We start from the raw sequence: 57,671 nt of genomic DNA on the forward strand, positions 1-57,671 counted from the left end.
AATAAAGTATGATGATGGTGGTGTTGAAAATCTACATTTTACCCCTTCTCTATGGGAGAAAAATCAGAAACAAACTGCTTTAACGATTCCAATCAAAAAGAAAGTGAAGGAAGTAAGCCTGGACGGAGGTCTATTTATGGATTATACTCCGGAAAATAATTCTAAAAATTTATAAAAAATAAGCCTTCAAATTTTTGAAGGCTTATTTTTTACTAAAAGTAGGCTGTCAATCTTAATCCTACTGTAAAATATTTAATTTTTTCTTTGGCATAAACCCTGTTAAATACTTCATTCATCTCGTCGTCATCCTTTACAATATCACTGAAGTTATAGGACATCGTAGATTTCAATTGATTATAATCTGCATATACGGTAATTCCTAATTCAGGATTAAGCTTATAGGTAAGTGCACTTCCAAAATTCCATCGGAAAGCATTTGAAGGCTTATAAGAGGCGACTTCAAGTTCGTTATTTGGATTATCAATGTGTTCACTTTTTACAAATATTTTTCCGCTAGCCGGTGTTGAGTATCCTGCGGTAGCTTTTAATGTTATTTGCCAGTTTTCTGAAAATTCATGTGAGAAATAGGGGCCGATTCCGAAATTCAGGAACCCTAAAGACTGAGTTGTTACATCAAAATTTTCATAATGCTCTTCGTCATCTAATGTTAATCGGATAGGTTTTATGGGAAAACTGCTAAAACTCATATCTCCACCGATGCCCCACTTTTTTGAAAAAAAATAGGCACCTTCCAATCCCGCCTCGAAACCAATTTGTTTTCGATCATCCAATTCAGATTCTTTAAGGAAATTGGTAGTAGCCAAAGCGGATCCTAATTTTATGGAAAGAAAGGAAGGATTTCCGTTGCTTTCTATTCGGGAAAGTAAACTTAAGTTATCACCTTTATTTTTATAAATCTTATCAATAAAAAAATATCCTAATTCTGTTGAGATAATCCCTATTCCGGCACCAGCCAGAATATCCGGCATCCAATGTCTGTTATTGAGGTTTCTGCCCAGACCAGTAAGTGTTGCAGCGCTATATCCACCAATACTATAGGCAGGATTTACAATTCCATATTCCTTATGTAAAAAGCTCGCATTAGTGAAAGCCATTGCTGCGTGTCCTGATGGAAAGGAATTTTTTGCCGAGCCATCCGGGCGTTCGACTTTTGAGGTGTATTTTATAGAATTCACGATAATGCCCATAATTGCAATACTGGTTGCATATGATAGGGTGGCTCTTCCAATGTTATTCCGTCCTTTAACCCCTGCTATTTTTAGTCCATATACTGTTGCTGCGGGCGCATACTGAAGGTAATCATCAAAGGTTGCTTTAAAAGCCGGAATATAACGATTTCGGATTTCCCGGATGTTTTCCCGTTCTCCCCAAGTTGCTGCTGTTGCTGCAAAAAGTAAAGTAGGGGCAATTGATTTTTTTACCCATTCTTTTTGTAGGAAAGTCTTTTTCTCTGAAATAGCAATATCTGAAATGATATATTGCTGATCCTTCTTAAGTTGGAGAGTATCCTGAGCTTTATAAAAGCATAATGTTAGCAACATGCAGGATGCTAATGCTAATTTATTCATCATTGTGTGTTTTTGTGTAGTTTAATTTTGAATTTAAACCGATATCAAAAGTATAAAAAAAAGTCCCTTCTCAAAGCTGAGAAGAGACTTTTAACATATAAAAAGTTTTTTTAGTTAACTCTTAAACCTGCTCTTGAGCCAGACGAGGCAACTACAGCCTGCATTCTAGTTTTTTGACCTGCTGAAAACATAAACATAGCAGCATCATCTACATAATCCATATAGTTCATGAACATGATAGATCTTGAAACACCACTACATGTATTGTATACAGGATAAGTTGGTTTACCTGCATTATCAGAAGTTTGTGTAGGTGTATCAGCTACAAGGTCATTTCCGCAATTTGCATCTCCCCAAATATGTCTAAGATTTAAGTAATGACCTACTTCGTGAGTCGCTGTTCTACCTAGGTTGAATGGAGATGAGGCTCCAGTTTTTCCAAAATAAGGAGCTGCAATAACTACACCGTCATTCCATAATCCAGCAGATTCTGGGAAAGTGGCATATCCAAGAATTTCTCCTTGGCTGGTTGGCATACTACTTACCACCCAAATGTTAAAATAATTGGTAGGGTTAGTTGCATCTATACCGCCAGTAGACGCTTTCTTCATAGCATCATTATCGCTCCAGCTTGTTTTTGTAGTCGCTTTTCTTACCGTATTTGCTAATTTGAATCTTACTTTTACATCACCTGATTTTACTGATTGGAACTCTGTAGGAATTTTAGTAACATCACTATTTGTTCCTCCATAATCTGCATTTAATACAGCAATTTGTTCTGCGATTCTTGCATCTGAAACATTTTGAGCGGTCGTTTTATATAATACATTCACTACTACGGGAATTTCAACAGTACCATCCGGTAGAACTTTTCCCAGTTTGATATCGTTCATGAATTTTTCTGTATTAGCTTCCAGTGCAGCATATCTTTGTCTAAGCTCAGGATTGTTTTGTAGAGCTTGTTTTCTGATTTCCTCTGAAGGACAGAATCTTTTGCCAGCTAAGCCGGAAGGCTCAGATTTGTTTGAAGGGTTTTCACTTTGATTTGTTACATTGTCGCTGTTACAAGCGGACATGAATCCTAGCGCAAGGATTCCGAATAGTAGTTTTTTCATTAATTCAATATTTATATATTTTGTGGAAAAACGAAATTATATTATTTTGAATTAGTTTGCAAGGTTCTATTTTATCAATTTATAATATTTACTCTGTTTTATAAGTGAATAATATAGTTTTTTACTGCAATTTTTATTGATTTACTCTTTGGTGAAGCTGATTTAGTTTATTTTTGCTATTTTCATAATTTCCATGTATTTTTCTTCAATTTAATTGTAATTATATAACAAAATCTATTATTCATTGCATAATTCGCAAAATATAATTTGGATTGAATTTATTAATGTTCAATTTAGTTTTAGTTTAAAAAAATAACTTTAGATTATTTTAATATTGTAAAACATAGATTTATTTGAAATTTAAATGAATATTTTTAACGAGATGATTTTCGTGATTAGATGAGGTTGAGATTGTAGAATTTTTCAATGATTAAAATTCTAAATGCATTTTTCTGCAATTTTTTAGATCCAAACAGCATCGTTTAATAAAAAAACTTCCTCAGAACGAGAAAGTTTTTAAAGTATTTTTTATTGGGATTAAACAAGATCTTAGCTAAATAGTAAATCATATGTATTCCTATTTTACAATTGGTTTATTGATTAGAAATTAATCGAAACCATTTTTAATAGCAAAGACAGCCAGTCCTACTCGGGTTTTTAGATCTAATTTTTCACAGAGTTGATCTCTGTAGCTTTCTACAGTTCTGGGGCTGCAGCACATCTTGTCAGCGATTTCTTTATAGCTAAGTTCGGTTACAGTATATTTCAGGAACTCTTTTTCACGATCTGAAATCCTCACCGTATCCTTAGATTCTTTCTCATTGTTTAAATTGGAAAAAATAATTCTTGACGCCCACTCGGGATAAAAAAATCCCTCTGTATTAAGTTTAATAAGAGCCGTTTCAAGCTCTTTTGGATGAGTGTTTTTTAGGAGGTAGCCTTTTGCGCCGTTCTTTATCATTTTAATGACACTTTTGTCATCGCCCTGCATGCTTAAGGCCATTACCTTAACGTCAGGATGATTTTCCTTAAGCCAGAGAACAGTTTCAAAACCATCCATAATTGGCATGCTGATATCAAGTAGAATTATATCAGGAATCTTACTGTTGTTTTCAAATTTCTGGATCAGATCCTTTCCATTTTCACAGACATAAATAACTTCAAAGTCTTTAAAATTATCAATAATACCTTCTAGTGCCTTTGCAATAAGGACGTGGTCATCTACGATAACAATTGTTTTTTTCATGGCTGTTTTTTTAAAATAATATTGATACTGGTTCCTTTGTTTTTCAAACTTTCCAAACTAAAATGAGCTCCAATGATCTCAGCTCTGTTTTTCATGTTTGTTAGCCCTATACCATTTGAGGTTATTCTGGATCTGTCAAATCCAATTCCATCATCCTGAATATTAAGTTCCCAAAGTATTTCTTCGGAAGTATTGAGGTTAATGAAAATATTTTTGCAATTGGCATGCTTAATACTGTTTTGAATAAATTCCTGCGTGATTCTCAAAAGAACATTTTTATGCACGAATCCTAAGTCGAGCTGTTTGAAGTTATGATTGAAACTTACATTGCATCTTTTAAAAGCATTGGTATTATCAACCTCTTCCTGAATTAAAGTTACAATTTCCTTTTGGTTGATGTTGTCATCAGTCAATGTTTTTGAGAGGCTTCTTAGATCCTGTAACGATTGATTGATAATTTGTGAAACCTGTTCAATTCGTTCACTTACTTCCGGAACCTTATTTTCATACAAAAGCTGTTGAGTATAAAGACTTACAAGCGTTAACTTCTGCCCTATATTGTCATGAAGCTCACGTCCTATTTGTTGCATTGTAGCTTGTTGAATTTCTAGTTGGGTAGCCAGAAGTTCCTTTTGGTGAATCTCGTTTTTTATTTCAATTTCATTTAAATATTCTTTTTTTCTTTGCTTGTATTTTCTGATGTATACCATAACAGCGGCTACAAACAATACAAAGAATATATTGAATAAGATAATGGTTATTAAGAGTTCTGTTTTCCCCATATGAATGAAATTGAGAATAATAAATACATAATAATTCCAGATATCAAAAAATAGTCAAAATATATATTGAAAATTCCTCTATACTCTCTGATTAAAGTCAAAAATGTCCAGAAAGGTAAAGTTCCAATATAAAATAAAGTTACACCGAGGTTGATATAAAACATTCTGTTTTTTCCAAAACTAAGAATGTTTGAAGAGTTAATCTGTTTATAATATTCCATTACCACCAAGATCATTAGAATAAGACAACCTAAAGTGTAATTTAGAGAAAACATTATTTTATCGGTAGAAAACAGGATCTCACTTGGGATAAATGATACTAAATATAATAAAGATAAGACAATATATAGTTTTCTGTTTTCAAATGATTTTGCGGCATATAACCAATAAAAAAATATAAATTGAATAGGAATTACAAAATAATTATAAAACGCAGCTTTATTATATTCCATAACTAAATCACCCCATTTTCCCACTGCTTCACACAAGAAAATAAAGATTAAATAGAACATAAAGTATTTCCAATATTGATTTTTGATCTTATTGTAAGACAAAATGGATGTAAAAGCTGCTAGACCTTCTACCCAGAACATAGATTCTTGTATTACTTTTTGGAAATCAGTCATTATGTGTACTACTATTTAAATAATTGTTTATTGAGGGCTTTAAAATAATTCTGACTTGGTTCCGTCAGGTGGAATTAGATTTCCGTGATTTTGTGCAAGTCCTTCTTCTTCAATAGGAGTTTCTGCATTACGGGATTTCAATGCCATCGCCATTGCGTGGCCATTAGATGCTAAAGGATTAAAATCATAATCCAAAAGATCCCCATTTTCATCTTCTTTTTTCAAAGTGGGAACCATTACTAAAGTATGTCTTTCTGCATATTCTTTTGGAACAGTATGGTTTTCCATAATTGCCCAATTTTCAGATTTAGGATAAGCGGCATAATAAAATCTGATACCAAGATCATTATCAGTAGTTGTCGGGTCAATTTTTTTAGCTTCAGTTTCCAGGTCAGCAATGAATTTTTTCAGTTTTGGTAGATCAAACCAAATAGAGTGGGCGTCGTTCATTTCAAGATTTGAATTAATAGCTTGTAACTGATTGTTACGATAATTATTGATCAGTTCTTGAATAAAAGATGTGGTCATGGTGTTTGGAGCGCTAAGCGTTTCAATATCACCTTCGAAGATAGGTTTTGTTTCCATAATGTTAGTTTTTAACACATTGTTAGTTAGTTCTGCAAATCTCGGAAAAATTTTATGTTAAATAACAGGTGTTTTTCCTATTTATTATCCGTGATTTTACGGATTTCTTTTTTTTTATTTGCATACTGCTATCCTTATCAAAAATGAAGTGTCCTAAAAATTGCTATATTGCTTTTTAATATTGAGTTAGTCTTATTTTTTTGCGAAAATAACCAATTTATTATATATTATTTCTACGAAATTGGATATATTTACTATCGAAAAAAAAATCATTTTGAAAACAAAAATTTTTAGCATAGGTTTTATAAGCCTTTTATCGGTTTGGATGCTATTTCAGTCATGTAATGGTGATTCTGAAAATGACTTGTCCAAAGGTACAGTGGTTTCGCAAGATTACAAGAATCAGTTGATTAATAGTAAAACTGCGCAAACACTTGGAGATAATTATTTAGCTAATAACTATACTTTATTATTAGGAAGAAGGACGGCTAAAGGACTATCTGGTGAGGATGCCAGACAGGTGGTTTATCCAATAGAAGTTTTAGAAGCATATGTCGATCATGTGAAGTTAAAAGTAGGAGATGATGCCTTAATTGGAGTTAATATTGGACAATATCCTGCAAATAATGTGATAGATAACCATCAGAGACAAGGTTACAAAGGATATCAGACCATGTATCTAATGTCTTATAAGACAGCTAATGATACTATTTCTCCAAGTAATTGTGTTGAAGCAATGAATCATGGTAATCTTATTCCACCAGATGCAACAACAAATAAAAATGATATTGTAGATAAGAATTTTGAAAATTATTTAATTGCTGACGACGCAGCTGCGCTTTTGTATGATACGTATACTTTTAATAATGAAAAAACATTAGATGCACAGGGTGTAGAGGTAAAAAGACAATACTTTTATAGTGTTAATGTGCTAAAAGGATATCTTCAATATGTGAAAGAAGAAGCGGTGGCAAAAGGAATTACTGAGGTAAACATTTCTATCAATATAGGTCAGAATAGCTTCAGTTCAGATATGACAAGTAAAGGAAAACAAAAAGGAGGTAGTCAGTGTATCTATTTTACAGCATTCCCAAAAGGAAGTGATATGAAAGATATGGTAAGTAATCCTCTTAACAGTCTTTCTGCACTTAAATAATTTGTATAAAATTAAAAGTGGCGAAAATTTTATTTTCGCCGCTTTTTTTATAAGATAATTTTTTAAACACATGGATATTTTCTGAAGTCTTTGCATGTATTGTCAGAAGTACAACAAAGATTGGGTGGACAGCCGCCGCCAATGTCACAATAGATAGGAGCCGGTCCAGCTCCAGTGATTTTCTTTAAATGATGTCTTTTTAATTTTTTCATAATAGTTCTTGTTTTAATTACATTAATTTTTTGGTCATTGTAAATGTATGAATAAGTATCTATCATGTGAGTTATTTATTAATAAAAAATAAGTGCTGTAAATTTTGTTTACAGCACTTACTACAAAAATAATATATATATGAAAAAAACTACTTTATTTTTCTGCTGGTCTGAAAACCAGTCCTGTTTCCTCGAAATAATCTAAAGTGATTCTATCACCGTCATTTACCGTTCCTGCAAGAATCTCTCTTGATAATTTATTTAAAACTTCCTGTTGGATTACTCTTTTTAAAGGTCTAGCTCCAAATGCAGGGTCATATCCTTTATTCATCAGGTAATCCACAGCATCCTGAGTTGCGGTCATAATAATGTTTCGTTTTGCTAACATATCATTGAAGCCCCTTAATTGATACTGAACGATTTTTCCAATTTCTTTTTTTCTTAAAGGCTGGAATAGTACCACTTCATCAATTCTGTTTAAGAATTCAGGACGTAATGTTTGTTTTAATAAATCAAAAACTTCGTCTTTCGTTTTATCTACAATTTCATCCTGGTTTTCTTCAGTGATATTTTCAAAATTCTCCTGAATTAAGTGTGAACCTAAATTCGAGGTCATAATAATAATAGAATTTTTGAAATTCACGACACGGCCCTTATTATCTGTCAGACGTCCATCATCTAAAACCTGCAACAGAGTGTTGAAGACATCAGGGTGCGCTTTCTCAATTTCATCTAAAAGTACCACAGAATAAGGTCTTCTTCTTACTGCTTCCGTTAACTGTCCGCCTTCATCATATCCAACATATCCAGGAGGCGCTCCTACCAATCTTGAAACAGAATGACGCTCCTGATATTCACTCATATCGATTCTGGTCATATTGTTTTCATTATCAAATAAGAATTCTGCTAAAGCTTTAGCTAATTCAGTTTTACCAACTCCTGTTGTTCCTAAGAAAAGGAATGAACCAATTGGTTTTTTTTCATCACTTAAGCCCGCTCTGTTTCTTCTGATCGCATCAGCTACTGCCTGAATAGCTTCATCTTGTCCTACTACTCTGTGGTGAAGTTCAGTTTCAAGATGTAATAATTTTTCTCTCTCGGACTGTAAAAGTTTTGTTACAGGGATTCCTGTCCACTTTCCAATTACTTCCGAAATATTTTCAGAGGTTACCTCTTCTTTGATCAGTTCATTCTGATGGTTTTGCATTTCTAATTCCAGTTTCTGCAAAGCATCTTCTTTCTCCTTGATTTTTCCGTATTGAATTTCTGCTACTTTAGCATAATCTCCTGCTCTGGAAGCTCTTTCAGCTTCTAACTTAAGAGATTCTATATCTTTCTTGATTTGAGTAAGATCCTCACTTTTTTGTTTTTCTTTTAACCATTTAGCATTGATCTCATTCCTCTGCTCAGAAATTTTTGAGATATCTTCTTTTAAATGCTCTATCTTGGTTTGGTTACCTTCTCTCGAAATGGCTGCCAATTCAATCTCCATCTGCATCAGTTTTCTATCTAAAACATCCAGTTCTTCGGGTTTTGAATTGATTTCCATTCTTAATTTTGCAGAAGCTTCATCAATAAGGTCAATGGCCTTATCTGGTAAGAATCGATCTGTGATATATCTTTGAGACATCTCAACGGCAGCAATAATTGCTTCGTCTTTGATTCTTACTTTATGGTGAGCTTCATATTTATCTTTAATACCCCTAAGAATAGAAATTGCAGACTCTGTATCCGGTTCATCAACCATTACTTTTTGGAAACGTCTTTCAAGAGCCTTATCTTTTTCAAAATATTTTTGATACTCATTTAAAGTTGTTGCTCCAATGGCTCTCAACTCTCCTCTTGCCAAAGCCGGTTTCAAAATATTAGCCGCATCCATAGCACCTTCTCCACCGCCAGCACCTACCAGTGTATGAATCTCATCGATGAAAAGAATGATCTGTCCGTCTGATTTTATAACTTCATTAACAACAGATTTTAAACGCTCTTCAAACTCTCCTTTATATTTAGCACCCGCAATTAAGGCACCCATATCCAATGAATATAATGTTTTATCCATTAGGTTTTCGGGAATATCCCCAGATATGATGCGGTGAGCAATTCCTTCAGCAATAGCTGTTTTACCAACACCAGGTTCACCGATTAAGATCGGATTATTTTTAGTTCTTCGGGAAAGAATCTGTAATACGCGACGAATTTCTTCATCACGCCCGATTACTGGATCCAGTTTTCCTTCGGCTGCTAGTTCATTGAAGTTTTTAGCATATTTATTTAAGGATTGGTAAGTCTCTTCTGAACTTGCTGAGCTCGCCTTACTTCCTTTTCTTAATTCTTTAATAGCACCTTCTAATAGATTTTTGGTCACGCCCATATCCTTGAGCATTTTAGAAACTTCAGAGTTTGTTTCCAAAAGTGATAACCATAAATGTTCAATCGTTACATATTCATCACCCATTTTTTTTGCAATGTTCGGTGCGTCCAGTAAAACTTTATTGGCAGATTGTGAAAGGTAAATGTTTCCGCCCTGAACTTTAGGAAGTTTTTCTAAATTTTCTCGGTTACGCTCCCTTACCAGATTTGCATCTGCTTCAGATTTTTTTAATAAGAAAGGTGAAATATTTTCATCTACCTGAAAAATTCCTTCCAGTAGATGTTGAGGTTCTATGCTTTGATTGCCAAATTCCATAGCAACTTGCTGGGCTGCCTGGATGGCTTCTTGTGATTTTACAGTATATTGATTTAAGTTCATATTTTATATTTTTGAGTTGATTTAAGCAATTTAGATTTCAGACATCAGATTTCAGACCATAAGACCTTGAATTAAAATAAATTTTAAAATCTTTTATCTAAAGTCTGATGTCCTAGATCTAATTTTAATCATTTAATTCGAGTACCATATCGCAAAAACTGTTCAATTATTGAATTTTCAAATATTTAGGACAAAATTTCCGAATATTGCATTTTGAGCTGCGCTTTCACTAGACAAAATTTCCATTTTTTAAAAATCAGTTGTAAATTTTGACATCTCTTATAGTCTTATTATGATTAAAAAGAGTATCTAAAAACTTTATAGACCAAAAATCTACAGTTTAAATCAAAAAAGTTACTTTTGTATTTTACTGATGGAGCTTAAAGAAAAACAAAGAAAAATATTAGACGAAGCCGTTCAGCTTTTCAAAGAGAAAGGTTATATGGGTAGCTCTGTAAGAGACTTGGCTACCAAGCTGAATATAAAGGCTGCTTCCTTGTATGCACATATCCGATCTAAAGAAGAGATTCTTGAATGGATCTGTTTTGGAATTGCACAAGATTTCTTCGTAGAGCTGGAGGAAGTACAAAACACGGATCTCAATCCAAAAGATAAATTGAATTTATTTATTGATAAACATTTATCTATTGTGCTTAAAAACCCTGATGTTACCCATATTTATTCCAATGAATGGAAACATCTTGAAGAAAGGCTTCCTGAATTTGTAGAATTAAGGAAGAAATATCAGCAAGAAGTTGAACAATTAATTTCTATGATCTATAAAGCTGAGAATTGGGAATTAAAATCACCTGTTTTTACGACTAGATTTATTCTTCATACTTTAAACAATTCCTATTTCTGGTTTAAAAGAAATACAGAATCGACTACTGAAATTACCGATGAGATCAGGAATAAGATACTTTTTGGGCTTCTTGGAAATGAAAAACAATAGGCTTAAGGATTGAAATCTTCAATTTAATCTTTTTCATTCTGACTGAGAAAATCTAAATACTAAATTGTATAACTAAAGATCCTCCACTGTATTCCATTCTGAATGACAAGTTAAATGAGAGATTTTATAGGAGATTCAAATATCATTTATTGTTGAAATTCCGCACTGTTTTCGGATAAATTATTTAGAACTATTCAAAATATGACGAAAATCATAAAAATTTTGTCAGCTCCCAAAATCTTTTTAAATTTACACCTAACAAATGTTAGTTAGTTTTTATGGATTTTTCAGTTGAATATTTAAAACTCGACCAATTGAGACAGCTCCAATCTGAAAGATTGGTGAATTTGGTCAGTTATCTTGAGGACAGATCGGATTTTTATAGAAAGAAATTTAATGAATTGGGAATATCACCTCAGGAAATAAGGTCAATTGAAGATATTTCAAAACTACCAATTACCTATAAACAGGATTTAAGAGATAACTATCCTTTCGGATTATTTACGGTTCCAAAAAATGAGTTACAAAGAATTCATTGCTCGAGTGGAACAACAGGAAAGCCAACAGTAGTAGGATATACCAAAGAAGATGTTGATCTTTTCAGCGAGGTGGTTGCAAGATCATTAAATGCTGCAGGTGCAAAACCAGGGATGCAATTGCATAATGCATATGGTTATGGAATTTTTACCGGCGGACTTGGGCTTCATTATGGAGCTGAAAAATTAGGAATGAGTGTTCTTCCTATTTCTGGAGGAATGACCACAAGGCAGGTAGATCTAATCATGGACTTTAAACCGGAAGTAATTTGTTGTTCACCATCCTATGCGCTGACAATTGCTGATGAGTTTGCTAAAAGAGGAATTTCTGCAGCGGAGATTAGTTTAAAATATGCTGTTTTAGGATCAGAACCCTGGACGGAAATTATACGACATCATATTGAAGAGAAACTAGGTGTTCATGCAACCAATATTTATGGATTGAGTGAAATTATTGGACCTGGAGTCTCCATGGAAGATTTTGAAGAAAAAGGAGGTTCTTATATCTGGGAAGATCATTTTTATCCGGAAATTTTAGATCCGGTTACAAAGCAGCCGGTTCCTTTTGGAGAAGAAGGGGTTTTAGTGATCACTACCTTAACGAAAAAAGCAATGCCTCTTTTAAGATATTGGACAAATGATATTACAAGTCTTTATTACGATGAGAACGCTAAAAGAAGTATGGTTAAAATGAGACCTCTTCTGGGAAGAGCCGATGATATGCTGATTGTAAGAGGAGTGAATGTATATCCAAGTCAGATAGAAGAAGCTTTTTCACATGTACAGGGAGTGGTTCCGAATTATTATCTTACACCGATTGAAAAAGAACAGATGTGTGTAGCTCTGGATATCGACCTGGAAATTGATGATGATTTTGTGAAATCTGAGCAACTTGAAATAAATACCGATGATTATGTTATTTTTGTCGGAAACTTTGGAAAAAATATAGAAAACGAAATAAAGAAAAGAGTAGGAATTACAACGAAAGTTAGAATTCATGCTCAAGACAGCTTGCCAAAATGCGAGGGTGGAAAAATTAATAGAATACTTAAGAAAAAATGAATTCATTTTATAAACTAAAAACTGTAAAAGTTCAGAAAGATACCGATGAAGCTGTAAACGTTGCGGTAGAAATTCCTGAAGAGTTGAAGGACAAATTCAGATTCAAGCAAGGGCAGTATCTTAACTTCCGGATGATGATTGATGGAAATGAAGAGAGACGTTCTTATTCTATCTGCAATGCTCCAAGTGAAAAAAGCAACACGTTGGAAGTATTGGTAAAACTTTTAGAAGGTGGAAAAGTTTCAGGATATTTTAATGAACATCTTCATATGGATGAACTGCTGGAAGTGATGCCACCAATGGGAGGTTTTAACACCAGCTATCATCCGACGAATACAAAGACCTATGTTGGTTTAGCGGCGGGAAGTGGAATAAGTCCGGTTCTTTCCAATATCAAAGAAAGTCTTTACCAGGAACCTGACAGTAAGGCTTATCTGTTCTATAGTAACAGAAGCATGAATCATGTTATGAAAAAGGGTGAAATAGACAAATTGGTTGAACATTTCAAAGGAAGACTAAGTGTAGTTTATCTTGTAAGTCGTGAAAAACATGAAGATCCAATTTTTGAAGGAAGAATTTCTCCGGAAAAATTAGATCATTTATTTGAAAGATATACGGATATTGATGTTAAAGAGGCTACTTATTTCATCTGTGGACCTGCGGAAATGATCAAAGGAATTTCTGATTATTTAAAGAAAGATAAAAAAGTACCCGCTATTCAGGTTTTATTTGAATACTTCACAGCTCCGGACGATGAAAATTCTGAAGAAATGAGTGATGAGTTCAAGGCGATTGCCAATATAGAAAGTATGGTAACGGTCATTATTGATGACGATGAATATTCATTCCACCTTAATTCTAAAAAAGAGAGTATCTTAGATAAAGCATTGAAAGACAATCTTCCTGTACCTTTTGCTTGTAAGGGAGGAGTTTGTTGTACGTGTAAAGCGGAAGTTTTAGAAGGAGAAGTTTTCATGGAGAAAAATTTCGCGCTTACCGAAGATGAAGTAGCAAGAGGATTTGTTCTTACTTGCCAATGTCACCCTACAACGAATGTGGTGATGCTTAATTATGACGTTTAAATTGTATTAACGATTCATTGTAAAAAGTATTCATGAATACCTAGGTACTTTTTACATTTTACAAAAAACAAAAGATATGGACTTAGAAAAATTTGTTCAATACGTTCACGAAGAGAATAAAGTAGAACCAAAAGATGTAATGCCTGATGATTACAGAAAATTATTGGTTCGTCAGATTTCACAGCATGCACATTCTGAAATTGTTGGGATGCTACCTGAAGCGAACTGGATCTCCAGGGCTCCTTCATTAAGAAGAAAAATGGCTTTGTTGGCTAAAGTTCAGGATGAAGCAGGACATGGTTTATACCTTTATTCTGCAACTGAAACTTTAGGAAACGGAACTATCAGAGCTGACAGAGATGCTACTTATGATGATATGCTTGAAGGGAAAGCGAAATATTCGAGTATTTTCAATTATCCTACCTTAAGTTGGGCAGATATTGGTGCGATCGGTTGGTTGGTAGATGGCGCAGCTATTATGAACCAGGTCATGTTGATGGGAAATTCTTATGGTCCCTATTCAAGAGCAATGGTGAAAATCTGTAAAGAAGAATCTTTCCACCAAAGACAGGGTTATGAGATTTTAATGGCGCTTTGTCGTGGAACAAAACAACAGAAAGAAATGGCTCAGGCTTCTTTAGATCGTTTTTGGTGGCCGGCTTTAATGATGTTCGGACCTAATGATGACAGCTCGCCAAACTCTAAAATTTCAATGAACTATAGGGTAAAGCGTGAGAGTAATGATAGTCTTCGTCAAAGGTTTATCGATGTTACCGTTTCTCAGGCTGAATTCCTTGGATTAACAGTTCCGGATAAAGATTTGAAATGGAATGAAGAAAGAGGTCATTACGATTTCGGAGAGCTTCCATGGGATGAGTTCATGACGATCCTAAAAGGGAATGGACCATGTAACAAGAAAAGATTACAGACGAAGGTAAAGGCTCAGCAGGAAAATCTTTGGGTAAGAGAAGCGGCAGCAGCTTTTGCGGAAAAACAACAAAAAGAAGTAATATAAATAATATAACAATATACCAATGTAAAAATATAACAATTCTATTGTCATTCAGAGCAAAGCGCAGAATCTTCAATTGGTAACAGTTATATGGATGCATTGTTAAATTTATAATTTGACTATGGCAAATTTAGATATGTGGGAAGTGTTTATTCAGACTAAACCGGGTTTATCTCACAAACATGTTGGAATTGTACAGGCACCAACAGCAGAAATGGCTTTGCAAAATGCAAGAGACGTTTATACAAGAAGAAAAGAAGGAACCTCTGTGTGGGTAGTTCCAAGTAAATATATAGTAACTTCAGAAGGAGTTGATAAGGAATCTTTTTTTGATCCTGCAGATGACAAATTATACCGTCACCCAACTTTTTATGATATTCCTAATGACGTAAAAAACATGTAAGATGAGTGCACTATTCAATTATTTATTAAAATTAGCAGACGACAGCTTCATTATGGGACAGAGATTGTCTGCATGGTGTGGTGAGGGTCCGTATTTGGAAGAGGATATTGCATTGACAAACATTGCTTTAGATGAATTAGGTCAGGCCAATAACTTTTACGTTTATGCATCAAGAGTTGCTGATAATGGAAAAAGTGAAGATGATTTGGCGTTTTTAAGATATGAACATGAGTATCTAAATGCACATCTTACAGAACTTCCCAATGAAGATTACGCACAAACGATTCTTAAAGTATATGTTTTTTCTGTATATCAGAAACTAATGTATGAAGCGTTGTCAAGTTCTGCAGATGAAGAACTTTCTGCAATTGCTCAGAAATCTTTTAAAGAAGTTAGATATCATTATACACATACTGCATCTTGGATGAAAATTTTCGCTCAGGGTACAGAAGAAAGTAAAGCCCGTTTGGTGAAAGCGATTGAAAATATCTGGGAATACACAAAAGGGCTATTCGCAAAAGTAGAAGGAGAAGATGATTTAATAGCTTTAAATATCACTCCGAATGTTGATGAACTATACAACCAGTTTATTGCGATCACGGAAAAAGATTTTCAGGATTTTGGCCTAGAGTATCCAAAGGATCATTTTATGCAGCCAAAATCAAGAACTGGATATCATACAGAATATTTTGGATTCATTCTTTGTGAATTACAATATATGCAGAGAGCTTATCCAGGATGTACTTGGTAAACTATATTAAACTCAGAAATTGAACCAGCTTTTAGATTTATTAAAAACAGTCCCAGATCCTGAAATTCCGGTTATTAATATCGTGGAATTAGGAATCGTGCGTGAGGCGAAAGTAACGAGTGAAAATACTTGTGAAGTAATTATTACTCCTACTTATTCGGCTTGCCCCGCTATGTTTACGATTGAAGAAGATATCATGAAAATGATGAAAGAGAATGGTTGGGATGCTAAAGTAGTAACCAAAATGTTTCCGATTTGGACAACGGACTGGTTAACAGATGAAGCAAGAGAAAAGCTTCGTGTTTATGGAATTACACCTCCTGAAAAAGGAGCAGATGAACATCATATTGGGAAACCAAAAAAATGTCCCCGTTGTGGTTCTATGAATTCAAAACAGATCAGCAGATTTGGATCCACACTATGTAAGGCTTCCTATCAATGCTTAGACTGTTTAGAACCTTTTGACTATTTTAAATGCCACTGATTAATGTATTTTTAGTATTATCAATTTAAGTAATGATATACATATAAATCATAGCTTGCTACATTATTTTATATTGTTAAATTAGTGCATTGTTAAATAATAACTTAAAAAACTATGTATACACAACTTGATATTGAAACGCATTTTGACGGAAAGCTAAAAATTGCTTACCTGAATCAACCTGATACTATGAACGCGCTTACAAAGCCATCTTTATCAGATTTAAAAGATTTTATTAAATCTTGTAATGAAGATGATACCGTAAGATGTGTGGCGATTTCCGGAAGAGGAAGAGCATTTTGTTCAGGCCAAAATTTAGATGATGCTTTCGTACAGGGTAATGAACACCATGATAACGATATCATTAGAAAAATAGTGGTGGATTATTACAATCCTCTGGTTACAGAAGTAACGCATTGCAAAAAACCTGTTATTGCATTGGTAAATGGACCTGCTGTGGGAGCTGGTGCAATGTTGGCATTAATCTGTGACTTTGTTTTAGCAGTTGATAAATCTTATTTTGCTCAGGCATTTTCAAATATCGGACTGATTCCTGATACAGGTGGAACTTACTTTTTACCTAAGCTACTGGGAAGACAGTTAGCAAATTATTTAGCTTTCACAGGTAAAAAATTATCTGCAGAAGAAGCAAAATCTTACGGACTGGTTGCTGAAGTTTTTAATGAAGAGGAATTTGCTTCGAAATCAATGGAAATTTTAGAAAAAATGGCGAATATGCCAACGGCAGCTATTAAATTAACTAAAAAGGCTTTTGCTCAATCATACAATAACACATTGAAAGAACAGCTTGAATTAGAAGGGGATTTACAGCAGGAAGCAGCAGAAACTGAAGATTTCATAGAAGGTGTAAATGCCTTTTTACAAAAAAGAAAACCTAATTATAAAGGAAGGTAAAAATTTCGTATTAAAGTATTCATGTGAAATGTATTTATGATTCTAGCTTGAATTTTAAATATCAAGATTTAAAGTCTGAATTTTTACATGAATACTTTTTACATAAATACATTGTACAAAAAAGAAATGAATGTAGGAATTATCGGTGCCGGAACTATGGGGATAGGCATCGCACAAGTAGCCGCAACGAACGGGTGCAAAGTTTGGGTATATGACGCCAATCCAAAACAGGTAGAAACGGCAACTGTAGGTTTGGAAAAAACATTAACCAAACTGGTAGATAAGCAGAAAATTTCAGCAGAAAAGATGACTGAAATTTTAACAAATATTTGTATCGCTACAGAATTAAAAGATTTCAAAGACTGTGAATTAGTCATTGAGGCCATTATAGAAAATAAAGAAATCAAAACCAAGGTTTTCACAGAATTAGAAAGTCATGTTTCTGAAAATTGTGTCATTGGTTCCAATACATCATCCATTTCTATCACCTCTCTTGGTGCAGAATTAAAGAAACCTGAGCGTTTCATAGGAATTCATTTTTTCAATCCAGCACCATTAATGCCTTTGGTTGAAATTATTCCCTCTTTATTAACAGAAAAATCTTTAGCAGAGAAAATCTATAACCTCATGAAAGAATGGGGAAAAACACCAGTGATTGCAAAAGATATTCCCGGGTTTATTGTTAACAGAATTGCCAGACCTTATTATGGAGAAGGTTTAAGAATTGTTGAAGAAAATATGGCAACACCGGAACAGGTGGATGATGCCATGAGAACTTTAGGGAACTTTAAAATGGGACCGTTTGAACTAATGGATCTGATTGGTGTTGATGTTAATTTTTCGGTAACAACTACTGTTTACAAAGATTATTTTAATGATCCTAAATACAAACCTTCTTTATTGCAACAGCGTATGTCTGAAGCTAAGCTTCATGGCAGAAAAACAGGAAAGGGCTTCTATGATTATGCTGAAGGAGCAGAGAAACCTGTTGCTCAAAAGGACGATGCATTATATCAACAAATATTTTTACGAATTATTTCTATGTTGATCAATGAAGCAGTTGAGGCAAAAAGATTAGGTGTTGCTAATGATGAAGATATCGAATTGGCAATGCAGAAAGGGGTAAACTATCCGAAAGGATTACTAACCTGGGGAAAAGAAATAGGATATTCAAAAATTTCCGAAACCTTACAAAGTCTTTATGAAGAATATCAGGAAGAAAGATACAGACAAAGCCCACTGTTAAAAAAACTTTTTTAGTTTGGATAATAAGAATCAGATAATAGATTTAGAGGTATTCAGAGTTGAATTGGAACTAAGGCTCCTAAATGAAAAACAATATTTGATTCAGGAACTTTCTTTGATCGAAGATTTTCAGGAAAGACTTGAATTATTAGGAAAATTTAATGATAAATATAAAGAGCTTATAAAAAGAATGGCCAATGAAAATGGGATTGATTTAAAATCTCTTTATCAATCTGGAACTCTTTCGTATGAGCAGATAATTCTTGGTAAAACGATGGGCATTTATGACAAATTGGTGGAAGAATTATATGAAGAAATAACAAGCGTAAATTAAAAATGAATCCGAGACAAGTTGCAGATTATATGCTCGATCAGGATTATTTCTCCCAATGGATGAATATCAAAATGATTGAGGTAAAAGAAAATTATTGTTTAATAGAGATGCCCATCAAAAAAGATATGATTAATGGGCTTAAAACGGTTCATGGAGGGGTTACATTTGCTTTTGCAGATTCCGCATTGGCCTTTTCGTCCAACAATACCGGAGATGCAGCTGTTGCGCTGAACTGTACGATCAATTTTACTAAAGCTGGAAAAGAAGGTGATATATTCAGAGCAGAAAGTAAATTGGTTAACAATACGAGAAGAACAGCGATCTATGATATTTTGATCACCAATCAAAACGAGGAGTTGATTGCAAAATTTGTAGGGACCGTTTATAAAATTGGAAAAAAAGTAACAGAATTATAAAAAGATATGAGACATCAGATGAGCGTTTGTCTAAAATCTGAAGTTAGTATCTAAAAATCTAAATAAAAATGAATAACGTTTACATCATAGATTATATCAGAACTCCTATTTCAAAACTACAGGGAGGTTTATCAGAAGTTAGAGCCGATGATTTGGCAGCAGTGGTTATCAAAGAAATTATTGCCAGAAACCCTGAAGTTCCGGTAGAAGAAATTGAAGATGTTATTTTTGGATGTGCCAATCAGGCAGGAGAAGATAATCGTAACGTAGCAAGAATGGCTCTTTTATTAGCCGGGCTACCTTATAAAATAGGTGGTGAAACCGTAAATAGACTTTGTGCTTCAGGTATGTCGGCTGTTGCCAATGCGTTCAGATCTATTGCTTCTGGTGAGGGAGAAATTTATATCGCTGGCGGAGTAGAACATATGACCCGTTCACCGTATGTAATGTCAAAACCAAGTGCAGCTTTTGGAAGAGATAGCCAGATGTTTGATACCACTTTCGGATGGCGTTTTATCAACCCTAAAATGAAAGAACTATATGGTGTTGATGGAATGGGAGATACTGCTGAGAATCTTGCAGATATGCATAATATCAGTAGAGAGGATCAGGATAAATTTGCGCTTTGGTCTCAACAAAAAGCTACAAAAGCCCAGGAAAGTGGAAGATTGGCAGAAGAAATTGTAAAAGTGGAGATTCCACAAAGAAAAGGAGAGGCTAAGATTTTTGATAAGGATGAATTTATTAAACCAACTTCATCTATGGAAGGTTTGGGGAAACTTCGTCCCGCTTTTAGAAAGGAAGGAACTGTAACAGCTGGAAATGCTTCTGGAATGAATGATGGTGCTGCAGCACTTATTTTAGCAAGTGAAGAAGCGGTTCAGAAATATGGTTTAAAACCAAAAGCAAAGATCTTAGGATCAGCTGTAGCCGGTGTTGAGCCAAGAATCATGGGAATTGGTCCTGTAGAAGCTACACAAAAACTATTGAAGAGATTAAATCTTTCATTAGAAGACATAGACATCATTGAATTGAACGAAGCTTTTGCTGCACAAGCTTTAGCAGTAACAAGAAGCTTAGGATTAAAAGATGATGATACAAGAGTGAATCCAAATGGAGGCGCAATTGCCATTGGACATCCACTTGGTGTTTCAGGAGCAAGAATTATTGGTTCTGCAGCAATGGAACTTCAAAAGCAAGATAAAAAATATGCATTATGTACCCTTTGTATCGGTGTCGGTCAGGGATATGCAATGGTTATTGAAAAAATTTAGCTTACTAATGTAACGATCTAACAATGTATCAGTGTAACAATATTGATGTAATGTTGAAATGTTAATATTGTTCACTGGTAAACTGATACATTGTTAAAATAAATTAATTAAAAATACGATGAACATCTATTCATATCATGGGATCCGTCCGGTAATCAAACCATCGGCGTATATTCATCCACAAGCTGTGATTATTGGTAATGTGGAAATTGGCGAAGAAGTTTATATAGGACCCAATGCTGTCATTCGTGGAGATTGGGGTAAGATTATTATAAAAGATGGAGCTAATGTTCAGGAAAACTGTACACTCCATGTTTTTCCAAATATTGAAACTATTTTAGAAGAATCTGCTCATATTGGTCATGGGGCGATCATCCATTCAGGACATATTGGTAAAAATTGTTTGGTTGGAATGAATGCTGTGGTAATGGATAAGGCAGTGATTGGTGCTGAATGTATTATTGGAGCTTTAGCCTTTGTTCCTGCCAATTTCGTATGTGAACCACGAAAGTTAATTGTTGGAAGTCCTGCAAAGGTTATTCGTGATGTCTCTGATGATATGATTCGTTGGAAAACAGAAGGGACGAAATTGTACCAGGAATTAGCAAGAGAAGGAAAAGAAGCTATTTTGCCTTGTGAACCATTCTCTGAATTTGTAGAACAAACACCAACCAAAATTGTAGATTACAGTATTTGGGCAGATATTAAGTAATTATGATCAAAAAGATTTTCATCCTGTGTAGTATTTTGTTTGCATTTCATTCGGCGATTTTAGCACAGAATGGAACAATAAAGCCACTTGCTATCGGGGAAATTAGAACGTTAAAGTCTAAAATATTAAATGAAGAAAGGACTTTAAACATTTACCTCCCTCAAGGTTTTGATAAAACAAAATCATATCCGGTTATTTATTTACTGGATGGAAGTATAAAGGAAGATTTTATTCATGTATCGGGATTAGTGCAGTTTTTTAATCAGATGTATGCGATGCCGGAAACTATTGTTGTGGGAATTGCAAATGTGGACCGAAAGAGAGATTTTACATTTCATACCGATTTAAAAGACCTACAAAAAGATTATCCTACAACTGGGCATTCCGATAAATTCATTAGTTTTTTTGAAAAAGAATTAAAACCATATGTAGAAAGTCAATTTAAAACAAGTGATACATATTTGTTTGGACAATCTCTTGGGGGGCTTTTGGCAACTGAAATTTTATTGAAAAAACCTGAAATGTTCAATAATTATTTTATCATCAGTCCAAGTTTATGGTGGGATGATGAAAGCCTTTTAAACCAGGCAAAAGAATTACTTAGCAAATCACCAGATACGAAGAAGTTCGTGTATATCTCTGTAGGTAAAGGTGAGCACCCTGTTATGATAAAAGATGCAGAGTCTATTTATGATGTTCTTAAAAATTCGGGTAAGAAAAACTGGACCATAGAATATAAAATGATGGAAGGGGATAACCATGCTACTATCTTACATAGAAGTTTGTATGAGGGACTGGTGAAATTATTTCCTTATCAAGAACCAAAATAGGTAATATTAAAATAATGAATAATATCCTTAGTAAATATTGGTATTTGATTTTGATGGTATTTATTACAATCAATTTTCTAGGATTTTATTTCATGGAAGAATCAATTGGTATTTCCGATGCTTTAGAACATGCAGAGTCGAATGAAATGATTCAAAGGTTTAAAGGTAAAGATTTTTGATATTCCAGTAGTAGCTCATTGTTTTTAGTTTTAGACATCACAATTATTTTATTGGTGGGTTATCTACTAATAATTAAACTTTTAAAATTAAATAAAAATTAATAAATCTAAGCTGTTTATCATGAAAAGACTCTTATTAATATTAACCTTATTTTTGAGTTTTATCTTAAATGCTCAAAATTCCATTCCGTTTACACTTAATGAGTATGGGCATATTATGATTAAGGTGAAGGTGGATAATGTCGAAGGTAATTTTATATTTGATACAGGAGCTGGGCTTAATGTGTACTTCGAAAAATTTGCGAAAAAACTGGCAAAAAAAGAATCTTATAATTTTTTTGTAGGACATAGAGCGACAGGAGAAGCTATAGATTGTCCGCTTTATCGGTCTGAAAATCTTGTAATAGGGAAAAATAATTTCAAAGATCAGACTTATAGTACTTTTGATGTAGATTTTCCCAATATAGATGGCTTGATCTCTCTTCATACATTTCAGAATTTACCAGTGACCATTGATTATGAAAAAAGCGAATTGGTCTTTGGAGATATAAAAAATTCAGACAAGAAAAAATTTATTGATATACGGATAGCCGATGAGGCAGGTAAAGCAATTGATATTTTTACGAATGTAAAAGTAAATAATAAAATCACTATTCAGGTCTCTCTGGATTCTGGATCAGGAAAGGGAGCTTATAGTTTTAGTTCACGCTTTTTAGATGTCTTGGGATTAAATAAAGCTGATTTTAAAACCATAGAGGCAAAGAGTGATTTTAATAATGAAAAATCTAATAAAGTATATAATGGAAGTGTTGCAGAAATTGCGACCGTAAATGGGCTGGCTAAAGTTGAGAATCCTAAAGCTCGTTTTGTGGATGGGCTCATATACGAAGGTATAACAGGTATTGACTGGATTGGAAAAAAGATTACAATCAGTATTCCAGATAAGAAAATATACATTATAAAATAAATAAGACAAAATCTATATTTACAGTAAACTCTGTTTTAAATTATGGAAAAATTAAAGAATTATATCTACGGAGAATGGGTAGAAGGTACCGGAGGCGGTATTCCTTTGTATAATGCTGTTACTGGTGAACAAGTTGCTGTTTCAGATACAGAAGGACTTAATTTTGAACAAGCTCTTGATTTCGGAAGAACGATAGGCTACAAAAACTTATCCTCCATGACTTTCTATGATAGAGGGGAAATGCTAAAAAAAGTAGCATTATACCTATTAGAAAGGAAGAAGAAATATTACGAATTATCTTACAAAACAGGAGCAACACATATCGATTCATGGGTAGATATAGAAGGAGGTTTTGGTACTTTCTTTACCTATTCGGGATTAGCGAAAAGAATGCTTCCTAATACCCCATTTTGGGTAGATGGAGATACACAGAAAATCTCTGCTAACGGAACTCATTTAGGAACCCATATTTTAACACCTAGTGAAGGAGTCTCTGTGCAGATCAATGCTTACAACTTTCCGGTTTGGGGAATGCTGGAGAAATTATCAACTTCTTTATTGGCGGGAGTTCCATCTATTGTGAAGCCTTCACCTTTTGGTTCTTATTTGACGAATGCAGTATTTCAGGATATGATCGAAAGTGGTGTACTTCCTGAAGGTGCTGTACAATTGGTTTGTGGGGAACCTGGAAATATTCTGGATTATGTTCAGGATGGGGATTCCGTATTATTTACAGGATCTGCCAATACGGGGAGAAAATTAAAATCCTTATCATCTGTTGCTGGAAATGCAGTACGTTTCAATATGGAGGCCGATTCTCTAAATTGCTCGATTCTTGGATTGGATGCAAAACCAGGAACTCCGGAATTTGATTTATTTATCAAAGAAGTTCGAAATGAGATGACAACCAAAGCCGGACAGAAATGTACCGCAATCAGAAGAATTATTGTTCCTGAGAATTTAATAGGTGATGTTCAGAATGCATTGTCTAAAGCTTTGGATCAGACAAAAATAGGAAACCCTTTAAGCAGGGAAACAAAAATGGGATCTTTAGTTGGAAAACAACAATATGATGAGGTTTTGAGAAAAATAAATATTTTAAAAACTGAAACCGAACTGGTATACGATGGGAAGCATGAGCTTATAGATGCTGATTATGAAAAAGGTTCATTTATGAGTCCTAAGTTATTCTTAAATGATAAACCTTTCGAAAAGAATATCTCTCATGATGTAGAAGCCTTCGGACCTGTTTCTACATTAATGCCTTACAAAGATGCAGAAGAAGCTGCGGCATTGGCAAAAAGAGGAAAAGGAAGTTTGGTGGGGTCTATTATTTCTAATGATGATCAGTTTGTTGCTGAAACTTCTTGGAAAATGGCTTCTCAGCATGGAAGAATTTATGTGCTGAACAGAGATAATGCTAAAGAAAGTACAGGTCACGGTTCACCACTTCCAACTTTGATGCACGGAGGTCCTGGTAGAGCTGGAGGTGGAGAGGAAATGGGTGGCTTAAGTGGTCTTCATTTCTTTCTTCAAAAAACAGCTATTCAGGGATCACCTGATATCCTGACAGCTATTACTAAAGTATATCAGCAGGGAGCAGAGAAAAAAATGGCGGATAAGCATCCGTTTCAGAAATATTTTGAAGATGTTGAGGTTGGAGATTCACTGGAAACAGCAGGCAGGACAGTTACCGATGCAGATATCGTTAATTTCTCTAATGTTTCATGGGATCACTTCTATGCACATACCGATGCAACAAGTCTTACAGGAACGATCTTTGATAAAACCGTAGCCCATGGATATTTCATTCTTTCTGCAGCAGCAGGATTATTTGTTTCAGGTAAGAAAGGACCGGTAATCGCAAATTATGGATTGGAAAACTGTTCGTTCTTTAAGCCTGTTTATGCTGGAGATACCATTACAGTTTATTTAACAGCGAAAGAAAAAATCAATAGAGGGGTAAAAGGAAGAAACATCCCTTCAGGGGTTGTAAAATGGTTGGTCGAGGTAATCAATCAAAGGGATGAGGTGGTTTGTGTGGCTACAATTTTAACATTGGTTGCAAAAAAATCTCCTTTTATCGATTTAAACCTGAAGAATATTCAAAAAATCTTAAATGGTTTAACTGAAAATACCCAATCAAATTGGGGGAAAATGTCTCCACAACAGATGATTGAACATCTTGAACATGCAGTTTTGGTAAGTTTAGGCGAACCAGAAGCTGAAAAATGTTTCACACCAGAGGAGCAATTGGAAAAATGGCAGGATTCTTTATACAATCACAGAAAAATGCCGAAAAATTTTCCAGCACCTTTCCTGGCTGAAGATGAGACTTTGTTAGATTTACGTCATAAAAATCTTGAAATTGCTAAGCAGTCTTTCATGGATAACTTGAAAAGATTCTCAATTTACTACAAAGAAAATCCACAGGCAGAACATGCTAATTTTGTGTTTGGGAAGCTTAATAAAGAAATGTGGGAACTGATGCATAAAAAACATTTTACACATCACTTTGAACAGTTTGGATTAATTTAATTCAAAATAAATAATGATATTTGAGGGAGCTTTGTTGGCTCCCTTTTTTAATCAACAAAATACTATGGAATTAAAATTTTTTAAGGATTTCGATTTTACCGATTTTTGGGATAATGATGACTATTCCATAAAAGAATATATAGAAATTTTTCCTAATGATGAATTAATTACATCTATTGAGCAAGACTTAGGATATAGATTACCAGACTCTTACATCGAGCTCATGAAATTTCAAAATGGAGGAATGCCAAAAAAGAACTGCTTTCCGACTTCCGAAACCACTTCCTGGGCTGAGGATCACGTTGCAATTACTGGAATTATGGGAATCGGAAGAAATAAACAGTATTCTATTTGTGGAGCGTTGGGAAGCCAATTTATGATTGCCGAATGGGAGTATCCTGATGATGGGGTTTATATTTGTGATTGTCCTTCCGCTGGACATGATATGATTCTACTGGATTATTCAAAATGTGGTAAAAAGGGCGAGCCGGAAGTGGTGCATGTAGATCAGGAAAATGATTACAAAAAAACATTTCTTGCAAAAGATTTTGAAACTTTCATTAAAGGCCTAAAAGATGAAGAAGAATTTGATTACAATTAAATAAGGCTGTAATTTTAAGACTTAATTCAAATTATAAAATATAAAAATAATGAATGAAAGCTGGATGCAAAAGTGGGATGAGGTAAAAGACAGTCTTGTTTGTCCCACAGATTTGGAAACCTATTTTACTTCTGGTGAGATTTTAGGCCAGGAAATGGAAGTAATGAATATTGGGGATGTTTCTCTTCCTTCTGGAAAAGTTATTGTAAGAGATCCTTTAGTTTATCTTAACGCTGGGGAAAAACCTTATTTTATTGAAGTTCCGAAAGGAAATTTTCCAGTGCAGATAGCGGTAGTGAAATCTGAAGAATGGGGCGATCGATATGCAGTTGCGAAAGTAGGTTTTACAGATAATAATCCGGTAATTTACCGGGAAGCTTTAATTGGACATGAAGAATTAGAAGGAGTAGGGGAAGGAGAGTATTTCGGGTTTTCTGTAGATGCGGGACTTGCCTGTATTACGGATGCAGAAGTGATTCCATACTTTGATAAGTTCCTTACAGAAATTAATGTGGAGAATATCTACGACGATTACTTTGCAGGAATTTTTGCACAAAGTTTCAAGGATAATCCCAAAAATCAAAGAGATCTGGGAGATTGGATAAACTGGACGATTCCTAATACCAGCTATCAAATACCAATGTTTGCAAGTGGATTTGGTGATGGAGCTTATCCTGTTTATTTTGCCTATGATGCTAATGATCAGATCTGTGGATTGTATATTCAGTTTATTGATATTGAATTAGCTCTTTCTGATGATGGTGAGGAAGAAGATGAAGAATTATAATGGAAGATCATACTTTTGCAGATAAAGTAATTGAGTTCAACAAGAATCTTCATTATAATGGAGCGCTACCTGATCGTTTTCAGGTATTGAACCCATATTTTGATAATCCTGAAACAATGGATGTTATGCAGCAGTTTTATCATAAATATTATGATGATTCCATTCAAAGGAAATTTATGATAGGAATTAATCCTAGCCGTCATGGAGCGGGAGTAACCGGAGTTCCATTTACAGATACAAAACGATTGGAAAGTATCTGTGGAATATCAATGAAATCAGCTCATACTCATGAAGTATCTTCAGTATTTATGTATGATATGATTGAGCAGTATGGTGGTGCCGGGAAGTTTTATAAAGATTATTATATCAATTCTCCTTTTCCTTTGGCAATTGTAAGAAGATCAAAAAGTGGATGGCTAAATGCCAATTACTATGATGATAAAGAACTTTTTGAAGATGTAAAAGACTTTATGATCAATACTTTGAAAAAACATATCAGTTTAAATATTGATACTTCAGAAGTTTTTATCCTTGGGAAAAAGAATGCAGATTTTATTTCAAAACTTAATAAAGAAGCTCAACTCTTTGATAAAATGACGGTTCTGGAACATCCCAGATATATACAGCAGTATAAACTGAAAGAAAAACAAATATATATTGATAAATATATCTTAGCATTAAAAAATAAATCCCTTGAATAGTTCAAGGGATTTATCATTTGTGAATTAGAATCTTCTTTACGGTACAATGATAGCTTATGAAAAGTTTTCATGGTTATTAGTTTCCATTTCTGTAAGTTATTTTTTTATGATCTTATATGATCCAAAAGAAGTTTTGATTAGATATGCTCCTGATGGGAGCTCAGAAATATCTGCATCGGTTACTCCTTTTTTAATATCTATGTTTTTTACCAACTTACCTTCCTGACTGTATATTTCAGCTGTGGAATTTTCGTCAGTTTTTATAGAAAAAGCTCCAGTTGTTGGGTTCGGATAAATACTTACTTTCTCCGCTGTGGTTTTTACTTCATTAGTAGCTAATACAATTCCTGTGTCTTTTACCCAGGTAAAGGCGTCAAGATCGGCATAGGTATATAAACCACCCAAGGTGATCTGAAGTTCATCAATAATAATGTTTGAATAATTCTGTCCGTTCAGATTTGTCAAATCTATTAAAGTATGTCCATTAGTAGCCCCTAGAGACGTTGCAAAACCGGAAGTTTTGGTTTGAGTAAACTTTGTTACTCCACTCAATTTACCAGTTACAGTAAGATCTCCTATAACGGTTTGATTTAAAGCGTTGTTTGAAAGGAAAACCCAGAATCTGTTTACCTTAAACAAATTTGAAGTTGTTTTGATGCTGAAAGAAGCTCCTGGAGCTACAGAACCGGAATTGTCAATGTATCTGTTATCAACAGTTGTTCCGTTCCAACCGGTTCCCGGATAATTGGCTTGTATATCAAATGTTGAGACATGGGATATGATATTAAATATAACTCCGTTGTCAGTAAAGCTACTGCTGCCGTTAGATTCGGTTTCGAATGCTTCTGTACTTGTCTGCCCAAAAGAAAAAATAGAAATGAGCAGGCTACAGATCAATAAAAAAGTAGTGCTTTTCATAATTTTAGTATTTAGATTAGTGTAATTGTTGAATTTTAATCTCTTGGAGGGTATATTCCTGCAACACAGATAATATAATTCAGCCCAAGAAAAGGCGGCATATTATTAACAGGAAGGTTTTGTCCCATATAAGAGATTGATTGAGGATTGATTACAGTGTCTGGACTGTCATTTACATAACTAGGTACTGCGTTGAAATCTCTTCCGACCTGTGTTCCTGTTATTGCAATAGCCGATGATGATGTTGGAGTTGATGAATTGGCGTTTTTGTTGGCCACTTTCAACTGGAACCCTATCATGCTTGGCATGTTTTGTTGTTGCAGGGTTGTGGTATCACTCCCCGCTATAATACCTATTGGATAAGATTTACCACTTGCGCTACCTGCTCCTAATGCCATACGTCCAATTAAGTTTGGTAAAGCAAAGGTAGTTACTCCATCTCCGCCATATGTTGTTCCTAACAAAGAAAATAAAGCGCTGTTATTTGAGATGCTTAGCAGTCTTCCATCGCAGAGCATCCAATTTCTTGGTGCAAAATTTCCTGCAAATAGTTTTACTATGCCCATGTATTCTTCCATAATAATAAGTTTTTTAGGTTTTTAATTTTTTCTATTCTTTTTTGGCTTTTAAAAGCAGTTCTGAATAGTTTGTATTTTAATATCCCAAAGGAACAATATATATGAGTTTGCGGGTAGAGTAGAAAGTACCAAATTAAGGACTCCGTATTTTTACGTATTACTATTTCTATAAAAAATAAATGATAAAAACTGACATTGTATTTATAGTAAATTTACAACAAATAAAAAAAGACGAAATACTTAATTTGTATAGGTTTAATTTTCGTTAAAAGCCTGTAATTACTATTTTTGTATTTATCCAATATAAATTTAAAAATGAACGAATTCGTAATATCAGAGCTTAAAAATAATATCGCCGAAATCACTTTCGGAACACCTAAAAGTAATGCACTTCCCGGAGCTATTTTGGAAAAGTTGGCCCAGACCATTTTAGATGAAGGAGCAAAGGGTGAGGTGAAAGCTATTCTTGTAAAAAGTGAAGGTGAAAAAGCTTTCTGTGCAGGGGCAAGCTTTGATGAACTTTTGGCAATTGAAGAACTTGACGCTTCTACAAAATTCTTTGGAGGTTTTGCTAAAGTTTTAAATGCGATGAGAAATTGTGGTAAAATAGTTGTGGTAAGGGTACAGGGGAAAACAACAGGTGGTGGAGTAGGTATCGCTTGTGGAGCTGATTATTGTTTCGCAACGAAAGATTCCGCACTGGCTTTAACTGAGATTAATTTAGGAATTGGCCCCTTTGTTATTGGTCCATATGTAGAAAGGAAAATCGGAAAATCCCAATTCTCTGCAATGGCTATTGATGCTGATTTCAGAACTGCAGAATGGGCTGAACAGCATAATGTATACCATTCAGTTTCAGACAATATTGAAGAGATGGATTTAAAACTGAATAAATTTCTACAAACTCTCGCATCAAGAAGTAGTGATGCTTTAGCTTTAATTAAAAAAGTATCTTGGGAGGGAACAGATCATTTTAATGAACTTATGCCTGCGAGAATTCATATGAGTGCAAGTTTGATTTTAGAAGATTCTGCAAAGAAAAATATTGAATCTATCAAAGAAAGATTAAGAGCAAAATAAGTATTTGTTATCATAAATAAAAAACCGTTGATTGTGGTCGACGGTTTTTTATTTGAAATTTATTAAATAATATTTTGGAGATTAAAAATAAATTATAACTTTGTATTTCAAAGTTCTTTATATGGATTCAAAAAACTATCACGAAGATCTATCTCATATCCGTTCCATGATGGAGAGATCTTCAAGATTTATTTCATTGAGTGGATTGTCTGGAGTTGTTGCTGGTTTAGCGGCACTAATTGGTGCAGGCTATGTTTATTTTGTTCTTAAAAGAAATGGAATTGACTATTTCGAAGGGGATCGAAACATATACAGTATGGCTTTGGTTAAAGAATTGGTGATTATCGGAACTTTGATTTTATTTGCTGCCATATTAAGCGGATATATTTTTACTGCTAATAAAAGTAAAAAGAAGGGTCTTAAAATATGGGATGGCACTACCAAACGTCTATTAATAACTTTTTGCGTCCCTTTAATAACGGGTGGTGTCTTCTGTCTTGCTCTTCTCTTTCATCATCTTTTTGTATGGATTGCACCAGCTACTTTGATTTTTTATGGGCTGGCTTTGGTGAGCGCTGAAAGATATACTTTGACTGATGTAAAATACTTGGGATATTGTCAAATCATTTTAGGATTGATCTCATTATTTTTTCTGGGATGGGGACTGCTTTTCTGGACCGTGGGTTTTGGTATTCTGCATATAGTATATGGATTAATTATGCATAAGAAATATAAATAAAAATATAAATTTGCGGTTCGAAAAAAACTAAACCCTGCAACCTGATAACTGAAATTATGATTAAAATAAATCAGCTCAATAAAGAATTCGAAAGTCGCGTAAGATTAGGCATTATGTCTGTCCTTATGGTCAACGACTGGGTTGATTTCTCAGAAATGAAAAGTTTATTGGAAATTACAGATGGTAATTTAGCGAGTCATAGTAATGCGTTAGAAAAAGCTGGATATATAGAGGTGAAGAAAGAATTTGTAGGAAAAAAACCAAAAACATCATACAGAGTGACCCAAAGTGGAAGACTGGCTTTCACAGAACATTTGGATGCACTGGAAAAATTAATAGGACGTTAGATACATATATTTTTTGCAAATTTACTTTGTATTTCAAAGTTCTTTGTTAAAATGAATTTGAAAAATATCAATGACAAGAAAAACATTTTTAAAAAGACTTATGCAGGCTTCGGTAATCGGGGCATTCCCAGCATTGTATTCGTGGCAGGTAGAACCTTTTTGGGTAGAATTTGTTGAAAGAAAACTTCCGATTAAAAACTTACCCGAAGCACTGGAAGGCAAAATATTAATGCAGATTTCAGATTTACATGTGGGAAATCGCTTTGACTGGAAATTTCTTATTGAATCTTTTGAAAAAGCACGACCGTTCAAACCTGACTTTGTAGTCTATACCGGGGATTTTGTGAACCACGGAACTTTACAGGAACAAAATGATTTAAGAGTGGTAATGGAGAACGCTGTTTATGGCAGTTTAGGAACTTTTGGGATTTTAGGAAACCATGATTATGGACCGACCTGGAATGATATAGGGCTTTCACGAAGTATCTGTGGGGTTTTAAATGATTTTGGAATTGAGATGCTTAATAATGAACAACGAGAAAAGAACGGTCTTAATTTTATCGGATTTGAAGATCTTACTTCTCCCAATTTCGATCCAATGCAGGTAATGAAAGATTATGACCCTTTAAAAGCTAACCTTGTTCTCTGCCATAATCCTGATGTATGCGACAAAGATATCTGGAATAATTACAAAGGCTGGATTTTAAGTGGACATACCCATGGAGGTCAATGTCGGATTCCCGGGGTGATTACTCCTATACTTCCCGTGAAAAATAAAAAATATGTCTCTGGAGAAATCAATTTAAAAGATGGAAGGATGCTTTATATCAATCGGGCTATTGGACATTCTTACCAGGTTCGTTTTATGGTTCGCCCGGAAATTACAGTTTTTACTTTAACAAATTCTTAGTGTAATATGAATAATAAACAAATTTTAAACATTGGAAAATATGTGTTCGGATCTTCATTTTTATTCGGAAATATATGTCTTTTCGGATATCTCATAACCAGAGTTGATCTATTCGCAGTGAGTGGTTTTATGTTGCTTATTTTTGGATCCGTTCTTAATCTTTTAGTGATATTGGGATTGTTGATTTATGGCTTTGCCTATAAATCTAAACTTAACACTTGTTTACAGGCAACGAGTATACTCCTGGCCAATATTCCTATAGCTATCCTTTACACAGTCACTGGACTCAGTCTATTAAAATAATCAAAGTATGAAAAAATTACGTGTTCGCTTTTTACTCTTTGTGTATGATAAAACTCAAAAATTGTACAGAAAGTATTTTAAGAAAAAGAAAAGGCAATGGCAGTTTAATGAGCAACAACTGCTTAGTTTCAGTGAGGATTCTTTAGGAAGAAAGCTGGGTGAGTTTTATAAACGTCATGGATTTACAATGATCCCAAAAATGGAAAATCATGATGTACATCATCTTATTACTGGATGTGGAACCAACTTTGAAGATGAAATTGCGATGCAATTCCTACTTCTAGGAAACGGAAAGATCAATGCTCACCTTTTGGCAGCAATTGTATTAGGAACATTGATATTACCGGAATATTCTAAAATGTACCTGCAGGCATATAAAAAAGGCAAGAATATGAGGCCTTTTCACCAATGGGATTTTGAAGCTTTATTGTGGCAAAACTTCGAAAATCTGAAAGATTTCATTCAACAAAAAAATATAATAACCCATTATTAATTACATCATGAAAACACATCATTATATATTACTTACAACTGCCTTCTTCATCATTCTGTTTTATGATGAAAATGTAGGACTAAACCTAGGTATTTTAGGAATTATTTATTCTGTACTTACCTGGCATAAAACACCTGAAAGAAACAAGACAAAAGTTTTTTATACCTTGGTTCTTACAAGTGTCCTTTCTTCTGTAGCATTTGCCTGGTATGGAGATTTTCCTTCATTTTTGGCAGTTGTAAGTTCCCTTTTACTTTTATCCTATAGATCTAAAAATAAAAGGATGAAAACTCTTTTACTAATTCCTGTTTTTGTAGTGAATTGCTTTACATTTTTCTGTCGGTTTTTTAGTTTTGATCAGTGGCTCCCAAAAAGAAATATTTCCAGGTTATGGCAGAAGCTGTTTGCATTTATTCTTATTCCTATAATATTAATAGCTATTTTCTTTGGAATTTATTCTGTGGGGAGTGATCATTTTGCCAATCTCTTTACCAACATTGAATTAGATGTCAACTTTTGGCAGTTATTCTGTATTACAATTTTAGGGACTTTTATTGCCTTTAATTATTGGACCTATACGGTTGAAAAACTTATCTACAAACAAAACCATGTTTTAGATAATACTTTTCATGAGAAAGATAAAACAGTAAAATCAAGCTACTCTTTTCTGGACCTAGATGCCGAAAGAATGAGTGGAGTGATCTCCTTTTTCTCATTAAATGTTCTGCTGATTTTTTTTATAATTACTTATAATTACGAACAGTTTTATGAGGTGGCAAAGACCCCTAGCCAACTTTCAGAAGAAACACATGAAAGGGTAAATGCTGTGATCATGTCGATCATTATGGCAATACTGGTGATCATGTTTTACTTTAAATCCAGTTTCAACTTTGATCCAAAAGCAGGATTATTGAAAACTCTGGCTAAGATTTGGATATTGCTGAATACTGTATTGATCATCTCTGCAATGATAAAAAATTCAGAATATATTATTAATTACGGTTTTACTTATAAAAGGCTTGGAGTTTATGGATTCTTGATCTTGGCATTGATTGGCCTGATAATGACCTTTATTAAAATTCAAGGAAAAAAAAGAAATGCATTCTTATTTAATACAATGACCTGGTATTTTTATGGAACAATTTTGGCTTGTAGTTATATCAATTGGGGTGGTTTTATAACTTCCCAAAACATGAAACGAAATGATTTTGTGGTTAATTATCATGTAAAATCCATTAATTTCAGTGATAAAAAGTTACTGGAATATGCCGAAGAAAAAAATGATAAAAATTTAAAAAAACAAATTATTAGTAAAGTAGAAAAAGAGAAGTCACCAACCTTTCTTTCAAAAATTCTTTACTATGAAACATTAAAAGAATAGTTATTATGAAAAAGTCCTTATTGCTGATCCCACTGATTATTATTTCTTGTAAAAAAGAAGCAAATACTGAAACAGCGAACAAAGATTCGATCATGGTTAGCGAGCAGCCTCATCCCGAATCATCAGTAGATTCTGTTGCGCTAAGACAAAAAGATTCGCTTATTAATAATTCTCCCGTCACTAAACATGTTTTAAAAAAAGGCGTGATGAGAAGTGAAAAAGAAGGTCAGATTATAAGAACTGCTGATGCGTCCCAACTTCCCTTTACTGTAGGAGAACAATTTACAAAAGATGGGCAGGAGTTGATATTAAAGATTACTAATTATAATAAAGCTGACCTTAAAGCCTTTATTTCTACTAAAGAGAAAGATTTTAACATTAGGTTTAATCAAATAAAACTGCCAAACGGAGATTATGATGGACCCTTTGGAAGAGATATTTTTTATCAGGTTGCAGGAAGAGGAGAGATTTGGTTAATTATTGGAAAAAGTAATATGGCATCAGGAAACACAAAAGGAAGTTTCTCTGTAAGTGTAGAATGATCTTTGGTATAGTTTCTGTAATGTATCCATTATTAAGATTTACTAATTATGAAAAATATATTTTTAACGGCAATAGTAGCTTCAGCTGCTCTTGTTAGTTGTGGAACAGTACAGTCATTGGTTCAGAATACATTCCCTTATACAGCAAATGTTTTAGTATCCACAGGAGTACCTGCAGACAAAGAAGTATCTTCTACTGCTACAGCTTCCAATGTGCAGACCTGGTTTGGTGGAAATAACAATGCGAAAATAAAAGACGTGAGATTAGCAGATGCGAAAATTTCTGTAGTTTCTCCGGCAGGTGGAAATTTAAGCGCTTTAAAAAGCGTTAAAGTATACATTTCTTCAACAGGTACAGGAGAAAGATTAGTGGCTTCCCGTACCAATATTTCTTCAAACAGCTCAAGTCTGAATCTGGATCTGGATAATAACGGATTTCTAGATGAAGTAGTAAAGAGTAACGGAGTAACCGTAAGAACAGTTTATGAGCTGAAAAATCAGACCAGTTCAGATATGAACTTAAAGGTAGCACTTAATTTCAGCAGTATACCTGCGAAATAGTTTTTATAAAAGTTTATTAAAAAAACGTCTCTCAAAAAATGGGAGACGTTTTTAATGATAGTTTATTGTTTAATGAATTTTTCTACAACTCTCCTTTGTCCATCAGTAGAGTGAATGAGATAGTTGCCTTTTGGAAGATTTGATATATCAATTTTTTTATCCGTTAAAATAGTTCCTTTTGATACCAACTGTCCCATCATATTAAAGATTTCAAAATTGACCTCCTTATCCTCAGAATTTCTAATCGAAATAAAATTTGATGCAGGATTAGGATATATTTCAACTTTTAAAGGACTTAATGTCATGGTCTTTGATGAAAGCGTAGTACGGTTGCTTTCTAAATATTCTATAGCAGCCTTGATATTTGGAAGAGGGCCGATTTTTGTCGTCAGATTACCACCTTGAGGTATTCCTGTACTGATAAGGATATTTCTCATTTCGGAAGGACTAAGGTACTGTCCGGTTTGTTGGAAATTAAAAGATTGTATCAGTATCGCGGCAGAAGCAACGATGGGTGTAGCTGAACTTGTTCCGTTAAAGAGAGTGTATGTTCTGTTATTGTCATTGTCATATTTAGCCCAAGAACCATAACCCGCGGCTAGAACATTTTGACCCCAACCCTGTACATCTACTCTTGAACCATACGTGCTGAAGCTTAATCTGGAATGTTGAGATGTATCCGAGCCGGCTCCGACAACAATCGCACCACTATTTCCCCTCGCATTGTAAGCCGAATAAAAGGAATTATCCAGATTTTCATTTCCATTTCCTGCAGCGGCTATGATAATAATTCCTGAATCAGTTGCTGCTTTTGTCAGATCCCAGACAACATTATTATATTCAGCAAGAACATAATTGGAATTCTGTCCTCCAGTTTGCATTTCATATAAAATAATGTCTCCAGCCTGAGACGCATTTATTGAACGTGTAACAGCAGCCACTCTATTGTATGAACTTGTAGTCCATTCCAGAAAACCCTTCATTTCTGTTGCGTTATATGCTGTCCCCGAAAGTCCGATATTATCTTTTGCTGAACCAAGGATACTCATCACAGCAGTTCCGTGGTCAAGATAACTATAATAAGAACTGTTAGGATCCGTTAATGATGAATTGGGTAAAACTCCGGATTCATATTGAATTGCATTTCGGGTAACAAGCATTTCATGAGGTTTGTGGAAGCCATATTCCACATCACGGATTCTTACATTTTGACCTGTAATTCCTCTTGACCACGCATAATTTACATTGATCCCTGGATTACCAAGTAAATAATTCTGAGAGGTTTCCAGATTTGGAGTGGCAACAAAGGTTTTGGTAAATGGAGGAGTTATAGGTTCATTACTTAGTATAGAAGCATATTCCACTTCCGGGAACCTTTCGAAATCTCGTGCCAGCCTTACCATATTATCATTATCTTTTATAGGGCTCTCAACCTTATAAATTCGTTTCAGCTTTTCAATGGACTCGCCTGATTTTTTATACTTTTTACTGGCTTCAATCATTTCATTCAGTTTCTTATCACTGAAACCAAGCTCATCAACAAATGACAGTTCATTTTTTTGGACAAATTCCTTCAGGGAAGGATTCTTATTTAACACCGCATTAATAAGGTCATTTGGATGACTGGTTTTAGAAAAACAAACATAGAGTGAATGTGATTTCGAATTTTTTTCAAGTTGAAACTGCCCTTTTCTGTTCTGTCCGAAAGATAGCATAAAGCAGAAAATCAATAAAAGAAAGATTTTTGTTTTCATAGTATTTTGTATTAAAATTCAATATTTGGTGAAATAAATTTATTAAATTCTATTGATATTTTAATATTTTTTATGAAATTTATAATCTATGATTTCGTTTGACTGTCCATTACAATTGTTACAGGTCCGTCATTGATGAGAGAAACCTTCATATCAGCGGCAAAAATCCCACTTTCTGTTTTTAATCCGGACTTTGCAATCTCCTCTTTAAAATAGTCAAAAAGAGGAATTGCTTTATCTGGCTTTGCAGCCTTTATAAATGATGGGCGGTTTCCTTTCTTATAATCTGCGATTAACGTAAACTGGCTTATACAAAGAATTTCTCCTGAAATATCTTTTATTGAAAGGTTAAGCTTTTCGTCTGCATCGGCAAAAACTCTGAGATTGAGTATTTTCTGAACCAGCCAGTCTGCATCTGTCTGTTCATCATTTTCATCTATACCAATGAGAAGCATAAAGCCACTTCCAATTTCACCTACGATCTTTCCATCTACTTTTACATGAGCTTCAGAAACCCTCTGTATAACGACTTTCATAATTTAATTTTAATAATAAATACTTAAAACTCTTGTTGCAGGATCGTAATTATAAGGATAGGTTTTAGGAGGTAGGGAGGTAACAGATGTTGGATTTCCAGTAAGTAAGATCCAGGTAGCATTATCTTTAGGGCAAACAATGCTTATGTTATTTTTAACCTCAAGAGTGGTGTCATTATCAGGACAAAGATGAGGTGCATTTCTATCAAATACTTTAAATGTATTATTACTTCCACGCACTACAATCAGACCTCTGGTTCCGGATTGTTGTTCGTCTACATAGAGCCAGCCCTGTGGTTGCGTCAAATTAAAATAAGCAGGAAGATTAAGGTTTAAAGTTACGTTAATAGGACTCGTTGGAAAACAACTTACAGTATCTTCTCGACTTCCGCAAGAATTTATAGTTAACGCACTGATTGTCAATAAGGTAAAAAAGGATAAGATTGAAAAAGTTTTTTTCATTTCAATTTAAATTTTTATATATTTGTAAAAATTAAACGATTACAACACGAAAACATTGTCCGACAAATGTCGGATTATTTTTTTATACTAAAACTAAATTTTGAAAATTATGGCAAGCTATGTTACAAAGGAGGGGTTAGATAAAATGAAAGCTGAGCTGGAACAGTTAGAAACTGTAGAAAGACCTAAAATTACTCAGCAGATAGCAGAAGCAAGAGACAAGGGTGACTTGTCTGAAAATGCAGAATATGATGCAGCGAAGGAAGCGCAGGGAATGCTTGAAATGAGAATTTCTAAACTTAAAGATGTTATTTCTGTTTCTAAAATTATAGATGAAAGCCAATTAGATACTTCAAAAGTTTCCATTTTAACGACTGTGAGACTAAAAAATAATGCAACTCAGCAAGAACAGGTATTTACTTTGGTTCCTGATAATGAAAGTGACTTGAAAAGTGGTAGAATTTCTGTGAATACACCTATTGCAAAAGGGTTACTAGGAAAAGTTATAGGTGAAACTGCTGAAATCACTCTTCCAAATGGGAATAAGTTATCTTTTGAAGTATTAGAAATCACTCTGTAATACATCTAATTTCTGATCAATATGAGTACTATATTTACAAAAATCATTAACGGTGACATTCCTTCGTATAAAATTGCAGAGGATGAGAATTTTATAGCATTTTTAGATGCTATGCCATTAGTGAAAGGACATACATTGGTTGTTCCTAAAAAAGAAGTCGATCTTATTTTTGATTTAGAAAGCGAAGAGTATAAAAATCTGTGGGCATTTTCTCAGAAAGTGGCAAAACAGATTAAAATTGCAATTCCATGTATTAGAGTAGGTGTTGCGGTAGTAGGATTAGAAGTTCCTCATGCGCATATTCATCTGATCCCATTAAATAAAGTGGAGGATATGAATTTCAGAAATGAAAGATTAAAATTAACGGACGAAGAGTACATCGAAATTCGAAACTCAATTATTAATTCTTAAAAATTAAGAGATCGTAAAAAAGAAATTTTTTGCGATTTTCTTTAACATATATATTATATAATAGTATGAATTCAAACCAATGTTCTTTCTGTGGCAGAAAAAGAAATGAAGTGCAGATGCTTATTTCTGGTCAGAACGGCTTTATTTGTGAAAATTGTATAGAGCAGGCTCACTCCATTGTTAAAGACAGTGCTACTAAAACTGAATTTTCACCGGCAGAAAACATAGATACCCTGAAAAAGCCAAAAGAAATTAAAGAATTTCTTAATCAATATGTGATCGGACAGGATCAGGCAAAAAAACAGCTTTCGATTGCAGTTTACAATCACTATAAAAGATTACTTCATGCTCAGGAAGAAAATAGAGAAGTTGAGCTTGAAAAATCAAACATAATAATGATTGGTGAAACAGGAACGGGAAAAACATTATTAGCAAAGACAATAGCTCGAGAGCTTAATGTCCCGTTTTGTATAGTAGATGCGACAATTTTGACCGAAGCAGGTTATGTCGGAGAAGATGTGGAAAGTATCTTATCAAGGCTGCTTATGGTGGCAGATTATGATGTTGAAAAAGCGGAAAAAGGAATTGTATTTATCGATGAGATCGATAAAATAGCTAGAAAATCTGATAATCCAAGTATTACAAGAGATGTTTCCGGGGAAGGGGTTCAACAAGGTTTGTTGAAGCTATTAGAAGGAAGTATTGTAAATGTTCCACCTCAGGGAGGTAGAAAACATCCGGATCAGAAATACATCCAGGTAAACACACAAAATATATTATTTATTGCTGGTGGAGCCTTTGATGGTATTAAAGAAATTATTGAAAGGAGAATGAACAAACAGGCGATAGGTTTCAGCTCCGAAAAAATAAACAACGTGGATGAAGATGAATATGTATTAACAAATATTAATGCAATTGATCTACGTTCTTTCGGATTAATTCCCGAACTTTTGGGAAGATTTCCAATCATAACGTATCTTGATAAACTTACCAAAGAAACAATGGTACGCATTATGAAGGAACCGAAAAACTCAATTGTAAACCAGTTTGTAGAGCTCTTTAAAATGGATGGCACGGAATTGGTATTCACTGATGGTGCTATTGAAAAAATTGTAGATGAAACTTTGGACAAAGGATTGGGAGCCAGAGGACTTAGGGGAACAACCGAAAAAGTATTGGAAGACCATATGTTTGCAATAGGTGAAGAGAAAAAAATAATATTAACGGAAGATAATATTATTATTAAATAATCAAAATAATTTTTTTGTTATGAAAAAAATCATACCTTTGCGGGTGAGATTGTATTATAACACACACAAATAATTTATACAATGAGAAAAAGTTTATTTGCTATAGGTCTTTTAGCAATTAGTTATTCTGTTCAGGCGCAGATATTATGTCACGTAGACGCTAATGCTAATATGTATGTAAGTAAGGGCACACTAGTTTATAGTGGTGGAGGTTTACAAATGAAAGGTAATGGTACTATTGAGAACCATGGAAATTTTATGGTTGCTGGTACAGCAACAGACCTTATCAAAACTATTGATGCTTCAAATGCAGACAAAACAGAAACCAATGGTGGTGGTAATTTTATTAACAAGCTTAATGAACCTACTGCTTATGCATCTGTAAATACAAACAGTTCTGCATCTACTCCCGTTTATACTTACGGACAGTTATTCGTTACAGGTATTCCCCAAGCGAATATTACAGGAATTGTCGATCAAGAATTCAGACAGATCCGTCATGGTGATTACCAACAAGTTGGTATGCCTTTCTTTATGAAAACCCCTGCTACTCTTAGTGCTGAATTAGGAAAAACGTTTAATGGAGTGAGAAATTCCAAAAACGGAATACTTCACTGGGATAATACCAGAGCAGAGTGGCATCATTTACCTAACATAAATGGAATCTATAAATTTGCAGATGCTGCTTATGCATATGCTTATTGGATTCTTGGAGGGAATGGACTTGATGTAAGCAGTGTAACACGTACTGTAAAAGGACGTCCACTAAGTGATGTAGATGCTTCACAAGTGAGTGTAACTTTACAAAACGCAGGTACAGTCAATTTTGGAGCAAATGGTTCTAGTTTGAATGATTACAAAGAAAAATACAACACCTACATTCAGGATGGTTTCGAAATAGCTGCAGGTGGAACAGCTTGGACTGGTAATTATGGTAAAAACTGGTATCAGTATGCTAATCCATTCCTTACCAATCTTGACTTATCTAAAATTGCATATAATGAACCGGCAGCAAATGGTGACGGTGTCAATCTTAGCAATATCTATGGGGTAAGACTTGATGTTTCAGGAGTTATAACAAACGCAAATGGTAGTAGCTCCACATCATATAAAGCAATCACATTCAGTGCTGGTGTTCCAACTGGAGATGTTGATTATATGTTGGTAAGACCTTTAGGGGCATTTGCTATTAAGCTTAACAACAATAGTAATACAGATGTTTTAAATTTTTCTAATTTGAGAAGATTTAATTACTATAGTAGAGATGCAAATACAAATTATAATGTTAATGCAAGCAGAAATGCAGCAAGTAGTTCACAAGGAACTGTAAAGCAATTGGGAATTATAGCTCTTGATGCTAATGGTGCTGAAATTGGAAAAACTTATTATGTAGTTTATCCTAATGCAACTACAGGAAATTCTGCAACTGCTAGAACTCAATATACAGCTTCAACAGCTGACGTTGTAGGTACTTTCGAAGAAAGCACCAACGGAGGTTATGACAATAACTACACTGCAAAGTATTGGTTATATATCAATGAGGCTAATGAAAACAATTTTAAAGGGAAAAATGTTATGTTAGCTACTTATAGCAACAAAATAAAATCTTTTAAATTTGAAATTAGAGAAAATGCTGAACTAGTAAGCAATGGTACACACCAATTGTCTTCAGGTGTTGGTTTCTATTATAAAGCTCCAAACGGAGCAGTAACAGAAGCAAAACAAGGAGATGTTATTCCTGCTACTGGAACAGAATATAGTCTATATTATGGGGCACCAAATGAATCTTCTGCTAGAATTGTTGCAGGTGAAGCATCTGTGGTTAAGCCTTCAAGAACTAAAGTAGTTTATAATCCGGATATTACAAACTATATTGTAAGATTTGATCCGGATTGGAAAAAAGCAGATATTGAAGTTTATGATATGAGTGGTAAGCTGGTTATCTCTAAAAAGGCAGTAAATACTTCTACAGATTTTGTAATTGAATTAAATAATTCTATTAAAAATTCTTATGTTGTAAAAATTGTTTCAGATAAGGGAGAAACTGTTAACACTAAAATCTTAAAATAAAATATATGAAAGCTTTGAATAAATTAATATATGGTCTTTTCCTTTTTGCTGTTTTCTTGGTCAATGCACAAGGAAGTTCAGGTCCAGGAGGAGGGCAGCCTCCACAACCAGGTGATGGTGGTGGGAGTGTAGGTCCGGGAGCTGCTCCAATTGATATGTATGTATATGCGTTGTCAATAATAGCAGTCTTACTTATTGTATTTTTCACCAAAAAGTACAAAAACCAGAAAATATAAAAATTTTATTAAAATACTTAAAACTCACTGATTAATCAGTGAGTTTTTTTATTTTTACATTATGAAAAAGATTTTTGTATTATCAGCAGTTTTATCTGCTTTTTCTTTACAGGCTCAATTTACGGTAACTGTTCAGGCACCAGCTGATTTTAAAGATCAAGATGCAATTCTATATACATTAAATGGTTCTAAAGATATTGTTTTTACAAAAGAACAAAGTAAAAATAATGTATGGACTTTTAAATATCCCCAGAACTATGTGGGAATGATGAAAATGTATTTTCCTAATAGTAACAATACATTTAATTTCATTTCTGAGAATAAGAATGTAAGTATCAAACTGGATACTCAAAGCAATAAAATTAAGGATGTCATTTATCAGGATGAATCCAATAGTTTAATGAGCAAACAACAGGAAGGTTCTCAAAAAAAGGAATTAATATTGCCTGCATTAGCTCAGATTAAAGAGTATTATAAAGATAATACTGATTTTGGTAAAGCTTTGAAAACTGAAATCAATCGTTTATCTGGTGAGGGTACTGAAGTGAATCAAACAGACCACCCATTTATTTATTACTATAATACCAATTACGCTAAGTTTTTAGGCAATGATCCTTCTAAAAAAGTTTCTCAGGATGATATAATAAACTTTATTGATAAGTCTAATGATATGCTTGAAACTTCATCATTATTGAGACCCGTATTAGTGGCTTATCTTAATTCTGGGGGGAATACTAACGTCGGAGGCTCTGTTGATAAATTGTTAAACCAGTTAAAAGTAGAAACGCCACGGGGCCAAACTGTACTATCTGAATTAATAGACATTTTTGATGTTTATGAGATGGCAGACCTAAAGAAAAAGTATCTTGATCAAGCCCAGAATCTAAAATGTACAATTACAGACAGATTAGCATCAACGCTTAAATCGAATGCTAATGTACAGATAGGTGCTTCTTTTCCTAACTATAAGTTCCAGTCTCCTGTTAATACAACAGCGAAGTCGATCTATGATGTGAAAGCTGATAAGAAGATTGTTGTGTTCTGGTCATCTACTTGCTCTCACTGTGAGACCGAGTTGCCTAAACTTTTAGAAAAGTATAATGATCTTAAAGCGAAAAATATACAAATAATAGGACTTTCATTGGATATTGATAAAGATTCTTATTCTAAGAGAATTGCAGCTTTTCCTTGGATCAATGACTCTGAGTTGAGAGGATGGAATAGTAGTTATAGTGAAACCTATAATATTCATGCAACACCGACTTATTTTATTTTAGATGCTAACAATAAGATAATCAATAAACCAGATCATGTTGCCGATGTTTTGGAGCTTTTTAAGCTAAAATAATTTTGGAGGTATAGAAATATTTTATATATTTGCACCACCAAAAAGGCGAGGTAGCTCAGTTGGTTAGAGCGCAGGATTCATAACCCTGAGGTCACGGGTTCAATTCCCGTCTTCGCTACTAAAAAGGAAAGGTAATCTGATTACTTTTCCTTTTTTTTATTCTCTGTATCCAAGGTTTTTCTGAGTATAAAAAACGAGCCAATTTCAAAAGTTAGAAAATGGAGTATGGATTCCTGTTAATTTGTATTTGAAGTCATATTCCTTGAGCTTTCATAACGAGAAAGGTAATTATAATTATAAATTAAAGTCTATTTGTTTTTGCATAAGAAAGGCCCACAATAATTTATTGTGGGCCTGTATATTTTAAAGATTATTAACTTTGATATCCAAGTAGTTTTCTGATCTGGTAGAAGAACCTCTCTATAAGTCTTAGATCCTGAGTTACAATATCTGCGTTACCTTTAAGTTCTTTATCAAAAGTAAGTGTTCTGTTATAAGAAGTTTTCAAGCCTTTAGGTAGCACTACATCTACATAGTAATTGCCTTTGTCATCAGTAGAAAGAGAGATATTTTGAACTTTACCTTCTACAATACCATACTCCTGGAAACGGTAATTATCTAATTTGATCAATACTTTTTCCCCTGGAGTAATTTTACCTGAGTTAATAGGAGGAACGTACATTCTTCCTACCAGTTTATCTTTATTTTTAGGAAGTATAGATAAAATAGCATCACCTGTTTTTACGAACTGATTCTCTCCGAAAAATTGCTGAAAGCTAGCAATACCATCTGTTGAGGAAATAACCAGGAAATTCTGCTCCCACTGTTTCAGGGACTTTCTTAATTGTTCAAATAACTGTAAACTCTGTGAAGAATAATTGATTTTATCTTTTTCAGTATTAATGGCAGTTCCGCTTTTTGTTTTATTTAGATTGGAAATGGCTTCTTCCATCTGTGATAAAGAGATGGTTATATTTTCCAGATTTTGCTGAGCCTGAAGATATTTTATTTTTTCACCTTCAAGTTCTACGGATGCAATTACTCCTTGAGTGAAAAGATCCTGAGATCTTTGATAACTTTTCTTTGTAAGCTCATATTTTGCCTGCTCCAGGCTTTTTTGTTGTTTTGTAGTAGCAATTCTTACTCTATACTCAGAAATACTCTGATTAGTTGCCAGGTTCTCGGGTGCGTAAGGTTGAAGCCTTGTAAAAAGATCCTGATCCTGGAATGCTTTAGCAAAATTATTGTAATCACCTTGCAGCTCTCCAAGTTTGAAATGTGAAGTCTCATTGATAGGGAAAGAAGAAAGCTGATTAGGGGCTAAGGAATCTATAATTTTTTTTAATTCCAGGACATCCTTATAATTGGCTGCAGACTGCATAACCATAAGAACATCATTTTTTTTAACCTCCTGGTGATCTTTAATAAAGATTTTTTCGATTTTGGAATTCGTCCTTGCTTCAAGCTTTTCAGGCGGATTTTGTGAGGTAACAACAATTGGTGCTGATACAAATTCGGGATACTTTATTATATAGCTCATAATTAAAATGAGGATCAGTATAATAAATATAATGGTATTTCCCCAGCGAATCATCCAATGTGGCGGCCGTGTAAGAATATCCTGAACACTTTCTGAACGAAGTTCTATATTATCTAAAATTTCTTTTTCCATACAAGAATAAACAATTGAAAATAAAAATCCTCAATTTGAGGATTTTGGCTAATCTCTAAATAATTAAATTATTATAAAGGTAGTATGTAATCACATTTTGGGTCATTACCCATCTCAACACCTGGAATTACTTCTCCTCCCGGACAGTATTGATTGCAAGCATTCCATACCTTGTTGACTCCGATGATACAAAAACAGTTACAAGGATAAGCTGGAATTGGTCCTGCACCTTGAATTTCTTTTAAGTTTTGTCTTTTGATTTTCTTTAAATCTTTCATAATGAATATTTTTTATGATTAGTATAGTGAAGTTAATGAAAAAAATAAATTAACTTCCAAGCTCCAGTTGATTTTTTACAAGTCTGTAATACTCACCTCTTAGCGCCACTAATTCCGCATGATTTCCTTCTTCCACTACTTTTCCTTTGTCAAGGACAATGATTTTATCGGCATGTTTCACTGTGGAAAGTCTGTGTGCAATAACAATTGCTGTTTTTCCTTTGAAAAACTGTTCCAGATTTTCCATAATAACTTTTTCATTGTTTGCATCCAAAGCAGAAGTGGCTTCGTCAAAGAAGATGTACTCCGGTGATTTATAGACCGCTCTTGCTATAAAGAGTCTTTGTTTTTGTCCACCACTTACACCTACACCTTCGTTTCCTATTTTAGTATTGTAGCTTAACGGAAGCTCTTCAATAAAATCTTTTATATTCGCAATTTCTACTGCCTTTCGTAGTTTTTGTTTGTCTACATAATCTTCTCCTATGGCGATATTGTTCGCAATAGTATCATTGAATACATATCCTTCCTGCATTACCACACCACAATGATCTCTCCAGAACCTTGGTGAAACATTTTTCAGTTTGGTACTTCCGATTTTAATATCACCTTTATTGGGTTCATAAAACTTCATTAAAAGCTTTAGTAAAGTTGTTTTACCACTTCCACTGGCTCCAACAATAGCAGTGGTTTTTTGATAGGGAATACTTAGACTTAAACTTTCAAAAACATTAACATCAGAACCTATATATCTGAAAGAAAGATCCTCAATTTCTATGTCTTTTTCTGGAAGCTCAGAAACATACTGTTCATCTTTGTTTTCTTCATCATCTTTATCGTGTATTTCCCCTAATCTTTCAAGTGAGATTTTAGCATCCTGAGTTTGTTTAATAAAATCAATAAGCTGTAACAAAGGGCTGTTCAGTTGTCCTATAATGTATTGTACTGAAAGCATCATACCCAAAGTTAGATTTCCATCTAAAACTAATTTAGCGGAAAGGAAACTTACGAGAATGTCCTTCATCTGATTAATAAAATTACCCCCAACAGATTGCCATTGTTCTAATGATAATGATTTAATCCTGATTTTAAACAATTTAACCTGCAAAAATTCCCAGTCCCAACGTTTTTGCTTTTCAGCATTATGCATTTTTATTTCCTGCATTCCGTTGATTAATTCAATTACTTTGCTCTGCTCCTGGGAAACTTGGGAAAATCTTTTATAGTCAAGCTCTTTTCTTTTTGCTAAAAAGAAAGTGATCCATCCGATATATAAAATGGCACCTACTAAATAAACAATAAATAATCTGTAATCATACATTAACAGTACGATACTGAAAATAATTAAATTAACAAGTGAGAATAATGTATTCAGAGAGGAATTGGTAAGAAGTTGTTCAATTCTATGATGATCATTAATTCTCTGCATGATATCACCCGTCATTCTTGTATCAAAGAAACTGATAGGAAGTTTCATAAGTTTGATGAAAAAATCGGAGATAATAGAAATGTTAATCCTTGCCGAAAGATGAAGTAAAATCCAGCTTCGAATGACTTCAATACCCATCCTTCCAAGGAAAAGCATTATCTGAGCCAGTAAGACAAGATAAATGAAATGTAAATCCTGGTTTTGGATTCCGACATCTACAATACTTTGAGTAAGGAAAGGAAATATGAGGGATAGTAAACTTCCTGCTAAAAGTCCTACTGCCAGTTGAATGACCAGTGATTTATATTTTAATAGATATTTAGAGAGAAAAGAAAAGCTTGCCTTACTTTCTTTATCATCAAATTCCGTCTGAAAGAAAGCAGGAGTAGTTTCTAGGATAAGAACAATTCCCTCTTCTGTCTTTTCAGTGGCATTTTCACCTATCCATAATTTTATAAATTCATCTCTGCTGTAGGTTATTAATCCATAACTGGGATCCGAGATGAAAACCTTATTATTCTTGTCGATCTTGTAAACAACCACAAAGTGATTTTTGTTCCAATGCACGATGCATGGAAAAGGAACTTCTTCAGCAAGTGTAGTGAAATCGACCTGGACTCCTAATGAACGGAATCCTAAGTCTTCAGCAGCATCGCTTAGCCCAAGCAAACTACTCCCTTCACGAGTTGTTTCTGAAAGACTGCGTATTTGCTGTAATGATATACTCTTACCATAATGTTTACTAACTATTCTAAGACATGTAGGGCCACAATCTTTGGCATCCGGCTGCCTGTAAAAAGGAAATTTCTTCAAAATTTATAATCATTTAAAAATGTCGTCAAATAGACGACATTCTTTATTAATATTTTTTAATATCGACTTTCATTAAAGCCCACAACTATCATCAATGATTAAGTATCTTGCTGGTAAAATATTATAAATCTCTACAGGACAATAGGTATGACATAGAGCTGCTGTCTTAAGAAGCGGACCTGTTATCAGACCGCTACTTACTCTTCTAAAGTTCTGATGTGAAAGTTTTTTTAAATTTTCCATGGCAATAGTTTTGATACCTTTAGCTTTCTGTGGTTTTCAGGGGTACTTTAATTTTTTTCCTAAATTAGTGAATTCTGTTAAATTATTGTAACTATTTTAAATTTCTTCATCTTCAATTAATTCATCAATAAAATAATGAATGTCTTCGCGGTCATATTTATCAGGAAATTGGAATCCGTTAATGATAAAGATTGGAGTAAAGTTTAATCCAGCATCTGCATTTTCTAGTGACATTAAATTAAGGGGGTTAAGATCTTCTAACTGACCGTTTGATCCTGCTATTTCTCTGATTTGCTTTTCATCTTTATTTTCAAACCAGGTTTCAATTGCTTTTAAAAACTCACTTTCATGTTTATTTTTATAAATATTTGTGAAATCTGATAGAAGACCTGTAGATTTTTCATTTGATTTTTCTGAAAAATAATTAAATCGTAGTTGTGCAGAAAGTTCATTAGGGTATTTTTTTAACAAATCTTCCAGGATCTCATGAGCACCCTTACAAAAGCCACAATATGGATTTGAAACAACGGAAATACGAAGTTTAGCATCTTTATTTCCCAATGAAAAAGTTTGGCTGTCAGTAAAAGTAATTCTTTCATTTTGAACAAGCTCCCTTTTGAATAGGTCATAATTTCTTTTAAATCTCAAGTTTTTAGCATTTGATTTTTGAAGACTTTCCTTATCTGTAAGAATAGTATTGAAATAAGAAACTGCGAAGAAGATGATTCCCCATAATAATAAGCTTAATATAGCAATGTTTGTATTGAAATAGAAGTTTTCAAAAAAGACTAATGTTATAATGAGCTGTGCTATTAAGATTGAAATGATCAGAAGGCATACACGACAAAATGTTTTTTCGACGAAAGCTTGTATATAGACAGAATAACCTATGGCAATCAGTGAAACGATTGTGAAACCTTTTATTACATAACCTGTAGCGGGTAAGAACAGTCCTAATACAGCAATTCCTATGAAATAGATTAGTGAGAAATCAGAAAATTTCAGCCCTAGAATACTTGTTTTATCTTCATTAATAATTTTATTACATGAATTGATGGTTTGATTTGCAGCGGTATCACCACATATACTTCCTATAACAGCTGAAGTGTTTCCAAATTTCTGATTAAAAATTTCTAAAGAAATATAAACTCCAACTACAGACAATAAATTGAATAGGACCGTGTACCATGAATAATTTATAATAGAGTAAAGAAGAATTGTTCCTAAAATTGCATATATGAAAGGTTTGTAATTAGATATCTTCTGTTCCGCATTCACGGTTTTTTCAAATAGTAAAACGAAATCAGTTGCATTTTTATAAAGCTCTTCTTTATTTAAAGTTTTGGACTTATCAGAATAAATAGAATATTGAGCTCCCGTTTTCTTAACTAAAGAGAAAGAATTGTCGACTATTGCAATGAATTCTTCGGGAAGTTCATCCCAATATTCCTTATCCAATTCGTAAGCATCATTTTTTACGCCCAAAAAGTTAAGAGTATCGCTAAAAGCTAATGCAGATGGGTAGTTAGGGTGTGAATTGAATTGGAAAAGAAACTCCTGTTTGTCTAGTTTCAAGTAGCTAATTAGTTTATCTAAGGTCATGTTAATATTTTTATCTAAAATACAAAGATGTTTTAAAAAAGCAAATGGTTTTTCATTTTTATGGGACTTATTAGGTTTTTTTCACAGTTGATATACAGGGTTGTTTTATAAGTTTCTGATAATTATATACTTATTGCTAATTTACATAAGATTAATCAAGTTTGTATGAAATAATATTACTTTTGTTAATGTCAATCATCTAGGGCTAGATTTTCTTTTTTCTTTGTTAATTTTGGGATAGTATAGAACGTTATTGAGCTTCTAATAAATAATTTTTATAATCTGATTTAAAATGAAAATTAAACTTATAATCACTGTATTATTTTTTATAAATATACTGTCGGCACAAAAAATATACTTTCCTAAAACTGCTGCATCTGATTCGGCAATTTTAGAAAAAAGTATTTCAAATATTGCATCTGGAATTGTGGGGAAATATGAGAGAGCCAAGAAATTGGATTCCATAGAGAAACTATTTAAACTGGAAATTTTAGCCGGGCGTTTTAAAAAATCCATTACTACGATTGAGAAATATAGAATAGCTTTTGCAAACCCTAAAAGCGCGTGTACTAAATTTATTAATTACGAAATATATGCTTCAGCTAAGGATATAGAGAAAAATGAAAAGATGGCTTTTCCAAAAGCCGTAGAGAAGGCTTTTAATATTAAATATGCCACACTTCCTGAAAAATATTCATTTCGAATAGCAGAGGTTTTTAACGAAGATATGCCACTTCAGAAAAATAAATTAAAGAAATCACTGGCTTCATTGAAAACAGACAGTCTAACAAATGCTTTGGGAATAGGGTTGGCTGTAAGCTATTTGGATTATAAGGTTTCTTCCGGGATTCAATCAAAAGTGACTGAATTACTGCTTTTGAAAGATAAAGAAAGGTATAATGTAGAATCATTTGATCTTAAAACACGAACTGGAGGAAATGTAACCTTGATAATTACGCGCAGAAAAGGGAGCGAACAATCTTTGCCTGTTATTCTGACAAATAATATTTATGCTGGCAAATATGATTATGCTTTAGGAAAAAGAGCTGTAGCATATAACTATATTGGCGTTGTAGTAAACACAAGAGGTAAGAGGGATAGTAAGGACGATATAGAGCCATTTGAACATGAATCACAGGATCTTTATGACGTGATCGATTGGATCAGTAAGCAGCCTTGGTGTAATGGCAAGGTTGGAATGATAGGTGGAAGCTACTTAGGGTTTAGCCAGTGGGGAGCTGTGAAGAAACTTCATCCCGCTTTGAAAACAATCGTTCCCCAGGTTTCTGTAGGTATTGGCATAGATTATCCTATGACGAACAATGTATTTATGAGCTATATGCTGCAATGGATATCTTACGTAACAAATAATAACTTAACAGATGAATCTGATTTTAAGAATTTCACTAAATGGGATTCGATAAATAAGTCATGGTATAAAAGCGGAAAATCGTTTAGAACCCTTAACTCTGTAAAAGGGCAAAAAGATAAAATCTTTCAAAGATGGTTAGATCATCCAAGCTATGATGAATTTTGGAAGAATATGGTTCCTTATAAAAACGATTTTTCGAAAATAAATATTCCTGTTCTTACGACTACAGGTTTTTATGATGATGACCAGCTTGGTGCTATGTATTACTTTAAGGAGTATTATAAATATAATAAGGATTCAAATCATTATTTAGTGATGGGTCCATATGATCATGGAGGTGCTCAAAGTTATGGGATCAATGAGCTAAGAGGCTATAACCTGGATGCTGTAGCACGAATAAACATAAGTGATTTAGCCTTTTCTTGGTTTGATTATATTTTAAAGGATGGTGTGAAACCAGAATTGTTAAAAGATAAAATAAATGTTCAGATTATGGACACAAATGAGTGGCTCCATGTTCCGGTATTGGAAAAAACACATAACAGTAAACTGAAATTTTATCTCGCAAAAAAGAAAGATGAAAAATTAAGTTTAACGAAAGAAAAGCCAACAAAAGGAGATTTTGTAAAGCAAACTATTGATTTTAAAATGAGAGATGATAAAGATGTGTATTTTAAGGTCAGTAAACAGGATAGTCTGAACATTAATAATTCTCTTGTATACGAAACAGAAATATTAGATAGAGATATTATAATTAGTGGAGCCTTTAATGCACAGTTAAAAGCAGCTATAAATAAAAAAGATATGGATATCACGATCTCTTTATTTCAGGTAAAACCAGACAATAAAATTTTCTTTCTATCGGATTTTCTGGGAAGAGCAAGCTATGCTGAAGATAGAGAAAAGAGAAAGCTCCTGAATCCGGGTAAAGTAGAAACTATTCCTGTTATTAATTCGATGTTTGTCAGTAAAAAGATACCAAAAGGAAGCCGTCTTATAATATTGCTGGGAATTAATAAAACATCTGCATATCAGATTAATTATGGATCGGGAAAAGATGTAAGTGACGAAACCATAGATGATGCTAAAGAGCCGTTGGAAGTAAAGTGGTATACGGATAGCTATGTAGAAATTCCTACCATCGAAAAGTAGAGTTATTTGAAATTGTTAAAAAATAGAAATTAAAAAATATCTTGATTTTATGTGATTTTTTAATTCAAATAAGCTTGTTGATAAATTTTTTATATTTAATTAAAAAAAATACTACAAATACTATAATTTCATAGTAAACTCAAGTAAACTTAAAAAATCATAAAGTTTTCATAAAGTTTTACAAAAGGGCAAAAATGTTTTTGTTTTTATAAATATTATTGTACTTTTACATCGCCTTGAATGAGGGAACAAGTCAAGGTAATAAATTTTTTTTCATCATTTGTGTTTTTAGAATCGTATCGCCTGATACGATTCTTTTTTATTGTTCATAATTCAGCAGTAGATCAATGAAATAGGAGTATGTGACAGAACCTTCCTGTTGATTACTTTGTAGAAAAAGATTGTTGGTAATACCAAAGAAATCATCCAGCCATCCCTGATGTTTTAAAATGAAACTCCTTTCATATAACTGGTCTCTTTTCATTCCTTTAGAATAATGGTTTAATATCGATTTTACGAAGTTTGGGTCTTCTTCAATAATGAATCTTAAAAGGCTTTTTAACGTAAAATATTCAGTGCTATATCTTAGTTCCAGGTTTTTGGAATTTACACCTACTAAATAAGCTATAAAGTTAGCTTCCTGCTCCCTTGCGAATCCCAATTGATGCGAGCTTTCGTGAGCCAATGTAAAAGGGATAAATGAAGACGGTAACATTGAATTGTATTGAGCTTCTGCCGTAAAAGGGTTGTAATATCCTAAAATCCCACTATAGTTCATTACATTTCTAAATAAGCTGGATTTAAATGAATTAATTTGGGTTCCTTTTTTATCAGAAATATATTTTGGAAGTTTTAGTTGTTGTAAAATAATTTCTTCTTGAATTTTTTTTAAGTCACGGGCTACAAAGATTCCATTTTTATCTTCAGAAACCTGTGTTCGGGTGGTTTTACATTTTTCAAGATATCTAAGAGCTAATTTTTTAGCTTTTATTACATTTGGTTTTTCCTGACTCTTTAATTTCTTTATGATCGGAGTTTGAAAATAGAGCATTCCCCAAGAAACCTGATATGAAAAATAAAAGAGATTAATGATCAATAGGAGTTTTAAGATAGCATTATTCCTTTTTTTCTTTCTAAAGCATTGATAGATCAAGTAAGCGGCGATAATGCCTGATAAGACATAAAAAAGATCACCAAACGAAAAAGGAATCCATGAGAAGATAATCTGATGAAATGCCTTTTGAAATTCAAAAAACTTTTCGAAAATGGAAATAATTATTTTCGATTTTGAAAAAAGAAAAAACAAAAGAAATTGGGCAAGTAATATACCCGCCCAAAATCTTTTTTTCTTATATATTTTTAAATTATTAGTGCGCACCTTCTGATTCTAAAATGTCCACGTTAATTCCTTGCTTAGATAATGTTTTTTTAGCTAAATAAGCAAATAATGTAATATATGCAAAGCACAGTACAGGAATGAAATAAGAACTGTGAATACCGATAATATCAGAAAGCTTTCCTTGTAAAGGAGGAATAATACCACCTCCTAAAATCATCATTACCAAGAACGCTGATCCTTGAGCAGTATATTTGCCTAAGCCTGTAATTGCTAAAGTGAAAATAGATGGCCACATGATACTACATGCTAAACCTCCTGAAAGGAATGCGTAAATGGCAACATTTCCTGTGGTTAATAATCCTATGATCATCGCTGTAACTCCAAATATTCCAAAAATGATCAACGTTAAGGCTGGTTTATTTTTGCTAATTAAGAATAAGATGATCTGAATCACGATACAGATGGCATAGAAATAAAGATGTGACATGTCTTTTTGAGCAATTGTGTTGATGCCTATAATTACAAGGAATGCAATAAAAGGAACAATCACAGTAGCAATTGTTTGTTGTCTCTTGCTCAAATTAAATACAGTAATTGCACCTGTCCATCTTCCAATCATTAAACTTCCCCAATACATAGAGATGTAGGGTGCCAGATCTGAAGATTGATGTCCGCCGAATTCCGGAAGGCTTAATAGTTCACCTAAATTACTTCCTATGGCTACTTCAACACCAACATAGGAAAGGATAGCGATCATTCCTAAAACCAATTGTGGGTACTTCATAGCTCCCCATCCTTCTGGATTTTTTTTCGAATTTGTATTCGCGAATAAAAGAGAAATAACGACTACCAGTAAAGCTCCTCCCAGATACATCATTCTTTTTTTCTCTAAAGGATGTTTTACTGTTTCAAGTTCAATTTTTTTATCTACAATTTGTTGTTTTAAATCTGTGATTTTTACAGCATCTGTTTCTTTTTTTAGACTATTATCTAATGCCGTTATCTGGTTGTTGAATTTTTCAACAATTTTTGCTTCATCTGAATTGTAACTTCCAAATACTGGAATAAAGAGCAGAACTACAAGAATTGTCATTACAATTAAAGTTTTTCTGGCTTTTCCAGCTTTTTCCATAGGTTCAGTAGAGATACCGTCTGGTAATTTCTTTGAAAAATAAAAAATACCTGCAGCAATCAGGAATAGAGCACCAACAGCAGTATATAGTAAAATTACTTTATCAAGAGCAAGATGCTTTATTTGATCATCATCTACGGTGGCTGTTGTTCCAAAAAGAGCGAGCCCGACGATAATTGGTCCGATGGATGTTCCAAAGGAATTAATTCCCCCTGCCAGATTTTGTCTGCTGGCACCTGTTTTAGGGTCTCCCAACAATACAGCAAAAGGATTGGCCGCAGTTTGTTGTATCGAAAAACCTAATGCTACTACAAAAAGACCAACGAGCATTCCATAGTATACGTTACTTTTTACGGCAACAATCATAATGGCTGCACCAATAGCGGAGAGGAGCAGTCCGTAAACGATACTTTTTTTATAACCCCATTTACCAATAATATCAGTTCCTTTTATTGTACTAAATATAAAAAGTAGTAACGCTCCTAGAAAATAGGCCGTATAAAAAGCAAAATCTATTAATTGAGATTGAAATTGATCAAGTGAGAAGTAATTTTTACAAAATGGGATAAAAATACTATTGCCGGCAGCAATAAAACCCCAGAAAAAGAATACAAGTACAAGCGTATAAAGTGCCGGGTAGTTAGTTGGTTGATTTGTTTTAGACATAATTTGTTAAAAATTTCGCAAACAAATATAATTATTTCTTTTAAATAGAACGTTCTAACAAGGTTTTTTTTATTTCGTTAAAAGCCTCACTTTTCATCTCTTTTTGTGAAACCGATGGCTCCATAACATCATTGAAATATACTTTTACTTTTCCAGGATGACCTTTGGAATTATCAAATGGAAATATTTCTTTTAAACCTACAAAAGTGTAAACTGCTATTGGAGACTGATGTTTAGTAGATAAAGTAAATGCTCCATCTTTGAATTCATCCAATATGATGGAAGTGTCGTCAGGTACTCCACCTTCCGGAAAAATAACAATACTGTTTCCTTCCTCCATTTTTTCAGCACACCTTCTGTAAACATCAGCACGGCTTCTTGCACTCCCCCGGTCTACCATGACACATACTCTTTTATAAATGGTACCGAAAATAGGAATCTTTACCAATTCTTTTTTTCCTACGTAGCAAAGTGGATGATTGGGAAATAAAATACATGGAAGCATGATGTCCATGATGGATGTATGGTTTGAGATAACAACGTATTGTCTGTTACGGTCAATTTTTTTGTCAGTAAGGTTGATGAGTTCGTAGCGCAGTCCCATTCCATAAAACATTCCATAGCACCAGAAACGGATAAATTTATAGGCGTATTTGTAATGTTTTTTATTAAAGGATAAAATATAAACAGGGATTCCAAAAACAATCGTTAAAACAAAGGCTAATATCAGGAGCCAGAATCTCCATGTATAATTTAAAATCTTTACCACAGGTTAACCATTAAAAATTATTTTCTTTTTGACAGAATAGTTAAGAATGGAAACTAATAAAATCGCTGCAATCTTACTGAGTATTTCCGGGCTCAAGGTATAAAAAATTAAATTGATATTGTCTTTAAATATAAACCTATAGAATATCTGAAAGAAGCTAAGGCTTAGTAATGTTGAGATGAAAGAGACCACCATAAAATAAGCAAATTCTTTTCTTTTAGAGTGTTTACCTCTTTCAAAGACAAACCAGATACTTAAAAAATAATTACTTATGATCCCGCAGCTTGTAGAGAAAATATTACTTAAAGGATAATGTATCCCATGGAAATTTGTCTCTGACTGCAAAAAATGAGGAAGGTGGGTACTGAAGATTTTAAAACTTCCTATTTCCACAATAGCACTAAGTCCTCCTGCTAATATGAAGAGCAATATTTGTTTCTGGCGTAGTATTAATTCTCTCATCGAATTTATCTGATGTGCAAATTTATAACTATATGTTAAACAGTAAAAAAAGATGTTAAATATTTTTTTTTAATCAAAAATAGTTCTAATTTTAGTTTTAGAAATATATAAAAACCACCTGATAATAAATTCATTTTCAACTAGTTGTGTTGATGGTATTTTCTATCTTGTAATGCACGTTTGAAAGCATTTTCCAGAACTTTATAACCAATTTATAATAATATTTGTATGAAAAGTCAAAACAAATACAGAAAATTCCAGCTCCAACAGAAAAATATTGAAGCTCTTGAAAGAGAAAATTCCCGATTCAAAAGAGTCTATTCTGAATATGAAAATATGTCTGATGAACTTTGGAATCTTGAAAACTCCAACGATAAACAAATACCAGATGATTTTATAAAT

At 33.5% G+C, this 57,671-nt stretch carries 59 protein-coding genes and 1 tRNA gene (2 of these 60 only partly in view); 39 read left to right on the top strand and 21 right to left on the bottom strand.

Annotated elements, in window-relative coordinates; all coding sequences use genetic code 11:
- A protein-coding gene (locus J7E44_RS15325; RefSeq protein ID WP_214831241.1) for a M1 family metallopeptidase crosses the window boundary here: on the top strand, window positions 1-175 show its final stretch. 1,691 nt of this gene lie to the left of the window's left edge; only the last 175 of its 1,866 coding nucleotides appear in the window; its start codon lies off the left edge, out of view; the stop codon is at window positions 173-175.
- A gap of 37 nt (window positions 176-212) precedes the next feature.
- Here J7E44_RS15325 and J7E44_RS15330 read toward each other — a convergent pair whose 3' ends face one another.
- The 6 genes from J7E44_RS15330 to J7E44_RS15355 all read right to left on the bottom strand — a co-directional run bounded on the left by J7E44_RS15330 (window position 213) and on the right by J7E44_RS15355 (window position 5,943).
- Entirely contained in the window at window positions 213-1,592 is a 1,380-nt protein-coding gene (locus J7E44_RS15330; RefSeq protein ID WP_251040589.1) for a phosphatase PAP2 family protein, read from the bottom strand.
- Window positions 1,593-1,699: 107 nt separating this feature from the next.
- A complete protein-coding gene (locus tag J7E44_RS15335; RefSeq protein WP_214831242.1) occupies window positions 1,700-2,704 on the bottom strand; it encodes a zinc metalloprotease in 1,005 nt (334 codons plus the stop codon).
- Window positions 2,705-3,311: 607 nt separating this feature from the next.
- Window positions 3,312-3,950, bottom strand: coding sequence for a response regulator transcription factor (locus J7E44_RS15340; RefSeq protein WP_214831243.1), 639 nt, complete (start codon window positions 3,948-3,950; stop codon window positions 3,312-3,314).
- Entirely contained in the window at window positions 3,947-4,732 is a 786-nt protein-coding gene (locus J7E44_RS15345) for a sensor histidine kinase (RefSeq protein WP_214831244.1), read from the bottom strand. Before J7E44_RS15345 ends, J7E44_RS15340 begins: the two co-directional genes overlap by 4 nt.
- The gene (locus J7E44_RS15350) at window positions 4,711-5,358 is read right to left on the bottom strand and encodes a hypothetical protein (protein ID WP_251040590.1); all 648 of its coding nucleotides are present in this window, start codon (window positions 5,356-5,358) and stop codon (window positions 4,711-4,713) included. Before J7E44_RS15350 ends, J7E44_RS15345 begins: the two co-directional genes overlap by 22 nt.
- Window positions 5,359-5,397: 39 nt before the next feature.
- Window positions 5,398-5,943 (bottom strand): hypothetical protein, encoded by a 546-nt coding sequence (locus J7E44_RS15355; RefSeq protein WP_214831245.1) that lies wholly within the window; start codon window positions 5,941-5,943, stop codon window positions 5,398-5,400.
- 274 nt (window positions 5,944-6,217) lie between these two features.
- Between J7E44_RS15355 and J7E44_RS15360 the strand changes: the two genes are divergently transcribed.
- Window positions 6,218-7,099, top strand: a complete 882-nt coding sequence (locus tag J7E44_RS15360; protein ID WP_214831246.1) for a hypothetical protein — start codon at window positions 6,218-6,220, stop codon at window positions 7,097-7,099.
- Window positions 7,100-7,161: 62 nt separating this feature from the next.
- Here J7E44_RS15360 and J7E44_RS15365 read toward each other — a convergent pair whose 3' ends face one another.
- On the bottom strand, window positions 7,162-7,311 hold the full coding sequence (locus tag J7E44_RS15365; protein ID WP_214831247.1) for a hypothetical protein: 150 nt from the start codon (window positions 7,309-7,311) through the stop codon (window positions 7,162-7,164).
- Window positions 7,312-7,465: 154 nt separating this feature from the next.
- On the bottom strand, window positions 7,466-10,060 hold the full coding sequence (gene clpB / locus J7E44_RS15370) for an ATP-dependent chaperone ClpB (RefSeq protein ID WP_214831248.1): 2,595 nt from the start codon (window positions 10,058-10,060) through the stop codon (window positions 7,466-7,468).
- Window positions 10,061-10,433: 373 nt separating this feature from the next.
- Between clpB and J7E44_RS15375 the strand changes: the two genes are divergently transcribed.
- The 19 genes from J7E44_RS15375 to J7E44_RS15465 all read left to right on the top strand — a co-directional run bounded on the left by J7E44_RS15375 (window position 10,434) and on the right by J7E44_RS15465 (window position 27,841).
- The gene (locus J7E44_RS15375) at window positions 10,434-11,012 is read left to right on the top strand and encodes a TetR/AcrR family transcriptional regulator (protein ID WP_214831249.1); all 579 of its coding nucleotides are present in this window, start codon (window positions 10,434-10,436) and stop codon (window positions 11,010-11,012) included.
- A 278-nt stretch (window positions 11,013-11,290) separates the two neighbouring features.
- Window positions 11,291-12,610, top strand: a complete 1,320-nt coding sequence (locus J7E44_RS15380; protein ID WP_214831250.1) for a phenylacetate--CoA ligase family protein — start codon at window positions 11,291-11,293, stop codon at window positions 12,608-12,610.
- A complete protein-coding gene (locus tag J7E44_RS15385) occupies window positions 12,607-13,692 on the top strand; it encodes a 2Fe-2S iron-sulfur cluster-binding protein (RefSeq protein ID WP_214831251.1) in 1,086 nt (361 codons plus the stop codon). The genes J7E44_RS15380 and J7E44_RS15385 overlap by 4 nt, the downstream gene beginning before the upstream one ends.
- Window positions 13,693-13,768: 76 nt before the next feature.
- Complete coding sequence (paaA, locus tag J7E44_RS15390; RefSeq protein ID WP_214831252.1) at window positions 13,769-14,707, top strand: 1,2-phenylacetyl-CoA epoxidase subunit PaaA; 939 nt, start codon at window positions 13,769-13,771, stop codon at window positions 14,705-14,707.
- A gap of 118 nt (window positions 14,708-14,825) precedes the next feature.
- Window positions 14,826-15,107 (top strand): 1,2-phenylacetyl-CoA epoxidase subunit PaaB, encoded by a 282-nt coding sequence (paaB, locus tag J7E44_RS15395; protein WP_214831253.1) that lies wholly within the window; start codon window positions 14,826-14,828, stop codon window positions 15,105-15,107.
- A gap of 1 nt (window position 15,108) precedes the next feature.
- Window positions 15,109-15,858, top strand: coding sequence for a 1,2-phenylacetyl-CoA epoxidase subunit PaaC (gene paaC / locus J7E44_RS15400; protein WP_214831254.1), 750 nt, complete (start codon window positions 15,109-15,111; stop codon window positions 15,856-15,858).
- Window positions 15,859-15,877: 19 nt separating this feature from the next.
- Complete coding sequence (gene paaD, locus J7E44_RS15405) at window positions 15,878-16,342, top strand: 1,2-phenylacetyl-CoA epoxidase subunit PaaD (RefSeq protein ID WP_214831255.1); 465 nt, start codon at window positions 15,878-15,880, stop codon at window positions 16,340-16,342.
- Window positions 16,343-16,456: 114 nt separating this feature from the next.
- A complete protein-coding gene (locus J7E44_RS15410; RefSeq protein ID WP_214831256.1) occupies window positions 16,457-17,257 on the top strand; it encodes an enoyl-CoA hydratase/isomerase family protein in 801 nt (266 codons plus the stop codon).
- A gap of 126 nt (window positions 17,258-17,383) precedes the next feature.
- Window positions 17,384-18,517: a 3-hydroxyacyl-CoA dehydrogenase NAD-binding domain-containing protein gene (locus J7E44_RS15415; protein WP_214831328.1), complete on the top strand. Its 1,134-nt coding sequence runs from the start codon at window positions 17,384-17,386 to the stop codon at window positions 18,515-18,517.
- A gap of 1 nt (window position 18,518) precedes the next feature.
- Complete coding sequence (locus J7E44_RS15420) at window positions 18,519-18,836, top strand: hypothetical protein (protein WP_214831257.1); 318 nt, start codon at window positions 18,519-18,521, stop codon at window positions 18,834-18,836.
- A gap of 2 nt (window positions 18,837-18,838) precedes the next feature.
- Complete coding sequence (locus J7E44_RS15425) at window positions 18,839-19,252, top strand: PaaI family thioesterase (protein ID WP_214831258.1); 414 nt, start codon at window positions 18,839-18,841, stop codon at window positions 19,250-19,252.
- Between the two features lie 68 nt (window positions 19,253-19,320).
- Window positions 19,321-20,526, top strand: coding sequence for a 3-oxoadipyl-CoA thiolase (gene pcaF, locus J7E44_RS15430; protein ID WP_214831259.1), 1,206 nt, complete (start codon window positions 19,321-19,323; stop codon window positions 20,524-20,526).
- 118 nt (window positions 20,527-20,644) lie between these two features.
- Window positions 20,645-21,238, top strand: a complete 594-nt coding sequence (locus J7E44_RS15435; protein ID WP_214831260.1) for an acyltransferase — start codon at window positions 20,645-20,647, stop codon at window positions 21,236-21,238.
- 2 nt (window positions 21,239-21,240) lie between these two features.
- Window positions 21,241-22,068 carry an alpha/beta hydrolase gene (locus J7E44_RS15440; RefSeq protein ID WP_214831261.1) on the top strand — a complete coding sequence of 276 codons (828 nt, stop codon included), beginning with the start codon at window positions 21,241-21,243 and terminating at the stop codon, window positions 22,066-22,068.
- Window positions 22,069-22,368: 300 nt separating this feature from the next.
- Complete coding sequence (locus tag J7E44_RS15445) at window positions 22,369-23,214, top strand: aspartyl protease family protein (protein ID WP_214831262.1); 846 nt, start codon at window positions 22,369-22,371, stop codon at window positions 23,212-23,214.
- Window positions 23,215-23,256: 42 nt separating this feature from the next.
- Complete coding sequence (paaZ, locus tag J7E44_RS15450) at window positions 23,257-25,752, top strand: phenylacetic acid degradation bifunctional protein PaaZ (RefSeq protein ID WP_214831263.1); 2,496 nt, start codon at window positions 23,257-23,259, stop codon at window positions 25,750-25,752.
- A gap of 64 nt (window positions 25,753-25,816) precedes the next feature.
- Complete coding sequence (locus J7E44_RS15455; RefSeq protein ID WP_214831264.1) at window positions 25,817-26,353, top strand: SMI1/KNR4 family protein; 537 nt, start codon at window positions 25,817-25,819, stop codon at window positions 26,351-26,353.
- Window positions 26,354-26,402: 49 nt separating this feature from the next.
- Entirely contained in the window at window positions 26,403-27,140 is a 738-nt protein-coding gene (locus tag J7E44_RS15460) for a DUF4241 domain-containing protein (RefSeq protein ID WP_214831265.1), read from the top strand.
- Window positions 27,140-27,841, top strand: coding sequence for an SMUG2 DNA glycosylase family protein (locus tag J7E44_RS15465; protein WP_214831266.1), 702 nt, complete (start codon window positions 27,140-27,142; stop codon window positions 27,839-27,841). Before J7E44_RS15460 ends, J7E44_RS15465 begins: the two co-directional genes overlap by 1 nt.
- Window positions 27,842-27,937: 96 nt before the next feature.
- Here J7E44_RS15465 and J7E44_RS15470 read toward each other — a convergent pair whose 3' ends face one another.
- Together J7E44_RS15470 and J7E44_RS15475 are read right to left on the bottom strand one after the other, a co-directional pair.
- Window positions 27,938-28,759, bottom strand: a complete 822-nt coding sequence (locus J7E44_RS15470) for a T9SS type A sorting domain-containing protein (RefSeq protein ID WP_214831267.1) — start codon at window positions 28,757-28,759, stop codon at window positions 27,938-27,940.
- A 35-nt stretch (window positions 28,760-28,794) separates the two neighbouring features.
- Window positions 28,795-29,337, bottom strand: a complete 543-nt coding sequence (locus J7E44_RS15475; protein WP_214831268.1) for a phage tail protein — start codon at window positions 29,335-29,337, stop codon at window positions 28,795-28,797.
- A 315-nt stretch (window positions 29,338-29,652) separates the two neighbouring features.
- Here J7E44_RS15475 and J7E44_RS15480 point away from each other — a divergent pair, with 315 nt between their 5' ends.
- The 9 genes from J7E44_RS15480 to J7E44_RS15520 all read left to right on the top strand — a co-directional run bounded on the left by J7E44_RS15480 (window position 29,653) and on the right by J7E44_RS15520 (window position 35,693).
- The gene (locus tag J7E44_RS15480) at window positions 29,653-30,417 is read left to right on the top strand and encodes an enoyl-CoA hydratase/isomerase family protein (protein WP_214831269.1); all 765 of its coding nucleotides are present in this window, start codon (window positions 29,653-29,655) and stop codon (window positions 30,415-30,417) included.
- A 121-nt stretch (window positions 30,418-30,538) separates the two neighbouring features.
- Window positions 30,539-31,156 (top strand): hypothetical protein, encoded by a 618-nt coding sequence (locus J7E44_RS15485; RefSeq protein ID WP_214831270.1) that lies wholly within the window; start codon window positions 30,539-30,541, stop codon window positions 31,154-31,156.
- Window positions 31,157-31,212: 56 nt separating this feature from the next.
- Window positions 31,213-31,503: a winged helix-turn-helix domain-containing protein gene (locus tag J7E44_RS15490; protein ID WP_214831271.1), complete on the top strand. Its 291-nt coding sequence runs from the start codon at window positions 31,213-31,215 to the stop codon at window positions 31,501-31,503.
- 70 nt (window positions 31,504-31,573) lie between these two features.
- Window positions 31,574-32,413 (top strand): metallophosphoesterase, encoded by an 840-nt coding sequence (locus J7E44_RS15495; RefSeq protein ID WP_214831272.1) that lies wholly within the window; start codon window positions 31,574-31,576, stop codon window positions 32,411-32,413.
- A gap of 6 nt (window positions 32,414-32,419) precedes the next feature.
- Window positions 32,420-32,716, top strand: coding sequence for a hypothetical protein (locus J7E44_RS15500; RefSeq protein ID WP_214831273.1), 297 nt, complete (start codon window positions 32,420-32,422; stop codon window positions 32,714-32,716).
- 7 nt (window positions 32,717-32,723) lie between these two features.
- Window positions 32,724-33,209, top strand: coding sequence for a Coq4 family protein (locus tag J7E44_RS15505; protein ID WP_214831274.1), 486 nt, complete (start codon window positions 32,724-32,726; stop codon window positions 33,207-33,209).
- 7 nt (window positions 33,210-33,216) lie between these two features.
- Entirely contained in the window at window positions 33,217-34,590 is a 1,374-nt protein-coding gene (locus tag J7E44_RS15510) for a DUF4153 domain-containing protein (RefSeq protein ID WP_214831275.1), read from the top strand.
- Between the two features lie 5 nt (window positions 34,591-34,595).
- Entirely contained in the window at window positions 34,596-35,132 is a 537-nt protein-coding gene (locus tag J7E44_RS15515; protein ID WP_214831276.1) for a hypothetical protein, read from the top strand.
- A gap of 48 nt (window positions 35,133-35,180) precedes the next feature.
- The gene (locus tag J7E44_RS15520; RefSeq protein ID WP_214831277.1) at window positions 35,181-35,693 is read left to right on the top strand and encodes a hypothetical protein; all 513 of its coding nucleotides are present in this window, start codon (window positions 35,181-35,183) and stop codon (window positions 35,691-35,693) included.
- 62 nt (window positions 35,694-35,755) lie between these two features.
- Here J7E44_RS15520 and J7E44_RS15525 read toward each other — a convergent pair whose 3' ends face one another.
- From J7E44_RS15525 to J7E44_RS15535, 3 genes are all read right to left on the bottom strand, one after another.
- A complete protein-coding gene (locus tag J7E44_RS15525) occupies window positions 35,756-37,447 on the bottom strand; it encodes a S8 family peptidase (protein ID WP_214831278.1) in 1,692 nt (563 codons plus the stop codon).
- Between the two features lie 86 nt (window positions 37,448-37,533).
- Complete coding sequence (gene dtd / locus J7E44_RS15530; RefSeq protein ID WP_214831279.1) at window positions 37,534-37,983, bottom strand: D-aminoacyl-tRNA deacylase; 450 nt, start codon at window positions 37,981-37,983, stop codon at window positions 37,534-37,536.
- 9 nt (window positions 37,984-37,992) lie between these two features.
- The gene (locus tag J7E44_RS15535) at window positions 37,993-38,445 is read right to left on the bottom strand and encodes a hypothetical protein (RefSeq protein WP_214831280.1); all 453 of its coding nucleotides are present in this window, start codon (window positions 38,443-38,445) and stop codon (window positions 37,993-37,995) included.
- A 109-nt stretch (window positions 38,446-38,554) separates the two neighbouring features.
- Here J7E44_RS15535 and greA point away from each other — a divergent pair, with 109 nt between their 5' ends.
- The 7 genes from greA to J7E44_RS15570 all read left to right on the top strand — a co-directional run bounded on the left by greA (window position 38,555) and on the right by J7E44_RS15570 (window position 44,458).
- On the top strand, window positions 38,555-39,025 hold the full coding sequence (gene greA / locus J7E44_RS15540; protein WP_214831281.1) for a transcription elongation factor GreA: 471 nt from the start codon (window positions 38,555-38,557) through the stop codon (window positions 39,023-39,025).
- Window positions 39,026-39,046: 21 nt separating this feature from the next.
- Window positions 39,047-39,436 carry an HIT family protein gene (locus J7E44_RS15545; RefSeq protein ID WP_214831282.1) on the top strand — a complete coding sequence of 130 codons (390 nt, stop codon included), beginning with the start codon at window positions 39,047-39,049 and terminating at the stop codon, window positions 39,434-39,436.
- 65 nt (window positions 39,437-39,501) lie between these two features.
- Window positions 39,502-40,686 (top strand): ATP-dependent Clp protease ATP-binding subunit ClpX, encoded by a 1,185-nt coding sequence (gene clpX / locus J7E44_RS15550; protein WP_214831283.1) that lies wholly within the window; start codon window positions 39,502-39,504, stop codon window positions 40,684-40,686.
- Window positions 40,687-40,767: 81 nt separating this feature from the next.
- Entirely contained in the window at window positions 40,768-42,756 is a 1,989-nt protein-coding gene (locus J7E44_RS15555; protein WP_214831284.1) for a T9SS type A sorting domain-containing protein, read from the top strand.
- Between the two features lie 5 nt (window positions 42,757-42,761).
- Window positions 42,762-42,992, top strand: coding sequence for an Fjoh_0651 family PID-CTERM protein (locus tag J7E44_RS15560; RefSeq protein ID WP_214831285.1), 231 nt, complete (start codon window positions 42,762-42,764; stop codon window positions 42,990-42,992).
- A gap of 61 nt (window positions 42,993-43,053) precedes the next feature.
- On the top strand, window positions 43,054-44,340 hold the full coding sequence (locus tag J7E44_RS15565; RefSeq protein ID WP_214831286.1) for a TlpA family protein disulfide reductase: 1,287 nt from the start codon (window positions 43,054-43,056) through the stop codon (window positions 44,338-44,340).
- 44 nt (window positions 44,341-44,384) lie between these two features.
- A tRNA-Met gene (locus tag J7E44_RS15570) sits at window positions 44,385-44,458 on the top strand.
- A 255-nt stretch (window positions 44,459-44,713) separates the two neighbouring features.
- Here J7E44_RS15570 and J7E44_RS15575 read toward each other — a convergent pair.
- The 4 genes from J7E44_RS15575 to J7E44_RS15590 form a co-directional block, all read right to left on the bottom strand.
- Complete coding sequence (locus tag J7E44_RS15575) at window positions 44,714-46,012, bottom strand: HlyD family secretion protein (RefSeq protein ID WP_214831287.1); 1,299 nt, start codon at window positions 46,010-46,012, stop codon at window positions 44,714-44,716.
- Between the two features lie 71 nt (window positions 46,013-46,083).
- Entirely contained in the window at window positions 46,084-46,290 is a 207-nt protein-coding gene (locus J7E44_RS15580) for a hypothetical protein (protein ID WP_214831288.1), read from the bottom strand.
- Between the two features lie 49 nt (window positions 46,291-46,339).
- Window positions 46,340-48,532 (bottom strand): peptidase domain-containing ABC transporter, encoded by a 2,193-nt coding sequence (locus J7E44_RS15585; RefSeq protein WP_214831289.1) that lies wholly within the window; start codon window positions 48,530-48,532, stop codon window positions 46,340-46,342.
- A gap of 339 nt (window positions 48,533-48,871) precedes the next feature.
- The gene (locus J7E44_RS15590) at window positions 48,872-50,377 is read right to left on the bottom strand and encodes a vitamin K epoxide reductase family protein (protein ID WP_214831290.1); all 1,506 of its coding nucleotides are present in this window, start codon (window positions 50,375-50,377) and stop codon (window positions 48,872-48,874) included.
- Between the two features lie 292 nt (window positions 50,378-50,669).
- On the opposite strand from J7E44_RS15590, the gene J7E44_RS15595 reads away from it, so the two are divergent.
- Window positions 50,670-52,901 carry a CocE/NonD family hydrolase gene (locus J7E44_RS15595; protein WP_251040591.1) on the top strand — a complete coding sequence of 744 codons (2,232 nt, stop codon included), beginning with the start codon at window positions 50,670-50,672 and terminating at the stop codon, window positions 52,899-52,901.
- A gap of 319 nt (window positions 52,902-53,220) precedes the next feature.
- Here J7E44_RS15595 and J7E44_RS15600 read toward each other — a convergent pair whose 3' ends face one another.
- From J7E44_RS15600 to J7E44_RS15615, 4 genes are all read right to left on the bottom strand, one after another.
- Window positions 53,221-54,207: a DUF3810 domain-containing protein gene (locus J7E44_RS15600; protein WP_251040603.1), complete on the bottom strand. Its 987-nt coding sequence runs from the start codon at window positions 54,205-54,207 to the stop codon at window positions 53,221-53,223.
- 61 nt (window positions 54,208-54,268) lie between these two features.
- On the bottom strand, window positions 54,269-56,038 hold the full coding sequence (locus tag J7E44_RS15605) for an MFS transporter (protein WP_214831292.1): 1,770 nt from the start codon (window positions 56,036-56,038) through the stop codon (window positions 54,269-54,271).
- A gap of 40 nt (window positions 56,039-56,078) precedes the next feature.
- Window positions 56,079-56,807 (bottom strand): lysophospholipid acyltransferase family protein, encoded by a 729-nt coding sequence (locus J7E44_RS15610; RefSeq protein ID WP_214831293.1) that lies wholly within the window; start codon window positions 56,805-56,807, stop codon window positions 56,079-56,081.
- A 3-nt stretch (window positions 56,808-56,810) separates the two neighbouring features.
- Window positions 56,811-57,269, bottom strand: a complete 459-nt coding sequence (locus J7E44_RS15615) for a GtrA family protein (RefSeq protein WP_214831294.1) — start codon at window positions 57,267-57,269, stop codon at window positions 56,811-56,813.
- A 228-nt stretch (window positions 57,270-57,497) separates the two neighbouring features.
- Here J7E44_RS15615 and J7E44_RS15620 point away from each other — a divergent pair, with 228 nt between their 5' ends.
- On the top strand, window positions 57,498-57,671 hold the 5' portion of the coding sequence (locus J7E44_RS15620; protein WP_214831295.1) for a hypothetical protein. The gene runs 90 nt beyond the window's last position; 174 of the gene's 264 nt are visible here — the first part of the coding sequence; the start codon lies at window positions 57,498-57,500; its stop codon lies off the right edge, out of view.

The sequence above is a fragment of the Chryseobacterium sp. ISL-6 genome, assembly GCF_018613715.1.
Classification (GTDB): Bacteria; Bacteroidota; Bacteroidia; order Flavobacteriales; family Weeksellaceae; genus Chryseobacterium; species Chryseobacterium paludis.

What these genes read in the sequence shown, in the direction of transcription:
- J7E44_RS15330 (WP_251040589.1), bottom strand. Translation starts at nt 1,592, where the DNA reads ATGATGAATAAATTAGCATTAGCATCCTGCATGTTGCTAACATTATGC.
- J7E44_RS15335 (WP_214831242.1), bottom strand. Translation starts at nt 2,704, where the DNA reads ATGAAAAAACTACTATTCGGAATCCTTGCGCTAGGATTCATGTCCGCT.
- J7E44_RS15340 (WP_214831243.1), bottom strand. Translation starts at nt 3,950, where the DNA reads ATGAAAAAAACAATTGTTATCGTAGATGACCACGTCCTTATTGCAAAG.
- J7E44_RS15345 (WP_214831244.1), bottom strand. Translation starts at nt 4,732, where the DNA reads ATGGGGAAAACAGAACTCTTAATAACCATTATCTTATTCAATATATTC.
- J7E44_RS15350 (WP_251040590.1), bottom strand. Translation starts at nt 5,358, where the DNA reads ATGACTGATTTCCAAAAAGTAATACAAGAATCTATGTTCTGGGTAGAA.
- J7E44_RS15355 (WP_214831245.1), bottom strand. Translation starts at nt 5,943, where the DNA reads ATGGAAACAAAACCTATCTTCGAAGGTGATATTGAAACGCTTAGCGCT.
- J7E44_RS15365 (WP_214831247.1), bottom strand. Translation starts at nt 7,311, where the DNA reads ATGAAAAAATTAAAAAGACATCATTTAAAGAAAATCACTGGAGCTGGA.
- clpB (WP_214831248.1), bottom strand. Translation starts at nt 10,060, where the DNA reads ATGAACTTAAATCAATATACTGTAAAATCACAAGAAGCCATCCAGGCA.
- J7E44_RS15375 (WP_214831249.1), top strand. Translation starts at nt 10,434, where the DNA reads ATGGAGCTTAAAGAAAAACAAAGAAAAATATTAGACGAAGCCGTTCAG.
- J7E44_RS15380 (WP_214831250.1), top strand. Translation starts at nt 11,291, where the DNA reads ATGGATTTTTCAGTTGAATATTTAAAACTCGACCAATTGAGACAGCTC.
- J7E44_RS15385 (WP_214831251.1), top strand. Translation starts at nt 12,607, where the DNA reads ATGAATTCATTTTATAAACTAAAAACTGTAAAAGTTCAGAAAGATACC.
- paaA (WP_214831252.1), top strand. Translation starts at nt 13,769, where the DNA reads ATGGACTTAGAAAAATTTGTTCAATACGTTCACGAAGAGAATAAAGTA.
- paaB (WP_214831253.1), top strand. Translation starts at nt 14,826, where the DNA reads ATGGCAAATTTAGATATGTGGGAAGTGTTTATTCAGACTAAACCGGGT.
- paaC (WP_214831254.1), top strand. Translation starts at nt 15,109, where the DNA reads ATGAGTGCACTATTCAATTATTTATTAAAATTAGCAGACGACAGCTTC.
- J7E44_RS15410 (WP_214831256.1), top strand. Translation starts at nt 16,457, where the DNA reads ATGTATACACAACTTGATATTGAAACGCATTTTGACGGAAAGCTAAAA.
- J7E44_RS15415 (WP_214831328.1), top strand. Translation starts at nt 17,384, where the DNA reads ATGAATGTAGGAATTATCGGTGCCGGAACTATGGGGATAGGCATCGCA.
- J7E44_RS15425 (WP_214831258.1), top strand. Translation starts at nt 18,839, where the DNA reads ATGAATCCGAGACAAGTTGCAGATTATATGCTCGATCAGGATTATTTC.
- pcaF (WP_214831259.1), top strand. Translation starts at nt 19,321, where the DNA reads ATGAATAACGTTTACATCATAGATTATATCAGAACTCCTATTTCAAAA.
- J7E44_RS15435 (WP_214831260.1), top strand. Translation starts at nt 20,645, where the DNA reads ATGAACATCTATTCATATCATGGGATCCGTCCGGTAATCAAACCATCG.
- J7E44_RS15440 (WP_214831261.1), top strand. Translation starts at nt 21,241, where the DNA reads ATGATCAAAAAGATTTTCATCCTGTGTAGTATTTTGTTTGCATTTCAT.
- J7E44_RS15445 (WP_214831262.1), top strand. Translation starts at nt 22,369, where the DNA reads ATGAAAAGACTCTTATTAATATTAACCTTATTTTTGAGTTTTATCTTA.
- paaZ (WP_214831263.1), top strand. Translation starts at nt 23,257, where the DNA reads ATGGAAAAATTAAAGAATTATATCTACGGAGAATGGGTAGAAGGTACC.
- J7E44_RS15455 (WP_214831264.1), top strand. Translation starts at nt 25,817, where the DNA reads ATGGAATTAAAATTTTTTAAGGATTTCGATTTTACCGATTTTTGGGAT.
- J7E44_RS15460 (WP_214831265.1), top strand. Translation starts at nt 26,403, where the DNA reads ATGAATGAAAGCTGGATGCAAAAGTGGGATGAGGTAAAAGACAGTCTT.
- J7E44_RS15465 (WP_214831266.1), top strand. Translation starts at nt 27,140, where the DNA reads ATGGAAGATCATACTTTTGCAGATAAAGTAATTGAGTTCAACAAGAAT.
- J7E44_RS15470 (WP_214831267.1), bottom strand. Translation starts at nt 28,759, where the DNA reads ATGAAAAGCACTACTTTTTTATTGATCTGTAGCCTGCTCATTTCTATT.
- J7E44_RS15475 (WP_214831268.1), bottom strand. Translation starts at nt 29,337, where the DNA reads ATGGAAGAATACATGGGCATAGTAAAACTATTTGCAGGAAATTTTGCA.
- J7E44_RS15480 (WP_214831269.1), top strand. Translation starts at nt 29,653, where the DNA reads ATGAACGAATTCGTAATATCAGAGCTTAAAAATAATATCGCCGAAATC.
- J7E44_RS15485 (WP_214831270.1), top strand. Translation starts at nt 30,539, where the DNA reads ATGGATTCAAAAAACTATCACGAAGATCTATCTCATATCCGTTCCATG.
- J7E44_RS15490 (WP_214831271.1), top strand. Translation starts at nt 31,213, where the DNA reads ATGATTAAAATAAATCAGCTCAATAAAGAATTCGAAAGTCGCGTAAGA.
- J7E44_RS15495 (WP_214831272.1), top strand. Translation starts at nt 31,574, where the DNA reads ATGACAAGAAAAACATTTTTAAAAAGACTTATGCAGGCTTCGGTAATC.
- J7E44_RS15500 (WP_214831273.1), top strand. Translation starts at nt 32,420, where the DNA reads ATGAATAATAAACAAATTTTAAACATTGGAAAATATGTGTTCGGATCT.
- J7E44_RS15505 (WP_214831274.1), top strand. Translation starts at nt 32,724, where the DNA reads ATGAAAAAATTACGTGTTCGCTTTTTACTCTTTGTGTATGATAAAACT.
- J7E44_RS15510 (WP_214831275.1), top strand. Translation starts at nt 33,217, where the DNA reads ATGAAAACACATCATTATATATTACTTACAACTGCCTTCTTCATCATT.
- J7E44_RS15515 (WP_214831276.1), top strand. Translation starts at nt 34,596, where the DNA reads ATGAAAAAGTCCTTATTGCTGATCCCACTGATTATTATTTCTTGTAAA.
- J7E44_RS15520 (WP_214831277.1), top strand. Translation starts at nt 35,181, where the DNA reads ATGAAAAATATATTTTTAACGGCAATAGTAGCTTCAGCTGCTCTTGTT.
- J7E44_RS15525 (WP_214831278.1), bottom strand. Translation starts at nt 37,447, where the DNA reads ATGAAAACAAAAATCTTTCTTTTATTGATTTTCTGCTTTATGCTATCT.
- dtd (WP_214831279.1), bottom strand. Translation starts at nt 37,983, where the DNA reads ATGAAAGTCGTTATACAGAGGGTTTCTGAAGCTCATGTAAAAGTAGAT.
- J7E44_RS15535 (WP_214831280.1), bottom strand. Translation starts at nt 38,445, where the DNA reads ATGAAAAAAACTTTTTCAATCTTATCCTTTTTTACCTTATTGACAATC.
- greA (WP_214831281.1), top strand. Translation starts at nt 38,555, where the DNA reads ATGGCAAGCTATGTTACAAAGGAGGGGTTAGATAAAATGAAAGCTGAG.
- J7E44_RS15545 (WP_214831282.1), top strand. Translation starts at nt 39,047, where the DNA reads ATGAGTACTATATTTACAAAAATCATTAACGGTGACATTCCTTCGTAT.
- clpX (WP_214831283.1), top strand. Translation starts at nt 39,502, where the DNA reads ATGAATTCAAACCAATGTTCTTTCTGTGGCAGAAAAAGAAATGAAGTG.
- J7E44_RS15555 (WP_214831284.1), top strand. Translation starts at nt 40,768, where the DNA reads ATGAGAAAAAGTTTATTTGCTATAGGTCTTTTAGCAATTAGTTATTCT.
- J7E44_RS15560 (WP_214831285.1), top strand. Translation starts at nt 42,762, where the DNA reads ATGAAAGCTTTGAATAAATTAATATATGGTCTTTTCCTTTTTGCTGTT.
- J7E44_RS15565 (WP_214831286.1), top strand. Translation starts at nt 43,054, where the DNA reads ATGAAAAAGATTTTTGTATTATCAGCAGTTTTATCTGCTTTTTCTTTA.
- J7E44_RS15575 (WP_214831287.1), bottom strand. Translation starts at nt 46,012, where the DNA reads ATGGAAAAAGAAATTTTAGATAATATAGAACTTCGTTCAGAAAGTGTT.
- J7E44_RS15580 (WP_214831288.1), bottom strand. Translation starts at nt 46,290, where the DNA reads ATGAAAGATTTAAAGAAAATCAAAAGACAAAACTTAAAAGAAATTCAA.
- J7E44_RS15590 (WP_214831290.1), bottom strand. Translation starts at nt 50,377, where the DNA reads ATGACCTTAGATAAACTAATTAGCTACTTGAAACTAGACAAACAGGAG.
- J7E44_RS15595 (WP_251040591.1), top strand. Translation starts at nt 50,670, where the DNA reads ATGAAAATTAAACTTATAATCACTGTATTATTTTTTATAAATATACTG.
- J7E44_RS15605 (WP_214831292.1), bottom strand. Translation starts at nt 56,038, where the DNA reads ATGTCTAAAACAAATCAACCAACTAACTACCCGGCACTTTATACGCTT.
- J7E44_RS15615 (WP_214831294.1), bottom strand. Translation starts at nt 57,269, where the DNA reads ATGAGAGAATTAATACTACGCCAGAAACAAATATTGCTCTTCATATTA.